51 protein-coding genes, 2 tRNA genes and 1 other RNA gene (1 of these 54 running past the window's edge) are annotated in these 57671 nt (G+C 61.8%); 28 read left to right on the forward strand and 26 right to left on the reverse strand.

Going from position 1 to position 57671, the window contains the following annotated elements; genetic code table 11:
* Nucleotides 1–87: 87 nt before the first annotated feature.
* The 12 genes from AC54T3_RS09630 to AC54T3_RS09685 all read right to left on the reverse strand — a co-directional run bounded on the left by AC54T3_RS09630 (nt 88) and on the right by AC54T3_RS09685 (nt 13010).
* Entirely contained in the window at nt 88–303 is a 216-nt protein-coding gene (locus AC54T3_RS09630; RefSeq protein ID WP_496624276.1) for a hypothetical protein, read from the reverse strand.
* Entirely contained in the window at nt 287–778 is a 492-nt protein-coding gene (locus tag AC54T3_RS09635) for a PIN domain-containing protein (protein WP_496624278.1), read from the reverse strand. The genes AC54T3_RS09630 and AC54T3_RS09635 overlap by 17 nt, the downstream gene beginning before the upstream one ends.
* A gap of 15 nt (nt 779–793) precedes the next feature.
* A complete protein-coding gene (locus AC54T3_RS09640) occupies nt 794–1198 on the reverse strand; it encodes a hypothetical protein (protein ID WP_496624279.1) in 405 nt (134 codons plus the stop codon).
* A 593-nt stretch (nt 1199–1791) separates the two neighbouring features.
* Entirely contained in the window at nt 1792–4101 is a 2310-nt protein-coding gene (locus AC54T3_RS09645; RefSeq protein ID WP_496624281.1) for an SIR2 family protein, read from the reverse strand.
* A gap of 257 nt (nt 4102–4358) precedes the next feature.
* Nucleotides 4359–5624, reverse strand: coding sequence for a DUF4062 domain-containing protein (locus tag AC54T3_RS09650; protein WP_496624283.1), 1266 nt, complete (start codon nt 5622–5624; stop codon nt 4359–4361).
* A gap of 124 nt (nt 5625–5748) precedes the next feature.
* A complete protein-coding gene (locus tag AC54T3_RS09655; RefSeq protein ID WP_496624284.1) occupies nt 5749–6660 on the reverse strand; it encodes a restriction endonuclease in 912 nt (303 codons plus the stop codon).
* A 610-nt stretch (nt 6661–7270) separates the two neighbouring features.
* Complete coding sequence (locus AC54T3_RS09660) at nt 7271–7444, reverse strand: hypothetical protein (protein WP_496624285.1); 174 nt, start codon at nt 7442–7444, stop codon at nt 7271–7273.
* Between the two features lie 116 nt (nt 7445–7560).
* Complete coding sequence (locus AC54T3_RS09665; RefSeq protein WP_496624286.1) at nt 7561–8130, reverse strand: Uma2 family endonuclease; 570 nt, start codon at nt 8128–8130, stop codon at nt 7561–7563.
* A gap of 80 nt (nt 8131–8210) precedes the next feature.
* Entirely contained in the window at nt 8211–9527 is a 1317-nt protein-coding gene (locus AC54T3_RS09670) for a UbiH/UbiF/VisC/COQ6 family ubiquinone biosynthesis hydroxylase (RefSeq protein WP_496624288.1), read from the reverse strand.
* Nucleotides 9528–9575: 48 nt separating this feature from the next.
* On the reverse strand, nt 9576–10850 hold the full coding sequence (gene ubiH, locus AC54T3_RS09675) for a 2-octaprenyl-6-methoxyphenyl hydroxylase (protein WP_496624290.1): 1275 nt from the start codon (nt 10848–10850) through the stop codon (nt 9576–9578).
* A 29-nt stretch (nt 10851–10879) separates the two neighbouring features.
* Nucleotides 10880–12295 carry an aminopeptidase P N-terminal domain-containing protein gene (locus tag AC54T3_RS09680; RefSeq protein WP_496624291.1) on the reverse strand — a complete coding sequence of 472 codons (1416 nt, stop codon included), beginning with the start codon at nt 12293–12295 and terminating at the stop codon, nt 10880–10882.
* A gap of 4 nt (nt 12296–12299) precedes the next feature.
* A complete protein-coding gene (locus AC54T3_RS09685; protein ID WP_496624293.1) occupies nt 12300–13010 on the reverse strand; it encodes a UPF0149 family protein in 711 nt (236 codons plus the stop codon).
* Between the two features lie 192 nt (nt 13011–13202).
* Between AC54T3_RS09685 and AC54T3_RS09690 the strand changes: the two genes are divergently transcribed.
* The 4 genes from AC54T3_RS09690 (at nt 13203) to AC54T3_RS09705 (ending at nt 14570) form a co-directional block, all read left to right on the forward strand.
* Complete coding sequence (locus tag AC54T3_RS09690; protein ID WP_496624294.1) at nt 13203–13412, forward strand: TIGR02449 family protein; 210 nt, start codon at nt 13203–13205, stop codon at nt 13410–13412.
* On the forward strand, nt 13409–13771 hold the full coding sequence (locus AC54T3_RS09695; RefSeq protein ID WP_496624296.1) for a cell division protein ZapA: 363 nt from the start codon (nt 13409–13411) through the stop codon (nt 13769–13771). Before AC54T3_RS09690 ends, AC54T3_RS09695 begins: the two co-directional genes overlap by 4 nt.
* A 13-nt stretch (nt 13772–13784) precedes the next feature.
* Nucleotides 13785–13971, forward strand: a non-coding RNA gene (ssrS, locus tag AC54T3_RS09700) — 6S RNA.
* 8 nt (nt 13972–13979) lie between these two features.
* Complete coding sequence (locus AC54T3_RS09705) at nt 13980–14570, forward strand: 5-formyltetrahydrofolate cyclo-ligase (RefSeq protein WP_496624297.1); 591 nt, start codon at nt 13980–13982, stop codon at nt 14568–14570.
* Nucleotides 14571–14575: 5 nt separating this feature from the next.
* Here the strand turns inward: AC54T3_RS09705 and ilvA are convergent, their stop codons facing one another.
* Nucleotides 14576–16105: a threonine ammonia-lyase, biosynthetic gene (gene ilvA, locus AC54T3_RS09710; protein ID WP_496624298.1), complete on the reverse strand. Its 1530-nt coding sequence runs from the start codon at nt 16103–16105 to the stop codon at nt 14576–14578.
* Between the two features lie 125 nt (nt 16106–16230).
* Here ilvA and rpiA point away from each other — a divergent pair, with 125 nt between their 5' ends.
* Nucleotides 16231–16899, forward strand: coding sequence for a ribose-5-phosphate isomerase RpiA (gene rpiA / locus AC54T3_RS09715; protein ID WP_496624300.1), 669 nt, complete (start codon nt 16231–16233; stop codon nt 16897–16899).
* Nucleotides 16900–16953: 54 nt separating this feature from the next.
* On the forward strand, nt 16954–17949 hold the full coding sequence (locus AC54T3_RS09720; protein ID WP_496624302.1) for a lysophospholipid acyltransferase family protein: 996 nt from the start codon (nt 16954–16956) through the stop codon (nt 17947–17949).
* Between the two features lie 39 nt (nt 17950–17988).
* Here AC54T3_RS09720 and soxZ read toward each other — a convergent pair whose 3' ends face one another.
* The 5 genes from soxZ to AC54T3_RS09745 form a co-directional block, all read right to left on the reverse strand.
* Nucleotides 17989–18303, reverse strand: a complete 315-nt coding sequence (gene soxZ, locus AC54T3_RS09725) for a thiosulfate oxidation carrier complex protein SoxZ (protein ID WP_496624303.1) — start codon at nt 18301–18303, stop codon at nt 17989–17991.
* Nucleotides 18304–18352: 49 nt separating this feature from the next.
* A complete protein-coding gene (gene soxY, locus AC54T3_RS09730; protein ID WP_496624305.1) occupies nt 18353–18826 on the reverse strand; it encodes a thiosulfate oxidation carrier protein SoxY in 474 nt (157 codons plus the stop codon).
* Between the two features lie 239 nt (nt 18827–19065).
* The gene (locus AC54T3_RS09735; RefSeq protein WP_496624307.1) at nt 19066–20592 is read right to left on the reverse strand and encodes a M48 family metalloprotease; all 1527 of its coding nucleotides are present in this window, start codon (nt 20590–20592) and stop codon (nt 19066–19068) included.
* A gap of 3 nt (nt 20593–20595) precedes the next feature.
* Entirely contained in the window at nt 20596–21972 is a 1377-nt protein-coding gene (locus tag AC54T3_RS09740; protein WP_496624309.1) for a vWA domain-containing protein, read from the reverse strand.
* A gap of 22 nt (nt 21973–21994) precedes the next feature.
* A complete protein-coding gene (locus tag AC54T3_RS09745; RefSeq protein ID WP_496624310.1) occupies nt 21995–23038 on the reverse strand; it encodes an AAA family ATPase in 1044 nt (347 codons plus the stop codon).
* 406 nt (nt 23039–23444) lie between these two features.
* On the opposite strand from AC54T3_RS09745, the gene AC54T3_RS09750 reads away from it, so the two are divergent.
* The 9 genes from AC54T3_RS09750 to AC54T3_RS09790 all read left to right on the forward strand — a co-directional run bounded on the left by AC54T3_RS09750 (nt 23445) and on the right by AC54T3_RS09790 (nt 32738).
* Complete coding sequence (locus AC54T3_RS09750) at nt 23445–23642, forward strand: Alvin_2107 family globule sulfur oxidation protein (RefSeq protein WP_496624311.1); 198 nt, start codon at nt 23445–23447, stop codon at nt 23640–23642.
* A 220-nt stretch (nt 23643–23862) separates the two neighbouring features.
* Nucleotides 23863–25155, forward strand: coding sequence for a trigger factor (gene tig / locus AC54T3_RS09755; protein ID WP_496624313.1), 1293 nt, complete (start codon nt 23863–23865; stop codon nt 25153–25155).
* Nucleotides 25156–25207: 52 nt separating this feature from the next.
* Nucleotides 25208–25846: an ATP-dependent Clp endopeptidase proteolytic subunit ClpP gene (gene clpP, locus AC54T3_RS09760; protein ID WP_496624378.1), complete on the forward strand. Its 639-nt coding sequence runs from the start codon at nt 25208–25210 to the stop codon at nt 25844–25846.
* Nucleotides 25847–26067: 221 nt separating this feature from the next.
* Nucleotides 26068–27345, forward strand: coding sequence for an ATP-dependent Clp protease ATP-binding subunit ClpX (gene clpX, locus AC54T3_RS09765; RefSeq protein WP_496624315.1), 1278 nt, complete (start codon nt 26068–26070; stop codon nt 27343–27345).
* 183 nt (nt 27346–27528) lie between these two features.
* Entirely contained in the window at nt 27529–29982 is a 2454-nt protein-coding gene (gene lon / locus AC54T3_RS09770; protein WP_496624317.1) for an endopeptidase La, read from the forward strand.
* 255 nt (nt 29983–30237) lie between these two features.
* The gene (locus AC54T3_RS09775; RefSeq protein ID WP_201245879.1) at nt 30238–30510 is read left to right on the forward strand and encodes an HU family DNA-binding protein; all 273 of its coding nucleotides are present in this window, start codon (nt 30238–30240) and stop codon (nt 30508–30510) included.
* Nucleotides 30511–30541: 31 nt separating this feature from the next.
* Nucleotides 30542–30617: transfer RNA gene (locus AC54T3_RS09780), tRNA-Val, on the forward strand.
* Between the two features lie 27 nt (nt 30618–30644).
* A tRNA-Asp gene (locus tag AC54T3_RS09785) sits at nt 30645–30721 on the forward strand.
* An 82-nt stretch (nt 30722–30803) separates the two neighbouring features.
* Nucleotides 30804–32738, forward strand: coding sequence for a SurA N-terminal domain-containing protein (locus tag AC54T3_RS09790; RefSeq protein ID WP_496624319.1), 1935 nt, complete (start codon nt 30804–30806; stop codon nt 32736–32738).
* A gap of 16 nt (nt 32739–32754) precedes the next feature.
* Here AC54T3_RS09790 and AC54T3_RS09795 read toward each other — a convergent pair whose 3' ends face one another.
* Nucleotides 32755–33531: an enoyl-ACP reductase FabI gene (locus AC54T3_RS09795; protein ID WP_496624320.1), complete on the reverse strand. Its 777-nt coding sequence runs from the start codon at nt 33529–33531 to the stop codon at nt 32755–32757.
* Nucleotides 33532–33635: 104 nt separating this feature from the next.
* On the opposite strand from AC54T3_RS09795, the gene AC54T3_RS09800 reads away from it, so the two are divergent.
* The 7 genes from AC54T3_RS09800 (at nt 33636) to AC54T3_RS09830 (ending at nt 43730) form a co-directional block, all read left to right on the forward strand.
* Nucleotides 33636–35801 (forward strand): ABC transporter substrate-binding protein, encoded by a 2166-nt coding sequence (locus AC54T3_RS09800; RefSeq protein ID WP_496624321.1) that lies wholly within the window; start codon nt 33636–33638, stop codon nt 35799–35801.
* Entirely contained in the window at nt 35798–36775 is a 978-nt protein-coding gene (locus AC54T3_RS09805; protein ID WP_496624322.1) for an ABC transporter permease, read from the forward strand. The genes AC54T3_RS09800 and AC54T3_RS09805 overlap by 4 nt, the downstream gene beginning before the upstream one ends.
* 10 nt (nt 36776–36785) lie before the next feature.
* Entirely contained in the window at nt 36786–38402 is a 1617-nt protein-coding gene (locus AC54T3_RS09810) for an ABC transporter permease (protein ID WP_496624323.1), read from the forward strand.
* Nucleotides 38399–40468: an ABC transporter ATP-binding protein gene (locus AC54T3_RS09815; protein ID WP_496624325.1), complete on the forward strand. Its 2070-nt coding sequence runs from the start codon at nt 38399–38401 to the stop codon at nt 40466–40468. The genes AC54T3_RS09810 and AC54T3_RS09815 overlap by 4 nt, the downstream gene beginning before the upstream one ends.
* 120 nt (nt 40469–40588) lie before the next feature.
* The gene (locus AC54T3_RS09820) at nt 40589–41800 is read left to right on the forward strand and encodes an EAL and HDOD domain-containing protein (protein ID WP_496624327.1); all 1212 of its coding nucleotides are present in this window, start codon (nt 40589–40591) and stop codon (nt 41798–41800) included.
* Between the two features lie 127 nt (nt 41801–41927).
* Nucleotides 41928–42203, forward strand: a complete 276-nt coding sequence (locus AC54T3_RS09825; protein ID WP_496624329.1) for a hypothetical protein — start codon at nt 41928–41930, stop codon at nt 42201–42203.
* A gap of 99 nt (nt 42204–42302) precedes the next feature.
* On the forward strand, nt 42303–43730 hold the full coding sequence (locus tag AC54T3_RS09830) for a hypothetical protein (protein WP_496624331.1): 1428 nt from the start codon (nt 42303–42305) through the stop codon (nt 43728–43730).
* A gap of 158 nt (nt 43731–43888) precedes the next feature.
* On the opposite strand, the gene AC54T3_RS09835 is transcribed toward AC54T3_RS09830, so the two are convergent.
* The 7 genes from AC54T3_RS09835 to ftsY all read right to left on the reverse strand — a co-directional run bounded on the left by AC54T3_RS09835 (nt 43889) and on the right by ftsY (nt 52567).
* Nucleotides 43889–45910 (reverse strand): sodium-translocating pyrophosphatase, encoded by a 2022-nt coding sequence (locus AC54T3_RS09835; RefSeq protein WP_496624333.1) that lies wholly within the window; start codon nt 45908–45910, stop codon nt 43889–43891.
* A 115-nt stretch (nt 45911–46025) separates the two neighbouring features.
* Nucleotides 46026–46811, reverse strand: coding sequence for a hypothetical protein (locus AC54T3_RS09840; RefSeq protein WP_496624335.1), 786 nt, complete (start codon nt 46809–46811; stop codon nt 46026–46028).
* Between the two features lie 98 nt (nt 46812–46909).
* Nucleotides 46910–48343 carry a hypothetical protein gene (locus AC54T3_RS09845; protein ID WP_496624336.1) on the reverse strand — a complete coding sequence of 478 codons (1434 nt, stop codon included), beginning with the start codon at nt 48341–48343 and terminating at the stop codon, nt 46910–46912.
* 315 nt (nt 48344–48658) lie between these two features.
* Nucleotides 48659–49507: an RNA polymerase sigma factor RpoH gene (gene rpoH, locus AC54T3_RS09850; protein ID WP_496624338.1), complete on the reverse strand. Its 849-nt coding sequence runs from the start codon at nt 49505–49507 to the stop codon at nt 48659–48661.
* A gap of 208 nt (nt 49508–49715) precedes the next feature.
* Entirely contained in the window at nt 49716–50699 is a 984-nt protein-coding gene (gene ftsX, locus AC54T3_RS09855; protein ID WP_496624340.1) for a permease-like cell division protein FtsX, read from the reverse strand.
* The gene (ftsE, locus tag AC54T3_RS09860) at nt 50700–51368 is read right to left on the reverse strand and encodes a cell division ATP-binding protein FtsE (RefSeq protein ID WP_496624342.1); all 669 of its coding nucleotides are present in this window, start codon (nt 51366–51368) and stop codon (nt 50700–50702) included.
* Nucleotides 51365–52567 (reverse strand): signal recognition particle-docking protein FtsY, encoded by a 1203-nt coding sequence (gene ftsY, locus AC54T3_RS09865; protein ID WP_496624344.1) that lies wholly within the window; start codon nt 52565–52567, stop codon nt 51365–51367. The genes ftsE and ftsY overlap by 4 nt, the downstream gene beginning before the upstream one ends.
* Nucleotides 52568–52698: 131 nt before the next feature.
* Between ftsY and AC54T3_RS09870 the strand changes: the two genes are divergently transcribed.
* From AC54T3_RS09870 to ggt, 6 genes are all read left to right on the forward strand, one after another.
* Complete coding sequence (locus tag AC54T3_RS09870) at nt 52699–54111, forward strand: M16 family metallopeptidase (RefSeq protein WP_496624345.1); 1413 nt, start codon at nt 52699–52701, stop codon at nt 54109–54111.
* Nucleotides 54101–55546, forward strand: a complete 1446-nt coding sequence (locus tag AC54T3_RS09875) for a M16 family metallopeptidase (protein WP_496624347.1) — start codon at nt 54101–54103, stop codon at nt 55544–55546. The genes AC54T3_RS09870 and AC54T3_RS09875 overlap by 11 nt, the downstream gene beginning before the upstream one ends.
* Nucleotides 55539–56111 carry a 16S rRNA (guanine(966)-N(2))-methyltransferase RsmD gene (gene rsmD / locus AC54T3_RS09880; protein ID WP_496624349.1) on the forward strand — a complete coding sequence of 191 codons (573 nt, stop codon included), beginning with the start codon at nt 55539–55541 and terminating at the stop codon, nt 56109–56111. The genes AC54T3_RS09875 and rsmD overlap by 8 nt, the downstream gene beginning before the upstream one ends.
* 47 nt (nt 56112–56158) lie before the next feature.
* Nucleotides 56159–56635, forward strand: a complete 477-nt coding sequence (coaD, locus tag AC54T3_RS09885) for a pantetheine-phosphate adenylyltransferase (protein WP_496624351.1) — start codon at nt 56159–56161, stop codon at nt 56633–56635.
* Nucleotides 56636–56736: 101 nt separating this feature from the next.
* Nucleotides 56737–56991: a YfhL family 4Fe-4S dicluster ferredoxin gene (locus AC54T3_RS09890; protein ID WP_201245860.1), complete on the forward strand. Its 255-nt coding sequence runs from the start codon at nt 56737–56739 to the stop codon at nt 56989–56991.
* Between the two features lie 112 nt (nt 56992–57103).
* Nucleotides 57104–57671, forward strand: partial view of a gamma-glutamyltransferase gene (ggt, locus tag AC54T3_RS09895; RefSeq protein WP_496624379.1) — the beginning only. 1115 nt of this gene lie beyond the right edge of the window; the window shows 568 of its 1683 coding nt (coding positions 1–568); its start codon is at nt 57104–57106; its stop codon lies beyond the right edge, outside the window.

Genomic DNA, 57671 nt, shown 5'->3' on the forward strand with positions numbered 1-57671 from the left:
AAGTCCTCGTGTGCTCCCTTCTTGTGAACCGCCTAGTGCGGACCCGCATGCTAGGCGGTGTGAGGAGGGCGGGTTAGACACCCGCCCTTACCCGATTAGCCGTTTTTTTCGCCGCCGCTCCATCGCCATCCTGCTGATCTCTTCAACAGTCTTGTCGTTCCATAGAGTTTTTTGCCATTCAGTATAATCAAATGGTTCGCGCATCATGAGCGTAATGAATCTCTCGGCGTGCACTTCTCCCAGTGCAGTGATGAGCGCCTCCATGCCCTTTATACGGACTTCAGTATCAGTTATGGTTATCATCAATATCTCCTACGATATCTATTGGATTCGCGGCTTGGATCTTTGCGATTTCGGCCATCTTCTTTAGTAGTCTGTCATCAGTCGTGATAAAGAAGTCTGCATTTCCTTCGATTGCCGCTGCCACATGGAGAGCATCCTTGGCCTTGATACCATACGCTACAAATGAGTTTGCCCTTTCCTTCAGTGTCTCGGCTTCCTCAATGTCAACGACTGCGAGCTTTTTCCATTTTTCTATCGCGCTTCTCTTATCTTCAAATGGATTTTGGTCATTCTCGATATCTAGGATATAAGACCACACGAGATCCACTTTCCGTTCTTTAATTCGCTCCTGGATATAGAGTTTCGCTTCGGTTTCCAAGCGAATGCGAATGTAACTTTGGTCGTCGAAGGGTCGATTAAATGCGCAGTTGTCAAGATAAAGTCGCATTATCGTTTCACGCTTTAGTGCATTGTCTGCCCGTTGTTCGGCCTTCACCGGCTAACGCAAAGCTCAGCCGACGCGAGCCTGCGCGGCGGGTGAGCGGTCGGCTGGAGCGCCTTGTTGGGCGCGGGTTAGTTCCCAATGGTGGATTTGCCCTTCCCAGTTTTCTTGTACGGAACTTACGATTGCTCTATGAAACTCTTGGTGCTCGGGCTGCAACGCCATGAGAAAAACGACGTGGGGTGTGGAAAATGCCTCAACAAAGGAGCCAGGTGTCGCGTTCCTCAAAGTCTCTAGCATGCGCTGAATAAAATTGAGTCGTTTTTCGCGAATGAAGTGCTGGTATATCAATAGTGACTTCCCGGATGCCCAGAGCGCTTCCACTTCGCGCCAATATAAAAACTTCGATGAGTCCTTTCCACCGTAAACCTTTGATTTCACCTCCAGCCCTTTTAAGGTGCATAAAAACAACATTTAAGATCAGCCGGTTACGATATCAGAGTGGATCTTACAGCCATCGAATCCAGCGATCTCCTACAAGCACTTCGAAGAAAAATCAGGGGCTTGCAGCTGGACACATTTCGCCACCTTAAAAGGGCTGATTTCACCTCCAACCCATTGTCGGGGTCGAGGAAAACGCAATCGCTACCTTGCGCCGGTTGGGTAAGCGAATTGAACCACGAACTTCGGCCTGAAGCTGTATCGGGCACAAGGGAGGAGAAGTATTCTGCTTTCGGGATAAGGCCACTGCCTTCGATTAAGCTTACTCGGCGCTTCCGGCCCGACGCCAAAAGCTCTTTGATTTTTTGGAACAGAACAGGGTCGTGACGTGACCACTTACCTGGATGCTCCAAATACGAAATGAACTTCCCATCTGTACTCCCATCGTCAGGCGTCAGCATCCAGGCGACCAAAATACGGAGCCCACTGGCACGAATGATAGCGCGCAACAGTCCGTACTTCCGATAGTCGTTGATGTCCCCGAAATATTGGTCCTTCATGGTGCTCTCTTCTTTTACGCCCAACGCCGCAATCACGCGCTTGTCGCGTGCATTGCTTTGTTAGCACTATATAGATGATCTTAGGGCATTATTAACTTGTCCCAATAATCGAGAAACGTTTTTTATTCGATTATCTTTATCCGCCTCTTCAGCTAACCATGCCCTAGACTTTTCAAGATATCCTCTTGCAATTTGATCTCTATATTTTTTCCAGTACCTTAATGAGTGGTCAGCGTATGACATAGCATGAAAAGCTTTTCTCATATCAGCAGTATGGCATTGCTCTAAAGATTCCATGCTTTCACCCAAGGCTTTTCTGACATAAGTGGAATCAGGTAAAGATATGTTGGCTTTAAATTTAATTATTGCGCATGAATTCTTTACAGACCAATTCCTACTGCCACTCTTAGCAATTGCCTCATCTATTACCTCAAATGCTCGTTGATGATTCCCCCTTCTACTAAGATACAAAGCTTTTTGCTGAAGGTTAAACGGCGAGCTATGCTTTCTATAAATCACGTCATATAGTTTCTCACCATCGTCTGTATTAGGGAACGCACGCTCAAATAAACGAGCATCATAAGCTCGTCTCTTAAATGAATCATAATTTGGTATGCAATAGCGTGAGACATTGTTATGGAAATTCTCCAGCATATGAGCTAAATCGGTTGCTGGCGCAATTGTAGAAATGTGGTCGGCGAGTAGGTTGGATCTTATCGAAAAATAATCTTGTTCGCTATCAGAATAGTCGCCAGCGTATTCTGACAAGCTACTACTCAATATATCAATTAAAGAATATATTTTTTGGTAGCTTCCAAACCCTTCTTGAAAATAGCTGTATAACACATCCATAGACGTGACACTTCGGCTACTATGAAGGTAACAAGCTAGTAGAAACAGCTGCACAAGCCTGTCGTCTTTTCTTTTAAGGTCTTCTAAGACGTTTTTAAAGCGCTCTTTGATGCTAGGGGTTTGGCAGTTATGCTCAACTAGTTCGAATAGCGAGTCCCCTTCCCTAATGGAGTAATTTTTTCGTGATTTCAAATCAGCAGGAATGCTATCTATAACTTTCTGCGCATCAACATCATTTAGATGTGTGATGTCAATAATTTCGATATTTTTCCTTAGAAAATTAGCTCTCGATGCTGACAGGTATGCATAATCTCGTTCAGCAATTACCATTTTAATATTGGCACACTTAGAGAGTGTGTTTAACGCCTCTATCGAGGTTTGCATGTTATCCACAAATAATAGAGTTGGAGTTTCCGCCATTCTCGATGAGATAATATCAGCCTTTGATGGTGAAATATCGGACATAAATAGCTTTACTCCGATAAAATCATAAAAGGCGGCCACCTGCATGAGTAGAGTAGACTTTCCAGTCGCTGGCCCACCAGTGATCAGAACATTCTTTCCGCTATTCAAATTTTCTTCTATATCATCATAATGATGCAGCCTGCTAACCCGGGACGAATATATATCACTCCAAGAGGGGTTGGCCCCTTGGTAAAAATCACTTATTGATCTACGTTCTATATCAGAGTGACTGGGTACCGAATTTTCTGGAAATGGATTTTCATGCTGCGACGCACCATATAAATTAGGTTCGGAATCAGAAAAGGAGGACAAATAATCTAAGAATGACTCAGTATCAGAGCTAATAATCTTGAAATCCAGAGATCGATAGTATTCTATCTCTCCCTCATCCACATACTCTGGATGGACGATAATCCAAGCGTTTTTCCTGTTGTTATCATTAAGTGACTCGGCAAATACCTGCAATGTTCCTGCATCTTTAAGGGCGTATCCCCAAAAAAGAGTTGGGAACTTGTTCATTATGGATTTTAAATAGTTCCACCTGTTTGGGTCATTTGAAAATGCGCTAGAAATATCCAAATCGCCAAAAATCAAAGGTGATTCGGGATCGGAAATAGTTCCGTGCAGTGGGAAATAATCGATAGCAGATTTCTCGTGAAAACTAACCCCGTTTAAATTTGCATTATTTATATACTTATTGCTACTTCCTCTGAATATACACTCTATTAAGTTGTCTATATTTGTAGTGAATATATTTTTTAAGTTAACGAAAGGAAGGTTTTTATATTTTTCGCTAAATTCACCGATTTCAAATCGCGCTTTATTATAACGGTCCAACTCATCTCTTTTGGTTCTGGATATTAGCGTGCAAAGTTGCGGTAACTGTAGAGTTTTTGGTGCTCCTGGAAACTCTTTCAGTATCTCTTTCTTAAGATCGTCACCTACAGGAAGAGATCTACCTTGTAGATCGGCTGAAAGCACAGAGAATCCTGCTCCAGTGAACAAATTTATTCCTTCGACCAAGCTTCTTTCGAATGTACTTTTGCTTTCTATATCCATGCAGCCCTTTTAAGGTGGCGAAATGTGTCCAGCTGCAAGCCCCTGATTTTTCTTCGAAGTGCTTGTAGGAGATCGCTGGATTCGATGGCTGTAAGATCCACTCTGATATCGTAACCGGCTGATCTTAAATGTTGTTTTTATGCACCTTAAAAGGGCTGCTATATCCATGCCATCCTCTTTTCTATGTTTGTGCTAACGCTTTGCTCAGCGGCGCGCGCCTTTGGCGCGTCCGCTGGAGCTACTTGTTGGGTGGGAATTTACTGCTCATTCAAAAAGTTTGAAACATCTAGATCAGTAACTCGTTCTTTTTCTATCTCTTTATCCATGCCTTCAATAGGGCTGCCAGAAAATACGAAAGGCATTTTAAATTCCGCTCCTTGCAAGTGTTTAAGTATAGCTGAGGAAAGCTGAATAACATTTACCCACCGCTCTAACAAATGGAGTAGCTGAAGGAGTTTCATTGTATCCATATTAAACTTTTCAACATTGCGCCCTATGTTCTTTGGGGAATATTCGAAAACAACCTCTAGTACTTCATTGGTATTTGCTCTAGACAATAGCCTGATTTCATTCCGAAGTTGATAAATTGCCTTAAATGCAGGTTCTTCTACAAACTGGTCCTGTTTCGCGTCGAATCTTAGAAAAAATGGTGATTCAATTGCTCTATCTAACACCTGTGCATGAATCTTCACCCCTAACAAGGAAATGGCGAATGTCGATATAGTGCCCCATCGCTTCCCAATCACCTCTGTCACGCTATGATTTCTTGAGCTCATATTCATGCTGTGTTCTTGCCTAAATGCGCATACAGAGTTTATTGGTGAATAAATCTTTCCCTCGTCGATTTTTACCAGGCTCGATTTTAGTATTTCCGTTAGTTCGCGACTTAACAAACGCTTAAAGGCTAGTTTTTCTAGAGGTTCTCCTGAAAATGTTTCCGTTCGAATAACATCTGAAATATCACGAAATGTTTCGAATGTGTGCACCCAATTAGCCGTGGGAAGTGGCCCTTTCCCCTTGACGGCTTTTGATGTCTCTATATTACGGCTAACCTTATCTATAAAATCGCAAATTGCTTCTGCATCTGTTGCGAATTTACTATCAGCATTGACTATTTCAGTAATTTCCTTTTCCTCGGCGGAAGATTTTCTAAGAAATCTTGATAACTCTTTCCTTTGCTCACGATATTGCCAAACATCACGTCGTACAAAGGTGATTATTTTCAGCTTTCCTTGTTGATGTAGCTTGTATGCATCACGGTACTCTTGCCGCGTTATGCTGATCTTGTTCTCTTGGTCGTACCACCCACCAACACGATTTCCTATTAACAAGATGAAGTAATCAGCTTTCTGGAGGGTTTCCAAGCAGGCACTATAACTATGCTTATTTAGCGGCTTTGGAAAATCATTGAATTCTGAGGCAAGAACTAGATAGCCCAACTCTTCAAGAAAATACTTAATAGACGATCTTAGATCACGGAAGTCATAAATTGTCGATGATAGAAAAAAGGACGGTCGGTTCATATTTATCTCAAATCCATCTCATCAGCCAATTGTATGCTGCACCCAACGTCAACCACAGCCCGCGCCAAACTGCGGCCTGAGCGAGAGCGAAGGCCGCAGTTTGGCGTCGGAGCTGGTGGAGTTGTTAGTTGTGTTTTTCATTAAGTGTGATGGCATTTACGTAGATTTGACCCTTGTTCTGAGCAGCCGCAATCTTCTTGTCGAGCATCTCGGAGAACGTTTGCATGCCTTCTAAGACCATCGTCAAATCCTCTCCATCGACGAAAATGGTTTTGATTGCTTTCCCTGCTACGATAGACGTTACGACATTGCTGCTAAACCCATTGACCGAAACGAAGATCCCTCGCCCGTAGAGCTTCCCTTCGACTTTTCCAACGAACTGATAGACCGCCTCGTTGGCCGCTAACTGTTCTTGCCATTTAGCTTCGACCAAATAGTTCTCGCCCTCAAACTTAACGGCTCCATCTATTTGTTCCCCGTTCACTCGAAAGGCCGTTGTTACAGTCAGAGAAGATATTTTGGCAAGCTCTTGGAGTATTGCTTCAAGTTCATAGCCTCTACTCTGAGGGCTGACTGCACCTTGTAGCAGTTGAATAAAGCGAGTCTTGAGTTCCGCCAACGTTCTCTTCGGGTTCTGCGCCTCCGCTTCCTTTGCCTCTCTCGCCTTCCGTTCGCTTTTCAACCTTTGATCGCGAAGCTCTTGAAGCTGCTTTAGATGATCTATGGAGCGCTGCGCATCAGCGCGATTCAGTTTCTGAAGTGTTTCAAAGTAGTAGGGATCAAAATGACTCCATGCTACGAGAGCCTGGAGCATCGCGCGAAAAGGACCTAGTCCGCCATCAGTCTTTGACGACAAATGAGCAAACATGGAGTCAACTAAGCTGTTTCTGGTTTGAGCCTGGGTATCCCCGAGTACGGCTATGTCAGCCTTTGTGCAGCCATTGTTGGCAAAGAAAGCGACGATGTCTTTCTTGGGCCAAAGAAGCTTGAGGATGCAATCACGCATTGCTCCTTTGATGTCAGACGGAAAGCTCATCCTGTGTGTTCTTCTTTTAGCTAACAGTGTATTCATTTGCGTGCAAATTGAACCATCGAGTTGCATGCACCGCGAAAACGAAAGCTTGCACGCAAACCAAACCATTCAGTATGCAAGCAACGCCATGATTCAACTTGCATAGCTGCCGTTTGTCTAGTGACTGATCAATCCTCTTGGTAAGCATTACCAACTAGCGTTTAGCCTCCCAAGTCAGCGGCTGATTGTCTGCAATCCAGGCTCTCTCATGATCGCCACCACTGGAGTCTAGCGCACGTCACGCCTTCGAGCAGCTTCCTTGCCACTCTGGTCTGACGGCGGTGCGCAGCACGGCCGCTCTTCTCGGCGCCTCGTTCTCGCTCTTCGCTTCGATCAGCCACAGGGCGCGTTGCGACAACGCCCGCTGTGGCGTCTGCCCGAGTGCTGATGGCTTGCACCTTGTTCGCCGCGACGAGCCCGCCCAGAGGCTTTGCGCCGGAGGCCGGGCGCGCGGACGCGGAGCGGAGCACGACCGGGCGGAGGTGTGAAGGCCGGCGGCTTTTCTGGCAGGGAGCCGCGAGGCAGGAGCCGAGCTTGCAGAGCGCTGGCGAGCGTCAGCGAAGCCAGGGCGGAGCTACCAGGGATGGACGCTGCCCCGGTCTAATGCGCGCCGGGAGCGCGCCGATTGCCAGGACGGCACAGCGGTTAAGGGAGGCAAGGCGCTGGGGTCGCCCTGCAGGTAGCCGGCATGGTTGACCAGGACGATCAGGGACTCAAGGCCGCGTTCGGTGGTGTCGGTTGGCGGCATCGCTCATCCTCCGGCAGGGGGTGCGGCCTAGGCCGCTTCGCGGATTTGGATGTCGCACAGCAATCCTGCCGTGGCCGCCATGCTGACCAGTGCATTGAGGTCGAATAGTTTCAGTCCTAGGCAAAGATCGCGCCAAGATCGATCTCGCCGGCGTTAAAGGGCGGAATGCGCGCCCGTTCCGGGGTGTCGCCCTCGGGATACTCGGCCGAGAAAATGACCTTGTAGCGGCCATCCTCTAGCGCATAGGCGATCAGCGAACGGTCCTCGGGCGAGATGACCCAGTAGTACGGCACACCGGCGCGTTGCAGCAGCAAGAGGTGATGGACCAGATCTTTGCGCTCATGGCCAGGCGAGAGGATCTCGCAGACCCAGTCTGGAACCACAGCCACGACACCAGTTGGTGGCGTCGGTAGGCGCTCCCGGCGCCAGCCCGCAAGATCATGGCTAGGGCATTGATGCTCGTTGTAGTGCACGCTGACTTCGGTCAGGATCCACCAACCGCTCCGGCTGCCACCAGCGGCCTGTTGCGCCTGAACCTGGAAATTCAGCCCCGACTGCGCAAGTCCATGGTGGAAACGCGCCATCGGGCGCTGAACGATCTCGCCATCGATTAGCTCAAGGCGCTCATCCTGCGTCCAGGCCTGCAGCAGATCCTCAATGGTTTGTCGGCGGATTGCTTCCATCATGGGTTCCTATTAGCCTGCTTAGAAAGGATCCATCAGCGACTTCGCCGTTTCCGTCTCCAGTTTTAGCGCGCCACTGTCACTCAACCAACACGCGCAAGACGCGGCAAATCCTGCCCAAGCCCGAGCGCCTGACGGATGAACAGCGGCTTGATGCCAGGCAGGTGCTCGGCCGCCGCCAGGCCGAGGGTGCGCGCGCCGACCAGGGCCGGGTTGCGGTTGCCGAAGGCGCGCTTGAACAGATCCATCGCGGTGACCATCGCGGCATTGTCGCCACGCCGCGCGCGCTCGTAGCGGCGCAGGATGTGCAGGCTGCCGAGCGCGCGGCCCTTGGCGCGGGCATGATCGATGGCGTCGATGAGCGCGGCGACATCGAGGAAACCGAGATTCACGCCCTGTCCGGCCAGCGGATGGATGCCATGCGCGGCATCGCCGACCAAGGCCACGCGCGGGCGCACATACGCGCGCGCATGCTGGCGGCTGAGCGGGAAGGCGGCGCGCGGGCCGGCGCTCAGGATGGGGCCGAGACGCTTGTCGAAGGCGACCTCGAGTTCGGCGATGAAGCCGGCATCGTCGAGCGCGAGCAACTGCTCGGCACGTGCCTCGTCGGCCGACCAGACGATCGAGCAGCGGCCATCGGCGAGCGGCAGGAAGGCCAGCGGCCCGCTCGGCAGGAAGCGCTGCCAGGCGGTCTCGCGATGCCAGTGCGCGACCTCGACGTTGGCGACGATGGCGCGCTGGGCGTAATCGGCGGCGTCCAAGCCGATGCCCAGGGTCTCGCGCACGAAGGAGGCGCGGCCATCGGCGCCGACGACCAGATCGGCCGAGAGTTGGCGCTGATCGGCGAGCCGCAGTCGCGCCTGCTGGTCATCGATCTCGAGCGCGCTCAACGCGGCCGGCGAGAGCCGTTCGATCCGCGCCGTGTGGCCCGATGCCGACTGGTCCGGCACCGACTGCTCCGATGCCGAGCGGCCCGAGCCCGACTGGCGCGGCGCCGAGTCGCTCAATGCCTCCAGCCGCTCCCAGAGCGCCAGCCGGGTGACGCGATTCTCGACGATATGACCAAGATCCGGCTCGCCGAGATCGGCCGAATCGAAATGGATTTCGGCACCGCCGACCGCGTCCCAGACCTGCATCTCGCGGTAGGGGCTGACACCCAACTCGACCATGCGCGGCCAGGCACCGATGCGCGCGAGGATGCGCTGGCTGGCGCGGCTCAATGCCGAGACACGCAGATCGACCTGTCCCGCCGGCCAGGTGCGCTGGGGCGGTTGGCCGTCGATCAACGCCAGCGACAAACCGCGCTCGGCGCAGGCACAGGCGAGGGCGGCACCGACCATGCCGCCGCCGACGATGGCGATGTCGAAGTGCCCAAGGCTGTGGCGGTCTGTTTCTGACATCGATGAGGTCCTCAGTGCAGGCGGTGTGGCCAGCGGTTGAAGCGGCGGTTAAGCCAGCGGTTTGACCGGCGACGTTGGCGGCGGCAGCGCGCTCTCGGCCGGCAGCCCCCGGGCGAGTCGAGGCTGGCGCCCGCTTAGCCCCATGAAACGGCGCGCGAGGTGATGCCGCGCCATCGGGATCAAGTCTAGCCCGAGTAACCCCAGGTTACGCCCGGCGCGCACTGGCTCCCAAGGGTTGACGAACAGCCGCGCCAAGCCATCGGTGAGCCCGGCGATCAGTGCGTGGTCGGGCGCGCGCCGGCGCCGGTAGGGACCGAGCACCGCAGGCCCGCCGAGATCCTTCGCCGTGCGCCGCGCATCGACCAGCAGATCGGCCAGTTCGGCGACATCGCGCAGGCCCAGATTGAAGCCCTGCCCCGCCACCGGGTGTAGTGTGTGCGCGGCGTTGCCGATCAGCAGCAGCCGCTCGCGCGTGAGCTGGTTGGCGAGCATCAGCCGCAGCGGATAGGCGATACGCCGACTCGGCCGCGTCAGTTCGCCGAGCCGGCTGCCGAAACGCTGCTGTAAGGTCGCGATGAAGGCGTCGTCCGACAGCCCGAGGAGGCCAGCGGTCTCGGCCCGGGGCGCGGTCCAGACCACGCCATAGCGGCCCTCGGTCATCGGCAGCAAGGCCAGCGGACCGCTGTCGGTGAAGCGCTCGAAGGCGGTGCCGGGGCGGGTCGTAGCCGGGATGCGCTCCGGGGTGATGGTGGCGATGATCGCGTCATAGCCATAGTCACGCTCACGCACCCCGAGCCCGAGGCGCTTGCGTACCGAGGATTCACCGCCATCGGCGGCCACCAGCAGCGCGGCGCGGAGCAGACGCGACTCGCCGGCCACCGCCACCTCCAAGTTGACCCGCTCCTTGGTGATCTGTAGCCCCTGCAGACGCCCCGGACGCAGCACGCTGATACGCGGCGAGGCCGCCATGCGGGCGCTGAGCGCGGCGCCCATCACGCGCGCCGGAGCGACGTAACCGAGCGCAGGTACGCCTTCGTCCTTGGCATCGAGATGGGCGAAGCCGAAGTGACCGCGATCGGAGACATGCACATGCTGGATCGGCGCCGCGTCGGGCGCGATCTCGGACCAAAGGCCCATGCCTTGGAAGATGCGCGCGCTGCCGAGCGAGAGCGCGATGACACGCTCGTCATAGCTCGGGTGCGCCGGTGTATCGGCGGCCGTTGCCTCGACTACCGTGATGCGCAGCCCGGTCTCGGCGAGCGCGACGGCGAGGCTGGCGCCGACCAGGCCGCCGCCGATGATGACCAGATCAGTGTCGTGCATGGGAACGTCTCGGACCTCGGTGTTAGGTGTCAGTTGTCAGGCGCGCTCGCCGCCATCAGCGCCTCGATCGCATCCGGATCCTTGGGCACGCCGGCCGAGAGCACCTCGGGCTCGCCCTCGGTGACCAGCACGTCGTCCTCGATGCGGATGCCGATGCCGCGATACTCGGCTGGCGCCTCAGCGTCCGGGGCGATATAGAGCCCCGGTTCGACGGTGAGCACCATGCCGGGCTCGAAGCGGCGCCATTGGCCGTCCTGCTTGTATTGGCCGACATCGTGCACATCCATGCCCAGCCAATGGCCGGTCTTGTGCATGAAGAACGGCTTGTAGCGCTCGTCCTTGATGAGCTGTTTCAGGTCGGCGGCGACCCCATCAGTGACGCCTTCACCCGCGATCAGCCCAAGCTCGACCAATCCCTGAGTCAGCACTTTGAGCGCCGCCTTGTGCGGCTGGTTCCAGCGGTTGCCGGGGCGCACCTTGGCGATCGCCGCCAGCTGCGCCGCCAGCACCAGCTCATAGAGCCGACGCTGGGGCGCGCTGAAGCGACCGTTGGCCGGGAAGGTGCGGGTGATGTCGGACGCATAGCCGTGCAGCTCGCAGCCGGCATCGACCAGCACCAGATCGCCCTCGCGCAGCACATCGGCGTTCTCGACATAGTGCAGCACGCAGGCATTGGCGCCGCTACCGACGATCGGCGGATAGGCCTGGAAGCGGGCGCCCCGCTCGGCACAGGCGGCGAGGAAGGTTGCTTCCAGACGCTGCTCCGAGCAGCCCGGCGCGGCGGTCCGCATCAGGCGCTGGTGCGCCGCCGCCGAGATGGCTGCGGTGCGGCGCATGAGCTTGAGTTCAGCCTTGGATTTAATCAGCCGGCGCTCGTGCAGATAGGGGTCGGAGCTGACCAGCTCGCTGGGCGCACCGATGCCCTTGCGCGCCAGCGCCCGCACCGCACGCAGCCAGCCCATCACGCGCCGATCGAAGCCGTCGTCGAGCCCGAGCGGATAGACGACCTGGCGCCGGTCGCCGAGGATCTCGGGCAGGCGCTCATCGAGTTCGGTGATCGGGAAGGCCTGATCGGCTCCGAAGTGCTCGAGCGCGCCCTCGACCCCATGGCGGAAGCCATCCCAGACCTCGCGCTCGGGATCACGCGCGCGGCAGAACAGCACGAAGGCGCCGTCCTTGCGCTTCGGCGCCAGAACCGCGACGGCCTCGGGCTCGGGGAAGCCGGTCAGCCAGGTCAGGTCGCTCGACTGGCGATAGGGATGATGGACATCCCGATTGCGGATCACCTCCGGCGCCGCCGGCACCAGCAGCACGGACTCGTCGCCGAGCGCCTTGAGCAGCGCTCGCCGCCGGCGTCGCAGCTCGGCGCTGCTGTAGGGATGGGGAGCCCTGGCGGTGGTCGCGCGTGCGGCGCTGCCAGCCGCCACCTTGGTCGCTTCTGTCATCGGTTTAATGCAATCCTCTCTCGTGCGCCTGCTGGGCTTGCGCGTTGGGCAAGGTCTTGGCCGTTTCCTCCCGAATCAGCATCGCGGCGATGCGCAAGAATTCAACGATCTCGGTGAGCGCCTGTTCATCGGCATCGTCTTCCGCGACCGATTCCAGATCCAGGCGCGTAAGTTCGACCAGATCATCAAAGGCCTCGCGGGCCTGCCCCTGCAGGCGCTCACGCTCCAGACCACCGAGCGCCAACCCGAACAGCAGGCCGCGCACCCAATCGAGCACGCCATTGGCGCGCTCGTGCAGCGGCCGCTCCTCGCCTGGCAGCAGCAGCTCGAAGCTCACCGAAGGTGGGGCGATCGCGGACTGGGTCCAAGTCGCGAGTTGGTCCAGGATCGCACGGCGTGCCTCGGCGTCGCCATCGGCCTCCTTGGTGGGCGCGAGTGCGCGCCTGTGGCCGGTCAGATCCAGCGGCGCCGATGCACCATCGGCGCCGTTCGCATGGATTGGTGCTTCACGCGCGTCCATGGCCGGCGCGTCCACCGGCGGTGCCAGCAGCTGCGCGTGCCAGCGCTCGAGCGCATCCGGCAGATGCAGCGCGAGCAGACCGCAGAGCATGCCCTGAGCCTCGGCGGGCGTGGGCGCCAGCTCGGCACCGACCAAGAGCTGAGTCAGGCGTTCGTAATCAGGGGCGTCGTCGGAGAAGGGGGCATCGGAGACCATGTACAGATCCTAATCATCGGTGGGGGCACTGAGCGAGCGCTGAACGAGCATTGGGCGAGCCCTGATCGAGTCCCGCTCGGGCCCGGATGACGCCGAGCCCGGCGCTGGCGGACAGTCAGATCAAGTCACTTGGTTTGACCCAACCTTGACCGCCTTCTATAGTCGCGACAAGCTTTCCCGCTGGGGCTCGGCATGGCCGACTTCGATATCGATCTCTTAGAGCAACACGTGGACGCGTTGATCCGCAAGTGTCAGCGGCTAAAAGAGGAAAATGCCTCATTGCGTGCAAGCCAAGAGCACCTGGTTGCGGAGCGTGCCGAGCTGATTGAGAAAACCGAACTCGCACGCAGCCGGCTCGAAGCCATGGTCGCACGCCTCAGGGTGATGGAGGAGCAATTATGAACGCATCCGATGACGGCAGGTCGATGCCTGTCACCATCCGTATCCTCGACAAAGAGTACCGGATCGCCTGCGCGCCCGATGAGCAATATGGGTTGATGGATTCCGCGCAGCTGCTCGATCGGCGGATGCGCGAGGTGCGTCAGAACGGCCGTATCATCGGTGCCGACCGGATCGCCGTGATCGCGGCGCTGAATCTGCTCTACGAGCTGATGCGCGAGCGCGACTCGGTCAGCCAGCAGCTCAAGCGCCTCCAGGCGATCCAAGAACGCTTGTCCGATGCCATTGACCCAGAGGTTCCTCGCGACCCAGCCCAGCGTCCGCAGCCAAGCGGGGTGGACGCTGCCGAGGATAAGGTATAGTCTCGCGCTCAGACATCTCCTGCAGTGTACGGCAGCGGCCTGGGTATTTTCTTGAGCCTAATTCGTACCCCGGGGACGCTAAACATCGAGCCGTTGTGCATGTCCGCCATAGAGCGGAAAGCCTGAAGCACGATGCAGCGTCCCCACTTGAACCCTCAGGTTCAAGAACGAAGGACTGCACCGGCACAGGTGGGAGGTGTCGCTCCCCATGACCGATCCCTCGCTCCGTCGCCGCCTGCGGCGCGCCCGTCGTCAACTCAGCCAGCTCGAACAGCGCGATCACGCCGAGGCTGTGTGTCAACGCTTGCTCGGCAGCGGCCTGATCCGCGCGGCGCGCCGCATCGCGTACTATCTGCCGGTGGCGGGCGAACTCGATCCGACCCCGATTCGCGCACGGCTCCCAGGCCAACGCCGCTGGTACCTGCCGGTGCTGCGAGTGCATGCGCCGGGCCGGCTGTGGTTCGTGCGCAACGCACCCGAGACGCGTTGGCGACGCAATCGCTTCGGCATCCTGGAGCCGCGCGCGCATCATCGCCAGATCGTCCCACCGCAGGGCCTGCATCTGATCCTGGTGCCGCTGGTCGGATTCGACGCGCACTGTCATCGCATCGGCATGGGCGCAGGCTTCTATGATCGTAGCCTGGCCTTCCTGCGTGATCGCCAGTATTGGCAACGCCCGCGTCTGATCGGCCTGGCGCATGAATGCCAGCGCCTAGACGCCATCGAGCCCGAGCCCTGGGATGTCCCCCTGGATGCCGTGGTGACCGAGCGCGCACTCTACCAGCGTCGGCCCGCTTGACGTCATCAGGCCCCGCGCTCAATCCCGGCGAACAGCCGATAGGCCGGGTTCTCGCTCTCGTCCCAGAACGGATACCCCAGCCCGGTCAGCAGTTCAGTGAACGCCGACTCCTCGGCGGCGGGCACCTGAATCCCCATCAGCACCCGGCCATAGGCGGCGCCATGGTTGCGGTAATGGAACAGGCTGATATTCCAGCGCCGACCCAGGCCAGAGAGAAACCTCAGCAAGGCCCCGGGACGTTCCGGGAACTCAAAGCGGATCAGGCGCTCGTCGGTGACACCGGGGGCATGGCCACCGACCATGAAGCGGATATGCAGCTTCGCGGTCTCGTTGTCGCTCATATCGGTGACCTCGAAGCCCTTCTTCTCGATGCGCTCGATCATCTCGTGGCGTTCGGCGAGGCCGCCGCCAAGCTCGACCCCGACGAAGACCACGGCTTGGTGCCGATCGGCATAGCGGTAGTTGAATTCGGTGATCTGGCGCTTGCCGAGCGCCTTGCAGAAGGCGAGAAAACTCCCCGGACGTTCCGGAATCGCGACCGCGAACAGGGCCTCGCGGCGCTCGCCGAGTTCGGCGCGCTCGGCGACATGGCGCAGGCGATCGAAGTTGATGTTGGCGCCGCTCTCGATCGCGATCAGCGCCGCGTCGCGCATCCCCGTGCGCTCGACGTACTGTTTGAGCCCGGCCACGGCCAGCGCCCCCGCAGGCTCGGCAATCCCCCGGGTGTCGTCGTAGATGTCCTTGATCGCGGCGCAGATCGCGTCGGTACTGACCAGCACCACCTCGTCGACCGTCTCGCGCGCGATGCGGAAGGTCTCCTCGCCGATGCGCCGCACCGCGACGCCATCGGCGAACAGCCCGACCTCGGGCAGCAGCACCGGCGCATCGGCCGCCAGCGCGGCGTGCAGGGTCGGCGCCTCCTCGGGCTCGACGCCGATGATCTTGACCTCGGGATGGATCGACTTCACATAGGCCGCGATCCCAGCGATCAGCCCACCGCCGCCAACCGGCACGAAGATGGCATGCGGTGGGTCCGGATGCTGGCGCAGGATCTCCATGCCGATGGTGCCCTGGCCGGCGATGACATCCGGATCATCGAACGGATGCAGGAACGTCAACCCACGCTCCTCGACCAGGGTCATGGCGTGGCGATAGGCCTCGTCGAACGAATCTCCATGCAGGATCGCCTTGGCGCCCCAGTGGCGCACCGCGTCGACCTTGATGCCCGGCGTGGTCCTGGGCATCACGATCACCGCTTGCACCCCAAGCTGCGCGGCCCCCATCGAGACGCCTTGGGCATGGTTGCCGGCCGAGGCCGCGATCACGCCTTGCTCGAGCGCAGCGGCGGGCAGGTGGCGCAGCTTGTTGTAGGCACCACGGAGCTTGAACGAGAACACCGGCTGCAGGTCTTCGCGCTTGAGCAACACGCGGTTACCGAGGCGCCGCGAGAGTCCCTTGGCGAGGGTCAGCGGTGATTCGATCGCGATCTCGTAGACGCGGGCCTTGAGGATTCGCTCGATGTAGGAGTGCAGCATGGGGAGTCGCGCCGAGCTAGGGAAAAAACGGGGCAAAACGTCTCAGGATACGACAGATCAGCTCGAAAGGCCTTTGCTATACTTCGCCTCCTTTCCATCACCCGAACAGCATTCGAGGAGCGGCCATGGACCCTGCACAGGATCAGGACCAGTTGAAGAAGCAGGCGGCGGAGGCCGCGCTGAGCCAGGTCGAGGGCGGCATCATCGGCGTCGGCACCGGCTCGACGGTGAATCACTTCATCGACTATTTGGCGACCATCAAGGGGCGCATTGATGGTGCCGTCTCCAGCTCCGAGGCCTCGAGCGCGCGTCTTGTCGAGCACGGCATCCCGGTGCTCGACCTCAACGCCACCGGCGGTCTGTCGCTCTATGTCGACGGCGCGGACGAGTCGAACAAGGCGCTGCAGCTGATCAAGGGCGGCGGCGGCGCGCTGACGCGCGAGAAGATCATCGCCGCAGCCAGCGAGCGTTTCGTCTGTATCGCCGATGAGAGCAAACTGGTCTCGGTGCTCGGCGACTTCCCGCTGCCGGTCGAGGTCATCCCGATGGCACGCAGCTATGTCGCGCGCGAACTCGCCAAACTCGGCGGTAACCCGGTCTGGCGCGAGGGTTTCACCACCGACAATGGCAACCTGATCCTCGACGTCCATGGGCTGCAAATCATGGAGCCAATGGCGCTAGAGCAGCAGATCAACAACATCGCGGGCGTGGTCACGGTGGGCATCTTCGCGCTGCGTCCGGCCGACATGCTGATCCTGGGCTCGGCCAGCGGTCCGCGCACGGTCACGCTCTAGCGCGCGCTGATGCCAGGACGGTGACCGAGGCCGTATTGAACCACTGTGAAACCGATGCAGCGAGCGAGCCACTCGGGCGCGGGTACAGCCTCCTCCTCAACAGCGGTCCGCCTGGACTGGCGCGAGCGCGCGGCGCGCGTTCTGGTCAGGCTGTTGGCCAAGGTGCCGATGCCGATCCTGCATCAAGCCGGTGCTGTCGTCGGTGGGTTGATCGCGTTGATCCCGAATCGACAGCGCCGCAATGCGTTGATCAATCTCACCCTGTATGCGCCCGATCTGCCCGCCTCGGCGTTAGTGCGGATGCGCGATCGCAGCCTGCGGGAACTCGGCAAGACCCTGTTCGAGACGGCGCCGCTGTGGCTGCGGCCGCCGGCCGAGGCGTTGTCGCTGATTCGCGAGGTGCGCGGCAGCGAGCTGCTCGAGCGCGCGCCTGGCCAAGGCTTGATCGTCCTCTCGCCACATATCGGCGCCTGGGAGCTGGCCGGGCTCTATCTCTCGACACGCGGCCCGACGGCGATCTTCTATAAGCCCCAGCGCGTGCTCGATGAGCTGATCGTCGATGCCCGCAAACGCGCGGGCGCGCGATTGGCACCGATTACCGCGCGGGGCATTCGCGTCTTGCTCAGTGCGCTCGAGCGTGGTGAGTACGCCGGTATCCTGCCGGATCAAGAGCCGCGCGAGGACAAGGGCGCGGTGTTTGCGCCGCTGTTCGGGGTGCCTGCCTATACGATGCTGCTGGTCAATCGTTTGGCGCGGCGCAGTGGCGCACCGGTGATCTTCATGTTCGCCGAGCGCTTACCGCGCGCGGGTGGTTATCGCATCCATTGCCTGAAGGCGCCGGAGGGGATCGAGAGTGAGGATGATGTCACCGCCGCTAGCGCGCTGAACCGGGGCATCGAGCAGTGTATCGCCGTCTGCCCGGATCAGTATCTGTGGAGCTATCGGCGCTTTCGTCGGCGCCCGATGGCTGGCCGCAAGATCTATACCGGCTCCTTGCGTGATACATCGGCGATCGAGATTGCGCATCGCATAAAAAAGCCCCGCCCATAAGAGGGCGGGGCTGTCAGCCACGGGGAGATCAGTGCGTGATCAGCTGATTTCAGCGGTTCCGGTTTCGCTCTCGCCCTGGTTGTCGACCCAGGTGATCTCGACTGTATCGCCCTTTTCGCCGCCGTTGAACTTGAACGACAGATAGGGGTTCTTGGAGACGCCGCCGCTCCAGAGGCTGGTCATCACGACCTGATCCTTCCACTTGGCGGTGACTTCTTGGATGAAGTGCGCGGGGATCGGCTCGCCGGTTTTCTTATCCTTGCGCAGTCCGGTCTCCATCTCATGGCTCATCAGCGATTTGACGGTGGTGACGCCGTCGCTGCTCTTGGCGCGGATCTTGATGTTGCCTGCCATTGTCTTACCTCAGTTCGTTATTCGGTGGTTGAAGCCAGGAGCGTTGGCGTCAGCCGCCGCAGCCGCCGATGGTGACCTTGACGGACTTGGTATTGCTGAGCAGGCCGCTGTCGGTCTTGACAACGGCGATGACATCGGCAGTCTTGGCCATCTTGATGCGAGTGGAGACGAAGGGAACGGCATCGGCGCCGAGATCGAACGAGGCGATCAGCGGGGAGCTGTTGCCGGCAGCGATGATCGAGATCGACTGGGCGCCTTCGATATCGCTCTCGACCGTCACCGGAACCACAGCGCCGTTCTCGGCGATATCAGGGGCCTTGATCTTGACCTGATCGCTGTTCTCGGTGGCGTCGCTGCCCAGCAAACTGTTCAGCGCGGCATCGGTCTCGGTGGCCGCGAAGGCTTCCTTGGGCCAGTTGGCGAGGACGGTGCCGGGCGTCAGTAGGCCGGCACTCACGGCTACGCCGATTGCGCTAACACCAAGGGAGCCCTTGAGTAGGGTTCTGCGTTTTGCGTCGATCATGGACATCTCCTCTATCGAACACGGGGGGGGCTTTGGGGCCTGAAGGTCTGTTGTTGTTCTGCGTCGATGGGTTGGGTCGAGGGGTAGGCCGCCGTCATCGGGTCGTTGGCGTCCTGGCTTTGCGCTATTTCATTGACTGAGGACGCTGGCGATGGTTCCCAGTTCGACCATTACGATAGCTTAGCGCATCCGTCGGACACTGAAAACCGCCTTTGCGCCCGCTGATACAGCTGCCGGGATCAGTTGCGCGCATCGCGCGCCCGCTCGAGGGCCTTGAGTTCAGCGAGGCGAACCTGGAGTTGCGAGGCCAAATGAAAGTCGAGATCCTCAAGGCGCAGTGCCAGCTCGAGCTGGCGAATCGCCGGCTCCAGCTCATTGCTCTGGTAGAGGTGTTCAGCGCGATAGCGATAGTTCAACGCGCGCTGACCCGATTGCCCTGCCGCATCTGCCATCAGCTCGTAGATCGGGGCGATGTCGGAGCGCAGTGCCACGAAGCGCTCGAGGGCCGCGAGGGCCTGGGCGGGCTTCTCGGCGGCCATCAACGACTCGGCATAGGCCTGATTGAGTGGCCAATTGCCAGGCGCTAATCCAACCGCGCCCTTGAGGTCGCGCACCGCTTGCTGGGGGTTGCCGGCGCGGCGGTCGATCTCGGCGCGCAGCACTAGGAACTCGGTCTGGCTCGGGTGCGCCTCGAGCAGTGGGGCGAGCTGCTTGCTTGCGGCCTCGAGGCGACCGGCTCGGGTCAGGGCTAATGCGTAGCCATAGCGTTGCGCGGTCTCGTCGCGGTAGCGGCCCTGCTCGAGGGTTTTCGCAAAGTGCTCGACGGCGCGCGCCGGGTTGGATTCGCGGCGCTGGCGCAGGTTGGCGCGCGCTAGATGGAAGCGCAGGCTGTCCGGGCGCTGGCGCACGCCGTGTTGACGGGCGCGGTTCATGGCATCGGCGATGCGACTGGTGGTCACCGGATGAGTGCGCAGGAAGGCGGGCGCCGCACTGTCCGAGATCCGCGTCGTCTTCGCCAAGCGCTGGAAGAAGCCCGGCATCGCATAGGGGTCGTGACCGGCGCGCGCGAGGGTGTCGATGCCGATGCGATCGGCCTCTTCCTCGTTGGCGCGGGTGAAGTTGATCTGTTTCTGCGCGGCGGCGCCCTGCACGCCCATCAGCCCGGCGGCGCCGATGTTGGCATCGACCGTCGCCCCGAGCACGGCGGCGGCGAGCAGCAGTGCCGTGGCCGGCAGGGCCATCTGTTTCTGCGCCTCGAAGCGGCGCAGCAGATGGTCTTGGCTGACGTGCGCGAGTTCGTGCGCGATGACGCCGGCGAGTTCGCCCTCGGTTTCTGCGGCCAGGATCAAGCCGGCGAAGACGCCGATGTGGCCGTCGGGTCCGGCGAAGGCGTTGATCGTCGGCTCCTCGACCAGGAAGAAGCGATAGCGCCCAGGATTTCCGCTCGCGGCGACCAGTTGTTGGCCTAGGGTCTCAAGGTAATCGGTCAGTACCGGATCATCCGAGACCGGCAACGCCTTGCGCACCCACTTCATGAACTCTTGGCCGAGATCGCGTTCTTCGGCGCGCGACATCAGGCTGTCGGCCGAGCTGCCGAAATCCGGCAGCGCAAACGGGTCCGCTGGGCCCGTGGCCGGCAGCAAGACCAGCATGGCGGCGAGGAGCAGTGCCCCAATGCGAACTGGGATGCGGGCCGGGATACGAGCTGGAGTGCGGACCAGGATGCGAGTTGGAATGCGCCGACCGAGGAGGAGGGGATTGGTCATAGCTCAGTTCAATTGCACGCGCTGGCCCCAAGGCACGCCTGAGCGGCCCTTGACCAGCCAGATGACCGGGTAGTGTGGTTCATGGTCGGGGAAGCGGCCGTCGGCATCGGTGAAGTAGACCAGCAGGTCTGGACTCAGCCCCTGGTCTTGCACCCATTGGAACACGGGTTTGAAGCTGGTTCCGCCCCCGCCCTGGAGATCGCGTGGGCGCTCGAAGCGCTCCCAGGGCTCGAAACGAAAGGGTGCGCCCGGACAGAGGGCGCTGTCGCACGGCAGCAGGATGACCCGCGCCTGGACCTGGGCCTTGAGGGCGTCGACTTCATCGATGAAGGCCTGCATCTCCGCGTCCTTGATCGAGCCGGAGGTGTCGATCGCGACCACCAGATCGATGTGCTGACAGCGCAGGCTCGGCAGGATGTGCGCGCCCTCGCGCCGGGAGGGCCGCGACCAACTGTAGTCGTGGCGTGAGAGCGCGTTCATGTAACGGGCCAAGATCATGCGCCAGGGCAGTTGCGGCTGCAAGAGATGGTCGATCAGGCGCTTGAGTTCGCCGCTCAGCCGACCCGCCTGCATCGCCTGTTGCGCGGCACCGGCCATGCGCTGCTGCCATTGCACCTGCAGGGTCTCCTGCTCGTCGGGGGTCAGGGGCGGCGGCGCGGTGTGCGCATCGGGCGCGGCGTCCGGCGCCGGCGTGTCGGGTGCTGAAGCCGGTGGTGCAGACGCCTGTGTGTCGCGCTGTTGCGGGGTGCCCTGACCCTGTTCGCCACCCTCGGCCTGAGTCTGCTGCTGTTGCTCCTGGACGTCGCACTCATCCATGCCCGAGTGCTGACCCCGACCCTCGGCCTCCCGGTCGTAGGCATGGGTGTCGAGGGTCTCGGACTGATCATTGTCATCGATGAGCGGATAGATCTCCTCGGCGGTCATGCCCTTGTACATCGGCATCAACAGCGCGTTGGGCGGCGGTTTCAGCCCGTCCTCGACCAGCAACGGGTTGATGGCGTAATCGCAGGCCAGATCCCAGCGGTGCTTGACGCGATGTTGGCGGCGCGCGAAGTGCGAGAGGGCACAGTGCAGCGCCTCGTGGGCGAGCATGAATTGGGTCTCGTCGAGGCTCAGCGCGTCGATATAGTCGGGGTTGTAATAGAAGGCGCGCGCATCGGTGGCCGTGGTCAGGCACCAATCGCCGTTGGCCGCCTGCAGCGGCAGGCGCAACACGAGCGCCCCCAGGAAGGGCTTGTCGAGGATCAGCCGGGTCCGCGCTGCGGCGAGCTTGGTCTCGATGGCCGCGCGCGCTTCTGCGTCCAGCGTGGGGGTGCCGGCCTCACTCGGGCATTCACCCTGCGGATGCGTCTGGATGTCACCAATGAAATCAGCAGCCATGGGTCTTCGGTGGTCGCGGGGTCTATTGATAGAGCATGACATCGGCGATGGCGTTCGCCCAATCGGCGAAGGCCGGCACCTCGAACAGCGTGCCGCCGATGGCGCGGTGCAGATCGGAGACCAGCATCACGCCCATCTCGCGCTGCGGAAAGCGTCCGGCATAGACCAAGATATGGCCGATCAGGGTCTGCTGCTCGGCGCTGCCCTGGGCGCGGATGGCCTTGCCGACTAGGGCCGCCGCGACCGCGTATTGGAGATCGATCTCGCTCGGCACCGGAACCAGCTCGCCGCGACAGATGGCGTCGAGGTCCGGCATCTGGTCGATACTGGCGATGAAGGCGGCGAGTTCGATCCCGGCCGCCGGTCCCACGCAGGCCTGCAGGGTGCCCTGCAGCAGTTGCGGGTCATCCTGGAATTTTTGCAAGGCGCGATGGGCGAATTCCCAGGAGCGCGGCGATGGGAAGGCGACCGGGTTATGCGCCGGGTCGAAATCGAACAGCAGTTCGGGGCGAAAGCGCAGGAAGGCGATCACGCGCTCATCGAGACCATTGGCATAGGCCCAGGCGACCCAGTCGTCGAGGTGCGTGTCGACCTCGAAGTGCGAAAAACGGTTCGCCAAGGGCGCGGGCATGCTGTAGGTCACGCCCCGGTCGCCTTGGCGATTCCCAGCCGCGAAGATGGCCCAGTGTGCCGGTACCTGATACTCGCCGAGACGACGATCCAGGATCAGTTGATAGGCTGCGGCCGAGACCGCAGGCGGCGCCGAGGTGATCTCGTCCAGAAAAAGAATCCCCGCCTGACCATGCCGATGGGCGTCGGGCAGGAGCGCGGGGATCGCCCATTCGACGTGCTGGTCGACCCGAAACGGGATGCCGCGCAGGTCGCTGGGCTCCATCTGCGAGAGCCGGATATCGATCACCGGCACCTGCTGTCGCTGCGCGACCAGTGCGATCATCTGGGACTTTCCAACCCCGGGCGGCCCCCAGAGCATGACGGGCGTGTGATGCCCCTCGGCGGCACTGGAGAGTTCGCGCTCGAGGACGGATAACAGCAGGGCGGGACGCATAATCGGACGATCTCCTTTATCGATCAGACTCGGAGCCGAAGCGAGGCTCGGCTACCAGGCGGATCGACTAAGCTTGGGTGGTGTCGCGGCCAATCGCAAGCCAGGCCTGTCCGCATCTGGATGGCGGGCGGCTCGCTCAGACTGATCGAGCCGGGGGCAGCCTGATGGACAGCTTGGGGGAGCCAACCTCTGGCGCTGGTGCGCATTAGAAAGAAGCGGTATTCTTATTCGTTAAGCCAGATTCGGGCGAGTGCGCGCTGTGGAGACCCCCTGCGCGCGAGGCGCTTCGGCAACCGGTCCGATGCGCTCCCGTCAAGGGCTTGGATCAGGCGGCTGTCGCCCTCGCGACGGCGGCCGCAACCAAAGGTTTGCAACCGAATCTTAATCGCTGACCGGAGAGTGGACGATGAACCAGTTCTATTACGACGCTGTCACCAAGATGGAGCAGCTCGGCGTCGACGACGAGTATATCCAAGGCTGGCAATGTGGGTTCTTGCAGAACCCGAAGCGTGAGGAGCAGCGCTTGACCGAAGCCTATGAGGCCGGTTATGCCGATGGCGAGGAGAAGAGTTCCGACAACTTCTCGAAGTGGGCTAAAGGCTGAGCGAGCCGTGGCGTGCGGGTCGGCCGCTGTCGCCGCACGGCGATGCCGACCGGCTGGCTCGGCGCCAAGCGTGATCAAGGCGGGCATTCCCCGCCTTTTTTCATGTCCCACTGTTGCCTCGATGACAGCATCCACTCGACAGGACTTGGTCTAGCGCCGCTTTTAGTGGTAATTTTGATCGTTTTCCCGGTGCCGCCGGCACCATGGCCGGAGGTCAACAATGCAAGTATCGGTCGAGACTGGGGACGGTCTCACGCGACGATTGAAGGTCGAGCTGCCTGCCGAGGAGATCGAGCAGGAGATCGAAAAGCGTCTGCAAAACTATGCCCGCTCCGCGCGCTTGCCAGGCTTCAGGCCCGGCAAGGTGCCGATGCGCATGCTACGCCAGCGTTATGGTGATTCGGTGCGCATGGAAGTCTTCAGCGAGCGCGTCGAGGCAACCTTCCCGCAAGCCATCGCCGAGGCCGAGCTGCGCCCGGCCGGTCGCCCCGAGATCGAGCCCGATCTGGATCAGGCCGCTGGGCGTTACGCCTATGTCGCTGAGTTCGAGGTCATGCCGGAGCTGACCCTGACCTCGCTCGATGGGCGCTCGGTGAACCGGCCGCAGGTCGAGGTCACCGAGGCTGATATCGAGGACACCCTCGAGCACATGCGCCAGCAGCGCAAGCGCTGGGAGTCGGTCGAGCGGGTGGCGGCGAGCGGTGATCGTCTCACCCTCGACTTCGAGGGGCAGATCGAGGGCGAGCCCTTCGAGGGCGGACGTGGCGAGGATGTCCAGCTCGAGATTGGTGCCGGGCGCTTCATCCCCGGCTTCGAGGAGCAGCTGATTGGGGCAAGTGTGGGTGACGAGCCCGTGCTCGAGGTGACCTTCCCCGACGACTACCAGCAAGCAGCGCTAGCAGGCAAGCCCGCGCAATTCAAAGTGGTGGTGAAGCGGGTCGAGGAGCCGATCCTGCCCGCGCTCGATGCTGAACTCATCGCCGAGTTCGGCATCGAGGATGGCGATCTCGAGCGTTTTCGAGCCGATGTGCGCGCGAACCTGGAGCGCGAGCTGGCGCAGCGTGTCAAGGCCAAGGTCAAGCATCAGGTCATGGACGCGCTGCTCGAGGCCAATCCGCTGACTGTCCCGGCGGCGTTGCTCGCCGAGGAGATCGAGTCGCTGCGTCAGCAGATGATGCAAAATCTGGGCGGTGCCGGGTCTGGGATTCAACTGCCGGACGAGTTGTTTGCCGATAATGCTCGACGCCGCGTCGCGCTTGGGCTGATTATCGGCGAGGTGATCAAGCAGCAGGAGCTGTCGCCGGATGCGGAGCGCGTGCGCGCGACGATCGAGGAGATGGCCGCAAGCTATGAGGATCCGCAGGCGGTGATCGACTACTACTACGCTGACCGGCAACGGTTGGCCGCGATCGAATCCGTCGTGCTCGAAGACGCGGTCGTTGAGCATCTGCTCGAGCAACTCCAGGTCACCGACGAGCCAACCAGTTTCAGCGAGCTGACGGCGCCGCAGTGACGCCTCTTCCGCTGACTGATCTTTTTTTAATCAAGTCGAGCCCCAGATGACGATGAACACCGAAAACGCCCATCAGCGCACCGATCCGCATGCGCTGGGCCTGGTTCCCGTGGTGGTGGAGCAGACCGCCCGGGGCGAGCGCTCGTTCGATATCTTTTCGCGCCTGCTCAAGGAGCGCGTGGTCTTTCTCGTCGGCCCGGTCGACGATCACGTGGCCAACCTGGTGGTGGCGCAGCTGCTGTTCCTAGAGTCGGAGAATCCCGACAAGGACGTCCATTTCTACATCAACTCACCCGGTGGCTCGGTGACGGCGGGCTTGGCGATCTATGACACCATGCAGTTTATCCGGCCCGAGGTCAGCACCATGTGCGTGGGTCAGGCTGCGAGCATGGGGGCGCTGCTGCTCGCCGGTGGCGCCGCCGGCAAGCGCTCTTGTCTGCCGCATTCGCGTCTTATGATCCATCAGCCGCTCGGCGGCTTCCAGGGGCAAGCCAGCGATATCGATATCCATGCGCGCGAGATCCTGCACGCGCGCGAGCAGCTCAACCAGATCCTTTCGCATCATACCGGGCAGCCGATCGAGCGCATCGCCGACGATACCGAGCGCGATCGCTTCATGGGCGGCGAGGATGCGGTGGCCTACGGTCTGATCGACAAGGTCTTGGACACGCGCGCCAAGCCTGCCGACTGAGGCGTCGATCTGCCTGAAACACAGCGTCGAGCCAACAAAGGCTCGGCGTGGAGTTGGTAAGACGCTTGCAATGACCTATATCCTGATGCAGGTCTAGATGTGCGTGTTGCCTCTGGACATGTCGGGTTATGATCGAGAGACGCTTGGCGGCCGATCGTTCCGTCCCAATCCTTCCCCATTCCCGTCCGGCCCCCGCAGCGCCTATCCTGGAGAGATGATCTATGAGCGGAAACACCCATGGAAAGAGCGATGAAGGCAAGCTCCTCTATTGCTCGTTCTGCGGTAAGAGCCAGCATGAGGTTCGCAAGCTGATCGCGGGTCCCTCGGTCTTCATCTGTGATGAGTGCGTCGAACTCTGCAACGACATCATCCGCGAGGAGATGCAAGAGGGGCTCGGCGAGGCCACCAGTCGGTTGCCGAAGCCGCGCGAGATCAACGACTCGCTCGATCAGTACGTGATCGGCCAGGAGAAGGCGAAGAAGGTGCTCTCGGTCGCGGTCTATAATCATTACAAGCGACTTGAGGTCGCCGACGCCAAGGAAGACATCGAGATCTCCAAGAGCAATATCCTGCTGATCGGGCCGACCGGCTCGGGCAAGACGCTGCTCGCCGAAACCCTGGCGCGGTTGCTCAATGTGCCCTTTACCATCGCCGACGCGACCACCCTGACCGAGGCGGGCTATGTCGGCGAGGATGTCGAGAACATCATCCAGAAGCTGTTGCAGAAGTGTGATTACGATGTCGAGAAGGCGCAGAGCGGCATCGTCTACATCGACGAGATCGACAAGATCTCGCGCAAATCCGACAACCCATCGATCACCCGCGATGTCTCCGGCGAGGGTGTGCAGCAGGCGCTGCTGAAGCTGATCGAGGGCACGGTCGCCTCGGTGCCGCCCCAGGGTGGCCGCAAGCACCCGCAGCAGGAGTTTCTGCAGGTTGATACCAGCAATATCCTGTTCATCGTCGGTGGCGCCTTCGCTGGCCTCGACAAGGTGATCCGCGATCGCTCGAAGAAGACCGGCATCGGGTTTTCGGCTGAGGTCCATAGTAAGAACGACGATCGGGCGATCGGTGAGCTGCTCAGTCATGTCGAGCCCGAGGATCTGATCCGCTATGGGCTGATCCCCGAGTTCGTCGGCCGTCTGCCAGTGATGGCGACGCTCGAGGAACTCGACCAAGAGGCCCTGATCCGGATCCTGACCGAGCCCAAGCACGCGCTCACCAAGCAGTACGCGCGTCTGTTCGAGATGGAAGGGTGCGAGCTTGAGCTGCGCGAGGATGCGCTGCGCGCCATTGCGACCAAGGCGATGGAGCGCAAGACCGGGGCGCGCGGGTTGCGCACCATCATGGAGCAGGTGCTGCTCGATACCATGTACGACCTGCCGTCGATCGACGACGTCAGCAAGGTCGTGGTCGATGCCTCCGTGGTCAACGGCGAGAGCCTGCCGTTCGTGATCTACGATGGCGGCGAGCAACAACGCGTTGCCTCTTCCGAGTGATCCCTCGGCCCCTCTCTTGCAGGTGAGCCCACGGCGCTGATTGAAGCGCTCGGGCGCTGCCCTAACCTCCTTCCCTATCGGGCATTCCCAATCGGGCATTCACGCAAAATCCGCCGCGTCGGCCCATGATCCCCCGGGGGTCAGCCCTTCGGGCCGGCGGGCGTCAGCATATGGGCACAGTCTATGGGCAAGAGTGATTTGGACTCTCAGGTCGTTGATGTACTCACATCCGGCCAGGCCATTCCGGTACTGCCGCTACGCGACGTTGTCGTGTATCCACACATGGTGATCCCGCTCTTCGTCGGGCGCGACAAGTCGATCAAGGCGCTGGATGCGGCCATGACCAGCGACAAGCAGATCCTGCTGGTCGCGCAGAAGAACGCCGATGTCGATGATCCCTCGGTCAAGGATCTGCACGACATCGGTACCCTTGCCAACGTCTTGCAGCTGCTGAAACTCCCGGATGGCACGGTGAAGGTGCTGGTCGAGGGACATCAGCGCGCCAAGGCGAGCCGCTATGTATCCACCGACGACGCCTTTACTGCCACCGTCTCCCCGCTCGCCGAAACGCTCGAGGCCGACGAACGCGAACAAGAGGTGCTGATGCGCTCGGCGGTGGCCTTGTTCGATCAGTATGTCAAGCTCAACAAGAAGGTGCCGCCGGAGGTCCTGACCTCGCTGGCTAGCATCGACGAGGCGAGTCGGCTTGCCGACACCATGGCCGCGCACATGTCGCTTAAGCTCGACGAGAAGCAGCGTGTGCTCGAGATGATCGACGTGCAACAGCGCCTCGAGCATCTGATGGGGCTGATGGAGTCGGAGAATGACATCCTGCAGATGGAGAAGCGCATCCGTGGCCGCGTCAAGCGGCAGATGGAGAAGAACCAGCGCGAGTACTATCTGAACGAGCAGATGAAGGCGATCCAGAAGGAGTTGGGCGAACTCGAGGATGCGCCGAACGAACTCGAGGACCTCGGCAAGCGCATCGAAGCGGCCGGGATGCCCAAGGACGTGAAGGAGAAGGCGACCGGCGAGCTGAACAAGCTCAAGCTGATGTCGCCGATGTCGGCCGAGGCGACCGTGGTGCGCAACTACATCGACACCCTGGTCTCGGTGCCCTGGAAGAAGCGCACCCGCATCCGCAACGATGTCGGCGTGGCCGAGAAGGTGCTCGATACCGATCACTACGGCCTCGAAAAGGTCAAGGAACGCATCACCGAGTACCTGGCCGTGCAGCAGCGCGTGCGCAAGCTCAAGGGCCCGATCCTCTGTCTGGTCGGTCCGCCCGGTGTTGGCAAGACCTCGCTTGGTCAGTCCATCGCGCGTGCGACCAACCGCAAGTTCGTGCGCATGTCGCTCGGCGGCGTGCGCGACGAGGCCGAGATCCGCGGGCATCGACGCACCTATATCGGCGCGCTGCCGGGCAAGATTATCCAGAATCTGTCCAAGGCCGGCTCGCGGAACTCCTTCTTCTTGCTCGACGAGATCGACAAGATGGCGATGGACTTCCGCGGCGACCCGGCCTCGGCGCTGCTCGAGGTGCTCGACCCGGAGCAGAACAACACCTTCAACGATCATTATCTCGAGGTCGATTTCGATCTCTCCGAGGTGATGTTCGTCGCCACCGCCAACACGCTGAACATCCCGCCGGCGCTGCTCGACCGCATGGAGGTGATCCGCCTCTCGGGTTATACCGAGGACGAGAAGATCAATATCGCCGAGCGTTACTTGATCCCGAAGCAGATGAAGAACAACGGGCTCAAGCGCGGTGAGCTGTCGATTCGCGAGGCCGCCTTGCGCGATCTGGTGCGCTACTACACCCGCGAGGCCGGCGTACGCAATCTCGAGCGCGAGATCTCGAAGATCTGTCGCAAGGTGGTGAAGGAAATCCTGCTGAAGAAGCCCGAGAAGAGCATCACGGTCACGCCCAAATCGCTGGATAAGTATCTCGGCGTGCGTCGCTTCCGCTTCGGCCTGGCCGACGAGCATGATCAGGTCGGGCAGGTCACCGGCCTGGCCTGGACCGAGGTCGGCGGTGAGCTGCTGCGCATTGAGGCGGCGTTGGTGCCGGGCAAGGGTAAGTTTATCTTTACCGGCCAGCTCGGCGACGTGATGCAGGAGTCGATCCAGGCGGCGATGACGGTGGTGCGCTCGCGCGCCGACTCACTTGGGATCGAGACTGATTTCCATCAGAAGTACGACATGCACATCCATGTGCCCGAGGGCGCGACGCCGAAGGATGGGCCAAGCGCGGGCGTGGCCATGTGCACGGCCTTGGTCTCGGCGCTGACCCAGATGCCGGTGCGCTCGAGTGTCGCGATGACCGGGGAGATCACGCTGCGCGGCGAGGTGCTGCCGATCGGCGGCCTCAAGGAGAAGCTGCTTGCGGCGCATCGCGGCGGTATCGAGCAGGTGCTGATCCCGCACGAGAACGAGCGCGATCTGGTCGAGATCCCAAAGAACATCAAGCAAAGCCTGGACATCAGGCCGGTACGCTGGATCGACGAGGTCTTGGAGCTGGCGCTGGCCGGTCGTCCAGCGCCGCGCCCAGACGAGGAGGATGTGGTGCAGGAGGTGGTGGCACCTCCGGTCGAGGAGAGCAAGAAGCCCGACACCGGTGTGCGCACGCACCACTGAGTTCACCCGCCGCCCATTAGGCCCGACCTCGACCTCGTGGTCGGGTCTTGCTAGTGTTCCCGCTCATCCTTGCCCAGTACGCGTCGTTGCTGGTTTTTGGGTTGACACCTCTGGGGCCCTCCTTAACAATCCCGGGTTGATCGGAGCGACGCAGTTGTTCTATCCATGTCGCGATGCGGGCCAGTGCTGGCTCGACTCGCGCGCTTACGCACACGGCAAACGGCCCCAGGGTATGGGGTCAATCAAGGGGGATTAATGAATAAATCAGAACTCGTGGACGCGATGGCCGATGCGGCCGATATCTCTAAGTCTGCGGCAGCCCGCGCACTCGACGCGCTGACCGACTCCGTGGCGGCGACCCTGAAGAACGGCGAGACCGTCTCGATCATCGGCTTTGGCACCTTTTCCGTGAAGGAGCGTGCCGCGCGCACCGGGCGCAACCCGCAGACCGGTGAGGCCATCCAGATCTCGGCCTCGAAAAACCCGTCATTCAAGGCTGGTAAAGCGCTCAAAGACGCGATACAATGATTGCTTCATTCGGGCGGGTGCCCAGAAGATAGGGTGCTTAGCTCAGCTGGGAGAGCATCGCCCTTACAAGGCGAGGGTCGCAGGTTCGATCCCTGCAGCACCCACCACCCAGGGTTGCGGCGCCACAGTTTCGTGGAGTGGTAGTTCAGTTGGTTAGAATACCGGCCTGTCACGCCGGGGGTCGCGGGTTCGAGTCCCGTCCACTCCGCCATTACTTTGAAACGGGGTATCCTCTTGGGGTACCCCGTTTTCATTTGTCCTGTCATTTCTTTGCACGCTGAGTCCGAGACGCTATGTTGCAGGAAATCCGAGAACGCGCACAGGGGTGGGTCGCCTGGGCCATCATCATTCTGATCAGCATCCCCTTCGCTTTCTGGGGGATCGATTCCTACTTCGGTGGTGGGGCGGAGGCGGTGGTTGCCAGCGTCAACGGCACTGAGATCACCGAACAGGCCTTCAACCAGAACGTCAATCGCACCCGGATTCAGCTCAGGGATCGGTTAGGCGATGCCTATGATCCGGCGTTGTTCGACGACGCTCGCATCCGCGCGGAAGTCCTCGAGCGCATGATCCGCGAGACCCTGCTGTTGGAGGACTCCGACGCCATGGGGCTGCGGACCTCGGATCAAGCCGTGCGCGCGGCCATTCTTGGCGAGCCCGCCTTTCAGCGCGATGGCGCCTTTTCCAAGTCCCAGTACGAACAGGTGCTGCGACTGCAGGGGTTGACCCCGGCCGCTTACGAGGAGTCGCTGCGACGCCAGTTGCTGATCACTCAGCTACCGCGCGCGATTCGTCAGACGGCCTTCGTGACCGACGCCTTGGCTGAACGCAGCCTGAGTCTGGTGCGCCAGCAGCGGGTGCTGGCCTATGTGCCGGTGCCGAGCGCCGCCTTCGAGGAGCGCGTTCAGGCGCCGAGCGACGAGGCCGTCGCGGCCTACTACGACGAGCATCCAGAGCAGTTCGCCACCCCGGAGCAGGTTCGGGTCGCCTATCTGCTGCTCGATGCGGCAACGCTCTCGGCGCCGGATCAGACCATCGACGAGGCCACCTTGCGTGAGCAGTATGAGTTGCGCCTCGATGAATTCACGGCTCCGCAGGAGCGGCGGGTCCGTCACATCCTACTGACGGTTCCAGCCGATGCCGATCAGGCCACGCGCGCGGCCACGCGCGAGCGTCTGCAAGCCATTCAGGAACGTCTTCGCGATGGCGAAGCCTTTGCCGAGGTCGCGGCCGAGGTCTCCGAGGATCCCGGCAGTACCGACAGCGGCGGGGCGCTTGGCTGGATCAGCCGTGGCTCGCTCGATCCCGCCTTTGAGCAGGCCGTCTTCGCGCTCGAGCCCGAAACCCTGAGCGACCCCGTGCGCAGCCGCTTTGGCTACCATCTGGTCGAGGTCTTGGAGGTGCGTGGTGGTGAGCCGCAGCCGTTCGAGTCGGTCAAAGAGGAACTGCACGCCGATCTCCGTAGCGGCGGTAGCGAGGGCATCTTCTTCGAACAGGCCGAGCAGCTTGCGACCCTCACCTATGAATCGCCCGACAGCCTGATCCCGGCGGCCGAGACCCTTGAGCTTGAGATTCAAGAGAGCGACTGGCTTGACCGCAGCGGCGGCGAGGGCATCTTTGCCCATCCGAAGGTCATGGGCGCCGCCTTCAGCGAGGAGGTGTTGGCGCGCGGCAATAACAGCGAGCTGCTAGAGCCCGATCCCGATGGGCTGCAGGCCCTGGTGCTCCGGGTCGCCGAGCATCGCGAGCCCTCGGTGCGTCCGTTGGCGGAGGTGCGAGACGAGATCGTCGCGCGGCTCGAGGCACAACAGGCCGCCGAGGCCGCGCAGGCCGAGGCCGAGGCGATCGTCTCGCGGGTTCGGGCCGGGCAGGACCTCGCCGAGGCGGCCGAGGGCTTTGAGCCGATCGAGGCTGGCCAGGTCAGTCGGAGCACGCGTGAGCTTCCGCCCGAGGTCATTCGGCTCGCGTTCTCGCTGCCGCAGCCGGACGCCGATACCGGGCCCCGCGTTGGCAGCACCCGTGCCGAGGATGAGGGTGACGCCTTCGTGGTCGTCGTCTCCGATGTCATCGACGGCGATCCGGCCCAGCTCGAAGCGGCTGAACGCGAGGCTGAGGTCAGCGTTCTCGAACGGGCGCTGGCCTCCGCCGACGTCGATGCGGTACTGGCCGAGATGCAAGCGCGGGCCAAGATCGAGCGCAAGCCGATCGTGGCCGACGAGCCCTTCTAGATCAGCTTAACAGGGCTTAGCCCAGCCCAAGGATGTGGTAGCCGGTATCGACGTAAAGCACATCACCGGTGATGCCCGAGGCCAGGTCGGAGCAGAGAAAGGCGCCAGCGTTGCCCACCTCGTCGATCGTCACATTGCGCCGCAGCGGCGTGCGCTCCTCGACCTGTTTCAGCATCGAGCGAAAATCGGCGATGCCGGCCGCAGCTAGGGTGCGGATCGGACCCGCCGAGACGGCATTGACCCGCGTGCCCCCGGGGCCGAGCGAGGCGGCCAGATAGCGCACGTTCGCCTCCAGGCTCGCCTTGGCAATCCCCATCACGTTGTAATTCGGCACCGCGCGCACCGCGCCCAGGTAGCTCATGGTCAGGATGGCGCCATTGCGCCCCTGCATCAGCGGCCGCCCAGCCTTGGCGAGCGCCGCCAAACTGTACGAGCTGATATCGTGCGCGGCGGCGAACCCCTCGCGTGTGACACTGTCGACGTAATCGCCCTCGAGCTGATCCTTGGGCGCGAAGGCGATCGAGTGCACGATGCCATCTAGACCATCCCAATGCTCACCGAGCGTGGCAAAACAGCGTTGAATCTCCTCGTCACTGGAGACATCGAGCGGCAGCACGAACTCGGCATCACACTGCGAGGCCAGGTCTTCGACCCGACTCTTGAGCTTTTCGCCTTGGTAGGTGAAGGCCAGGGCGGCGCCCTCGCGATGCATGGCTTGGGCAACGCCCCAAGCGATCGAGCGATTACTGGCAACCCCGGTGACCAGGATACGTTTCTCGGACAAAAAGCCCATAGCGTCTCTCCAAGCTGAAAATGTGTAGGATGGCGATGCGTGAATGTGCCATGTTTGAAGCGGCCCCTAACGTTACAGAAACTCAGCCTGCGCGGAAAGCATCTATGTCGCGAGCCTGCCGCTCCCTGCCTCTGCTGATGGTTGTCGTGCTCCTGCTCGGCGGGTGCGGGCAGCCGCCCTGGAACAACCCTTATCCAGCGTCGCAGTCGGGCAAGAATATCCTCTACGGCGCTTTTACCGAGCGGCCCAAACATCTGGATCCGGTGCGCTCGTACAGCGCGAATGAATACGCCTTCATCGCGCAGATCTACGAGCCGCCGCTGCAATATCATTTTCTGAAGCGTCCGTATGAGCTGGTTCCGCTGACCGCCCAGGCCCTGCCCGAGGTGCGTTATCTGGACGCGAACGGCGAGGCACTGGCAGCCGGCGCCGCTCCAGACCAGATCGCGATCAGTGAATATCTGATCGCGATCGCGCCCGGCATCCAGTACCAGCCGCATCCAGCCTTCGCCAAGGATGAGAAGGGCGACTACCGCTATCATAATCTCGATGCGCAGGCGATTGATCGGATCAACACAGTCAGCGACTTGCCCGAGACCGGCTCCCGCGAGTTGATCGCCGAAGACTATGTCTATCAGATTAAGCGTCTGGCCACACCTTGGCTGCATTCGCCGATCGCGGGCCTGATGGGTGAGCACATCCTCGGCTTTCAAGCGCTCGGCGAGCGCATCGAGGCGGCGGCTCCAGATCTAGTGGACGGCGAGCGGCTGTTCTTCGATCTGCGCCAGGTGGACTTCGAGGGCGCCGAGGTGGTTGACCGCTATCGCTATCGGATTCGGCTCGAGGGGCGGTATCCGCAGTTCGTCTACTGGCTGGCGATGCCGTTCTTCGCGCCGATGCCCTGGGAGGCCGAGGCTCTCTATGGCCAGCTCGGCATGCAGCAGAGCAACCTGACCTTGGATTGGTATCCGGTTGGCACCGGTCCCTTCATGCTCAGCGAGAACAATCCGAACCTGCGCATGGTGCTGGCGCGAAATCCGAATTTCCATGGCGAGCGCTATCCGAGCACTGGCATGCCCGAGGATCAGGTCGCGGGGTTGCTCGAGGATGCCGGCAAGCCGCTACCCTTCGTCGATCTGGCGATCTACAGTCTGGAGCAGGAGAGCATCCCGTACTGGAACAAGTTCCTGCAGGGTTTCTACGACAGCTCGGGCGTTAGCTCCGACGCCTTCGACCAGGCCATCCAATTCGATGCCGCAGGTGAGGCGGGTCTTACCGATGACATGCGCGAGCAGGGCATCGCGCTGGTCACTGCGGTGCAGACCTCGATCTGGTACATGGGATTCAATATGCTTGACCCGCTGCTCGGCGGCGATTCGGAGCGCGCGCGACTGTTACGGCAGGCGATCAGCATCGCGGTCGATTTCGATGAGTACATCTCGATTTTCGCCAATGGTCGCGGCGTCGAGGGGCAGGGGCCGATCCCGCCCGGCATCTTCGGTCACCGCGAGGGCGAGGCCGGGATCAACGCCCAAGTGTTCGATTGGCGTGATGGGCGCGCGGTGCGCAAGCCGTTAGACGACGCCAAGGCGCTGCTCGCCGAGGCCGGCTATGCGAATGGTCGTGACCCAGAGACCGGCCGGCCCCTGACCATCTACTATGAGGCCATGGATGCTGGCCCCGACGGCAAAGCGCGCCTGAACTGGATGCGCAAGCAGTTCGCCAAGCTCGGCATTGAACTGGTCGTGCGCGCCACCGATTACAATCGCTTCCAAGAGAAGATGCGCAAGGGTACCGGCCAGGTCTTCATGTGGGGTTGGAATGCCGACTATCCGGACCCGGAGAATTTCTTCTTCCTACTCTATGGTCCGAACCGCAAGGTCGAGGGCGGTGAGAACGCAGCCAACTATCAGAACCCGGAGTTCGATCAGCTGTTTGAGCGCATGAAGAACATGGAGGATGGTCCCGAGCGCCAGGCGGTGATCGACCGCATGACCGCGATCCTGCGGCACGACGCGCCCTGGTCGTTCGGCTTTTATCCCCAGGCCTTCAGCCTGCATCATCAGTGGTTGCAGAATGTGAAGCCGAACCTGATGGCCAATAACACCCTCAAGTACCGTCGACTCGAGCCCGAGATCCGCGAGCAGTTGCGCGAGCGCTGGAATCCGCCGGTGCTCTGGCCGATCGGGGCGCTGGTCGTGATCTTGATCCTCGGCGCCATCCCGGCGCTGATGGTCGCGCGCCGGCGCGAGCGGAGCCGCGCCCGATGAGCGCCTATATCCTCCGTCGCCTGCTCTACGCGATCCCGATCCTGGTTGGCGTCAACCTGATCACCTTTCTGCTGTTCTTCGTCGTCAACTCGCCCGATGACATGGCGCGGATGCAGCTCGGCGACAAGCGGGTGACCCAGGAAGCGATCGACACCTGGAAGGCTGAGCATGGCTACGACAAGCCGCTGCTCTTCAACGCCGAGGCCGGGGAGCTTGGTGCTGTCACCGACACCATCTTCTTCGACAAATCGCTGAAGCTGTTCGCCTTCGACTTCGGGCAGTCCGACAGCGGCCGCGACATCGGCTTCGACATCCGCCAGCGCATGTGGCCGAGTCTGGCAATCGCGATCCCGACCCTGCTGGTGGGGCTGGCGATCGCCATCAGCTATGCCTTGATGATCGTGTTCTTCCGCGCCACCTATATCGATTTTGGCAGCGTGGTCCTGCTGGTGGCGATGATGTCGATCTCCGGGCTGTTCTACATCATCGGTGGGCAGTTCCTGATCGGTAAGCTGTTCCATCTGGTGCCGATCTCCGGCTACGATACCGGGCTCGAGGCGCTGAAGTTCCTGATCCTGCCGGTGGCGGTCGGCGTCGTCGCCGGCATCGGCAGCAGCACCCGGCTCTATCGCACCTTCTTCCTCGAGGAGATCAATCGCGATTATGTGCGCACCGCCCGAGCCAAGGGGCTGCGCGAGCGCACGGTGCTGTTCCGCCATGTGCTGCGCAATGCGCTGATCCCGATCCTGACCGGTGTGGTGGCGGTGTTGCCGCTGCTATTCATGGGCGCGTTGATTATCGAATCCTTCTTTGGCGTGCCCGGGCTCGGCAGCTACACCATCGATGCAATCAATCGCCAGGACTTCTCGATCGTGCGCGCGATGGTCTTCCTCGGCTCGGTGCTCTACATCATCGGGCTGATCATGACCGATCTCTCCTATACCCTGGTCGACCCCAGAGTCAGGCTGTCTTGAGGACTGTGCCGTGCCGGTCATCCTGATCACTGACGCCCTTATCTTCTTGCTGATCGCGGTTGGCATCGGCTTTGGCGTCTATGCCGCGCGGCATGAGCATCTGCGCGGTCCATGGCTCCAAGTCGGGCGCTCGCCGGTCGGCGTCGCCGCACTGGTGGTGATCCTGTTCTACGTTGGCATCGGGCTGCTCGATTCGCTGCATTTTCATCCGCGCATTGAGCCGGTCGCTACGCTAGCGAACACCTCGGCGCAGGCTGACACGAGGGATGATTCAGCTGCTAACGCCAACGCCACCGACAACGCTAACCCGACCGCGACCGCGCGCGACGGAGAGGCCGAGGCAGAGGCGGAGGGATATGCTGCCGCCGCCGAGCAAGCGGCAACCGCCAGTGCTCAGCAGGCCAGCGGCCGTGATGAAGACGCACCGATTGTTGCGTCGTCGTCCGCATCAGAGCCGGCCTATTCGACGCAGATCATCTCGGTGCTCGACCTCTGGCTTAGCGGGCTGCGCGAGCGTCAAGAGAAGACCTTCTCGGCCCCCTTCGCCAGCCAACTCTTCGTCAAGGAGCCGATCGAGCAGCCCGATGGCAGTGTGATGCGTGGCTATCCGCGCCTTGAGCATGGAGGCGCGCATCTGGCCGATCCGTTGCGGCGCGGTGTCGATATCGCCCTGCGCGGGCTGTTCGGCATGGTGAAGGGGCTGATCGTCTGGACCGCGTTAATGGCGGTGCTGATCGCGACGCTCGGCTTGCGCTGGCGGCAGCCTTTCAATGACAGCGCGCGGGCGATTTGGCGCGACAAGCGCGCGCTTCCCTGGCGCGTGGGGCTGATCACACTGGCGTTGATGCTGGTGCTGAGCTTCGTCGCTGCCGAACTGGCGGCCAAGTACCACATCCTCGGTACCGACAAGGTCGGCGAGGATGTGTTCTATCAGAGCCTGAAGAGCATCCGCACCGGCTTGGTGATCGGCACCCTGACGACGCTGGTGATGCTACCAGCGGCGGTGATCCTGGGCATCATGGCCGGCTACTTCGGCGGCCGCACCGACGATGTGATCCAGTATCTCTACACCACGCTGAACTCGATCCCTGGCGTGCTGCTGATCGCGGCCGCGATCCTGATGCTGCAGGTCTATATGACCAACAACGCGGATCAATTCCAGAGCCTGGTCGAGCGCGCCGATCTGCGCCTGCTCTTCCTCTGTATCATCCTCGGCGTCACCAGTTGGACTGGTCTGTGTCGACTGCTGCGCGGCGAGTCGCTAAAGCTGCGCGAGGCCGATTATGTGCAGGCGGCACGCTCGCTCGGGGTAAGGCATTCAACCGTGATCAGCCGCCACATCCTGCCGAATGTGCTGCATATCGTGATGATCACCCTGGTGCTGGATTTCAGCGGTCTGGTGCTGGCCGAGGCGGTGCTCTCCTATGTCAACATCGGTGTCGATCCCACCATGAATAGTTGGGGCAATATGATCAACAGCGCGCGGCTGGAGTTGGCACGCGACCCGGTGGTTTGGTGGTCGCTGGCGGCGGCCTTCGTCTTCATGTTCACCCTGGTGCTGGCCGCGAATCTGCTGGCCGATGTGGTCCGGGATGCCTTCGATCCACGGCTGGGGCTGTCTCGATGAGCGACCTCTTGCTGCATGTCTCGAATCTGTCGGCGCAGCTCGGCACCGGTGAGCGGCCGGTGCGGGTCTGCGATGGCGTCGGTTTCGAGATCCGCCGGGGCGAGACCCTCGCGCTGCTGGGCGAATCGGGCTGCGGCAAGTCGATGACGGCGCTGTCGCTGATGCGCCTGCTGCCGCTGACGGGGCGCATCACCGATGGCTCGGTGCAGCTCGATGGCAGCGAGCTGTTGGCGCTGACCGAGCGCGAGATGCGCGGCGTGCGCGGCGGGCGCATGGCGATGATCTTTCAAGAGCCGCAGACCTCACTGAACCCAGTGCTCAAGATCGGCGAGCAGATCGCCGAGGCGGTGCGGCTGCACAAGCATCTGCCGAAGGCGACAGTCGCCGAACGCGTGGTCGAGTTATTACGAGCGGTCGGTATCCCGGACCCCGCGCAGCGGGCGGGCGAGTTCCCGCACCAGCTCTCGGGCGGCATGAAGCAGCGGGTGATGATCGCGATGGCGCTCGCCGGCGATCCGCAGTTGCTGATCGCCGATGAGCCGACCACCGCGCTGGATGTCACCATCCAGGCGCAGGTGCTGCAACTGCTCAAGGGACTGCAAGCGCAGACCGGGATGGCGGTGCTGCTGATTACTCACGATCTCGGGGTGGTCGCCGAGACCGCCGATCGGCTAGCGGTGATGTATGCCGGGCAGATCGTCGAGGAGGCGAGCGTCGATGCCTTCTTCGCCGCGCCGGCGCACCCATACAGCCGCAAGCTGATGGAAAGCGTGCCGAGCGCTCACAAGCGGCGCGCTGAGCTGGCGGTGATTCCGGGCCGGGTGCCGGCGCTCGATCAGCCCTTCATCGGCTGTCGCTTTGCCGAACGCTGTCGCCAGGTCATGCCGGCCTGCCGGGAAGCGCCGATCGGTTGGTTCGAGCCGAACCGCGAGCAGCAAGTGCGCTGCCTGCTCTGGGCCGAGGGTGCGGCTAGGCTAGACGCGGCAACTGCGTCCCCAGCACCATCGGCTGCGGAAGCGGAAGCACGCGATGCCACGCTAGAGGCGGCGTCGGCATCAACCAGTTCTGCTGAGCCCGATTCGCAGACATTGCTCGCCGTCGAGGGGCTGCAGGTGCATTTTCCGATCCAGCGCGGTCTGTTCCGCAGCACGGTCGGCCATGTCAAGGCCGTCGATGGGGTCGACTTGCGTCTGAAGGCTTGGCAGACCCTCGCCCTGGTCGGCGAGTCGGGCTGCGGCAAGACCACCGTCGGCAAGGCGATGCTGCGGCTCGAGCCGCCCACCGGCGGCCAGGTGCGCTACAACGGCGTCGATCTCGCGTCAATCCGCGCCGGGCAGATGCGCCGTTATCGCAAGGATCTGCAGATCATCTTCCAAGATCCCTTCGCTTCAATGAACCCACGCATGCTGGTCGGCGATATCGTCGGCGAGGGGCTGCAATCGCTCGGCATCGAGAAGAACCGAGCGGCGCGGCGGCGTCGGGTAGCGGCGCTGTTAGAGCAGGTTGGTATCGGCGAGCAGGCGATGGATCGCTATCCGCATGAGTTTTCCGGTGGCCAGCGTCAGCGCATCTGTATCGCCCGGGCACTGGCGGTCGATCCCAAGCTGATCGTCTGTGACGAGCCGACCAGTGCGCTTGATGTCTCGGTGCAGGCGCAGATCCTGAACCTGCTCAAGCGGCTGCAAGATGAACTCGGACTTAGCTACCTATTCATCACCCACGATCTCTCGGTGGTCGCCTACCTGGCGCATGAGGTCGCGGTGATGTATCTGGGCCGCATCGTCGAGCAGGGCACAGCGGCCGAGGTGCTCGATGAGCCGCGCCATCCCTATACGCAGGCGCTCCTCTCGGCAGTGCCGATGATGGACAAGACCGAGCGCCGCCAGATCATCCGGCTCGAGGGCGATATGCCATCACCCGCCACGCCCCCGGCCGGTTGTCACTTTCATCCGCGCTGTCCTCGGGCCATCGCCGAGTGCGCGCGGGCCTATCCGGAGGCCCAGCGGCTGCCAGGGGGTGGCATGGTGCGCTGTTCGCGACTCGATCTCTCGGCCGAGAGCGCCTAGCGGACAATTGACCTCCTGGTCCCGCTGCTGCTTCCGCTCGGTGGCGGACCCTGGCGGATGGGGCGGCTGCGCAGGGATGAAAGACGCGTCTCGAGAGACAGCAAACCGAGGAGATAGACAATGGACGAGATTTTCGTCGGACGTCAACCGATCTTCGATCGGAACTCGAAGCTGTACGGCTATGAACTCTTGTTCCGCGATGGTTCCGGGAACTATGCGGGCGAGATGGATGGCGACCAGGCGACGTCGCAGGTGATCGTGAATGTGTTTCTGGAGTTCGGCCTCGATCGCATCGTGGGCCCTCATCGCGCCTTCATCAATCTCACCCGTCGCTTCCTCGTTGATCGTGAATCACTGCCATTGCCCCCGACACGCGTGGTGCTGGAGGTGTTGGAGGATGTGCGGCCCGATGCCGATGTGATCGCCGGGTTGCAAGCCTATGTTCGGGATGGCTTCACGGTGGCGCTGGATGATTTTGTCTTCCAGGACTCGGTGCGACCCTTCATGGAACTCGCGCACATCGTCAAGCTCGATCTCATGGCATTGTCGCGGCAGGAACTCGTTGAGCATGTGCGATTGCTGCGGGCGTATGATGTCAAGTTGCTGGCGGAAAAGGTCGAAAACGAGGAGGCCTTCGAGTACTGCAAACAGCTTGGTTTCGATTACTTTCAGGGCTACTTTCTGTCCCGGCCCAATATCGTGCAGGGGACGCAGATCCCGCTCAATCGGCTTAAGCTGCTGGAGTTGACAGCCAAGCTGCAGAATCCGGACGTCGATGTCTCGGAACTCGAGGAGATCATCAGCCAGGATGTCACGCTCAGCTACAAACTGCTACGCCACCTCAATTCCGCCTTCTTCGCGCTGCCCAGAGTGGTCGAGTCGCTGCGCGCGGCGGTGGTCTACCTCGGCACCCAAAGGATCCAGCGCTGGGCCTCGTTGTTGCTGCTCGCCAAGCTCGATAACCAGTCCAGTGAGCTGATGGCTCAGGGAATCCATCGTGCCAAGATGTGCGAGCTGCTAGCCATGTTTGCCGGTCGTGCGCATGCCGACATCTACTTCACCGTGGGGCTGTTCTCGCTGCTCGATGCGATGATGAGGGTGCCCTTGGCGGAGGTGCTGGATGCGCTGCCGCTGACCAGCGAGGTGCGTGATGCGCTGTTATATCAACAGGGGCCTTATGGTGAGGTGCTAGCTAGCGTGATTGCTTACGAGCAGAGCCATTTTCAACAAGCCCAGTTCGCGCCTCTCACCCCTTCACAGATGACCGACGCCTATCTCAAGGCCGTCTGTTGGGCGGACCAGTCCGCCGATGTGCTGACATCGCCGCAATGAGGCCCGCGTCGGGCGGTTCGGTGCGCGATCCACAAGACAGCGCCCCGCCACTATGGCAGGATAGCACCTAGACCTTCGGGGTAGGGTCCTCCCTCAAGCGTAGGGCCCCTAACTGTTGTATGGCATCATGGAACATCTACAAAACTGGCTGCTTGGGTTAGCGACATTTTTGGCGCTCGTCCTCTTTTTATACTCCGTCTTCGATGTGGCGCGTCGCCTCTTGGCGCGGCTCGCGCTGCGTCTGTGTCAGATGCGTGAGACCCCCGAGGGAGGGTTCATCTGCGAGTTGAAACGCAAGCTGCACGATCATGCGGATAAATCCCTGCTGCCTCGTTTATTGATGATGGGCGTCTCGTTCGCCGTGCTCGCCTTCATCATCATTGAGCATTCGCCGAAGCTTTGATTCGATCCTAGCCAAGCCTCCGCAGAGCCCCTAGAGGCTCTGGAATCGGCATGTTCGTGCTGACATTACTGCTAGACGTCAAAAAAGGTATTTTCTTCAATGTCCATTGCCATGGCACAGTTCCTCAAATCCCATGGCCTTGTGCGTAACCCCTTCATCGAGGAAGAGGCGCAGAACGACAAGGTCTTCGAGGATCTGGTGAATGAGGCGGACTACACCTTCAATCATCAGGCTTGGGATAAATTCTTTGGTGATCCGCCAGGACGCGGTACCTCGATGATCTTTGGCGTCAAAGGCAGCGGCAAGTCAGCGTTGCGCTTGGCACTGGAAAAGAACATCGAGCACTTCAACAGTCAGCACGAGAGTCGCATCCTGCTGCTGCACTACGATGACTTCAACGGCTTCCTGGAGGCGTTCAAGCGCAAGAGCGATCAGGATCGGCGCCGTGAGATTGCGGTCACGCTCAAGGATTTCGGCTTGGCGCAGCATCTCGATGCGATCCTGGTTGCGGGGATGGAAGCGCTGCTGACCGAGATCAAGACCGCAGATCTGCCCTTGGAACGCTTGGAGCGCTACCAGCGCCACGATCTGATGATGCTGATGGCCTTCTATGTCAGTGGGCCGCCGGATCGCTACAACCGCATCATATCCTCGCTGTCCCGGCGGCTCATGCCGCGAGGCGTGATCGGCGGCTTCATGCGCAGCATCAAGGGTATGATCGTCGGGCTGCTGAGCCTTGGGATCGTGCCGCTTGCGCGCAGCGCCTTTTATCGCGGCGTCGCGCGCTCGGTGGAGCGCGAGATCCTGGTGCGCGATCGTAACGCGCGCGATGTCGAGCGCGCATTGCGCTCGATTCCGCAGAGCTATCTCAAGGATCAGGATGTGAAGCGCAAAGGCTGGCGCGATGATGACGATGTGCGCCGGTTGTTCGCGACCAAGTTCATCGATATCGCGCTCAATCTCGGCTATCAGCAGATCGTGGTGGTGATGGATAAGGTCGACGAGCCGTCGTTGATCAGTGGCGACCGCGAGCGCATGGAGTCCTTCGTCTGGCCGCTTTGGAACAATCGCATCCTGCAGTTGCACCCGCATCTGAGCTTTAAGATGCTCCTGCCACGCCAGCTTTACGAGTCCGTGCGCAAGGCTACATCGCAGAAGGCCAACGAGGCGCGCTTCGACAAACAGAAGATCATCTATCCGTTTCGCTGGGGCGATAAGCAGCTGTACGACATGATGTCGGGCCGCTTGCGTATCTGCCGCGCTGATCCGAATCATCCCTATCCGCTCGATAACCTCTTTGTTTCGGCGGTCCCACAGCGTGAGATCCTGGGTGCCTTGGACAAGCTGCGCCAGCCACGCTTCGTCCTCAATTATCTCTACCGCCTCATTGCCGAGACCTGTGCCCAAGCTGATCAAATTGGCGACCAACCGGTGCTGATCTCACACGAGGTCTTCTATCAGATCACCGCCACCATCGGCGAAGATATCAAACAGTACTATCAGACGCTCGGCGAGAGTCCGGAGTAGGCCAGCGTCGAACGAGCGCCGGCCGGCGCGCGGGAAGCAAGCCTAGATACAAGAACCCCAGCGTCGGTTGCCCGGCGCTGGGGTGTGCGTGCATCGCGGGTTCGGCCTGCCCGGGCCCAGGGTATAGGGCCTGGAGCAAGGTCTGAAGTAGTAGGGGATTAGCCCAGCAGGCTGTTGCCGAGCAGCGGCGCGATCACCAGGCTAACGATGGCCATCACATTGATGAGGATGTTCATCGAGGGGCCAGAGGTGTCCTTGAAGGGATCGCCGACGGTATCGCCCACCACGGTCGCCTTGTGGGTGTCCGAGCCCTTGCCGCCGTGATTGCCCTTCTCGACAAACTTCTTGGCGTTATCCCAAGCGCCGCCGGCATTGGCCATGGTCAACGCCAGCAGCACGCAGCCGAGCAGGGCGCCGCCGAGCATGCCGCCGAGCGCCGCCGGACCGAGGACGAAACCGACCACCCAGGGCGCGGCGATGGCGATGACGCCGGGCAACACCATCTTCTTCAGCGCCGCCGTGGTGGCGATATCCACGCAGCGGGCAGTGTCCGGCTCGGCGGTGCCCTCCAGCAGTCCGGCGATCTCGCGGAACTGGCGACGGATCTCGTTGATCATCGCGAATGCCGCCTCGCCGACTGCGGTCATGGTGATGGCAGCGATGGCGAACGGCAGGATGCCGCCGATGAACAGCCCGATGATCACCATCGGATCGCTCAGCAGCAACTCGAAGTCCGGCACATGCAGCGAGACGCTCTCGATGTAAGCGGTGATGATGGCCAGGGCCGCCAGTGCCGCCGCGCCGATCGCGAAGCCCTTGCCGATGGCGGCGGTGGTGTTGCCGAGTTCGTCGAGCGAGTCGGTGATGTGCCGCGTCTCGGCGCCCAAGCCCGCCATCTCGGCGATACCGCCAGCATTGTCGGCGACCGGACCATAGGCATCGATGGCCATGGTAATGCCAACGGTCGCCAGCATACCGACGGCCGCGATACCGACGCCATAGAGGCCGACCAAGGCGTTGGAGACGAAGATGATGACGCAGATGGTGAGCAGCGGCACGATCACCGAGCGCATGCCGACCGCGAAACCGGTGATGATGACCGTGGCCGCGCCGGTCTCGCCGGCCAGCGCGATGCTGGCGACCGGCTTGGACGAGGTGTAGTACTCGGTGACCAGGCCGATGACGATGCCACCGAGGGCGCCGACCAGGACCGCGCCCCAGACGGCCGCGCTGACACCGGTGCCGACGATCACGAAGTAGGCGGCGACGATGAACAGGATGCTGGCGCCGATGGTGCCGATGCGTAGCGCCCGCTCCGGGGTCTGGCTGGAGAAGAGCCGCACCAGGACGATGCCGACGATCGAGCAAAGCAGGCCCGCTGAAGACAGGGCCAGCGGCAAGAACATGAGCGCCTGGCGCTCGCCGAGCGGATCCATGATATCCACCGCCAGGGTCGAGGCGATGGCAATGGTGGCGATCATGGCGCCGCAGTAGGACTCGAAGATATCCGAGCCCATGCCGGCGACGTCACCGACGTTGTCGCCGACGTTATCGGCGATGACGCCAGGGTTGCGCGGATCATCCTCGGGGATGCCGGCCTCGATCTTGCCGACCAGGTCGGCGCCGACATCGGCGCTCTTGGTAAAGATGCCGCCGCCGACGCGCGAGAACAGCGCCACGCTCGAGGCGCCCATGCCGAAGCCGTGGATAGTGTGCGCCGTCTCCGGGTCGCCGCCGAACAGCAGGTACAGGGTACCCAGGCCGAGCAGCCCCAGCGAGGCCACAGCCAATCCCATGATCGAGCCGCCGAAGAAGGCCACTGTCAGCGCCTCGGCCGGCCCTTTGGTATGGGCAGCCACGGTGGTGCGGACATTGGCCTGGGTGGCGGTGCTCATGCCGATAAAGCCGGCGAGCGCCGAGGTGAAGGCGCCCACGACGAAGGCGAGCGCCGTCTTCCAGCCCAGGAAGATGAATAGGACCACCACGAGCACGGCGGCGAACAGGCCGAGCACCGTGTATTCCCGGCGCATGAAGACCATGGCACCGAGATGGATGGCGTCGCCGATGGCGGCGACCTTCGACTCGCCCTTCGGATAGGCCTTGACGATGCGAAAGATCAGATAGGCCGCCAACAGGCCGAAGATACCTAAGAGGATGGGGATGAGAGCATTCAGGCTCATGGTATTAAGATGACTCTCCTTCTCGCTCGAATCGTTGTCGTTGTCATGTTCAGTGGGTCAAGCCGCTGCGGCTGCCGAGAGCAGCCTGCGTCCACGTATATCGAGGGCAATACCGTCACATGGCGCGCCAGAAGCGGTAATTGTTTGCCTCGATCTCATCCGGCGACGGCATCGGGAAGAAACGGGTCGCCTCTTGCGAGGCGAACATGAAGCCGTGGCGAATGGTCTTGTAGGGAATGGTGTCGAAGGCGCTGTCGAGGCGCAGCCCCTTGGTCAGCTTGCTCGACTCGGCGCGCAGTTCCATGATGGCGGCGCGTAGATTCGAGGGATGCAAGCCGGGAATCGGCGGATGCATGGTCGGGCGCTCCTCGAACTCCTCGAGGAAGTGCTCGATATCGAGATCGACCTGCGTGTAGAACTGCTTCGGCGCGCCCTTGGGGAAGTCCGGATCGGTGATGTACTTGCCGAAGGCGGGGAAATCGAGCCGCGACATCACCAGCATGCGCAGCGGCGCGATATCGGCATAGATGCGCAGGAAGCCGGCCTCGTGGGTCTTTTCATAAGGCGCCGGATCGAGCCTGAGGGTATAGCCTTCCGGCGTGCTGAGAAACAGGCGCTGGATGGCCTCGAGGTCGATGTGTTCGAGCACCCGGTAGGTGGAGATGAACTTGGTCGCCTTCGGCCGACCGTCCGGGTGCGGCTGCAAGGCCGCAAGCGCGTCGTCGATCTTGAAATAGGGGTGGCGGTAATCGAGATCGATCTCCGCAAACACCACCTTGCCGGCGTAATAGCGCACGGAGCCGGCGGTGTAATGCTTGGCGAAGGCTTCCGGATCGAGTTGTGACGCGACCAGCGCCGGATTCGGGGCCAAGATCTGGTAAAGGTGGCTGTCGTATGGCATACGCGACTCCCCTTGGTTGCCCGCCTGCCCTGTGCCAAAGGCAGGTCGGTTCGGGAAAGCGCTGGATTATGCCGGTTTTCCCGTCCTGGGGACAGCCCTTAACGCACCCGCGCGACCGGCATCATGTCGACATCGCAGGCGCCGCCGACGGTGACCTGTTGCTCGCGGCCCCGGTCGGCGCATGAGGCGCCGCGATCGTTGATGCGGCAGTTGATCGCCAGCGGCTTGCCAGCACTAAGCCAGCTCGGCGTACGCCGGTAGCGGCCGATGTTGGAAAAGCGGCAGCCACTGGAGACGCCATAAGGCGTACAGCCGCTACCGCCGCCCAAGCTCACCTTACGCGCGTCGACGATGAAGCCGGGGAAATTGTCCTCGATGCGCACGGCATCGATTAGGCCTTCCTGATCGAAGCGGAATTCCTGGAAGCGATAGCCGTTCCCAGCCCGCTCGCCGACCTTGATCCGCGTGTTCGCGAGCAGGACGTGATCGGCGCCCTGCTTGGCGACAGCGCCGGACATGAACTCGATCCGATCATGTTGCGGAAAGCATTTTCCCATCGCCGGGGGATGGTAGTAATGGCGCAGCTCGGTCAGCTCCCCGAGAGGAGTGCCCGGAAAGACCCTCGCAAGCGCTGGCGTACCGCCGTAGAGGATGGTCTCGGCGTCGCCGACGCTCTGCGCGTACATAGGCTGCACGCGGTCGTAATGATCGCGCTTGGCGAGATCGGTGCGCAGGTAACAGGAGGTGAGCCCGGAGATCTGGGTCAAATAGGCGTCCCAGATGTTGTATTGCGAGACATCGGAGGCGATGCCTTGGAAATCGCCCGGAAACCGACAGCCTTGGTGCGTCAGACATTGGCCGACCCCGCGGTTGCGGATTGAGAGTACCACCACATTGCGCTCACAGGCGCCGTAGGCGGAGCAGCCACGGTCGAGATGTCCCTCATAGAGAGCCGTGCGCATGCTGTAATCGAGATGTTTCGCGCGCGCAAGCGTGGTCGCGTCCCAGCGGCCATCGTGCTTGCTCATGAAACGGTCCCAGGCCAACGCGAGTCGGGTCCTGCGCCCAAGTAAGGAGGCGTCGACCGAGGCGCATTCGGGGGAGTTATGGAAGACGCGCACGATCTGATCCAACCGGCTTTGCCCCTGGCGTTCGGCGGCTGCCGGATCACCCTGGCCGGGCGGATCGAAGAAGGGCGGCTTCTTCAGCACATAGAGGTCACGCACATTGAGCACGTGACGCACACTGCTGTCGCAATGGTGATTCTCGACCTGTAGTGATTCGCGCTCGGAGAAGACCCGCTTGAATCTTGCCGTGGCGGTCTCGCCTTTATCCTTGGCGGGATTCACGACGACCTCGAAACCGACGTATGGCGTGCCCTTGGCATCGGTGAGCGCGCGTCCGTTGCGAACGACCAGGCAGGGGATGACCGAGGTGCCCTGTGGGAGACGGCCGGCAGGTCTCCCTGGGCCGTTGGGGCCGATCTCGTAGTACGGGATCTCAAGCGGTCCGTTGAACTTGTAGAGAGTCATGAGCGGGGTTGCCGGGACGGCCGCATGAGCCAACAGTGGCGTGATGAGGGCTGTGGCAGTGAGGAGACCGGCGACGCTGATTCGAACCTGGGGTCGTGCGAAGGCAGTGATCATCGAGGTTATCGGTTGACTGGTTGGCGCTCGTGATGGATGTCGCGACGGAGCCATCGATCCGGATGGTGCCCGAATGGGGCGTGGATTCGCGCGGGTCTCCCCGGTTGCTGGACGCTCGGCGCGCGAGATGACTCGGCTTGCTTGTTTCCTTGCTCGCCGATTTTCTCGCACGCCGATTCGCCAGCCTAAACGTTGGGGTTGTTAGAACTCGAGCTGAACGCGCAGCTTGTTCATCGCATTCTTTTCGATCTGGCGGATGCGCTCGGCCGAGACATTGAACTGCTGGGCCAGTTCGTGCAGCGTCTGTTTGCGCTCGTTCAGCCAACGCTCGCGCAGGATCGTCTTACTGCGCTCATCGAGCTGCTCGAGGGCCGCGAACAGGCGCTCGCGCTGCCAGCCATCGTTGTCCTCGCGCTCGAGCGCTGCGGCGGGCTCCATGCGGATATCTGGCAGATAGGTCGAGGGCGCGGACGGTGATTCGTCATCATCATCGTCGTGCCCGTCGAACGACATGTCGTGGCTCGAGAGCCGCGATTCCATCTCGAGGACGGTCTCGGGCTTGACGCCGAGATCAGCGGCGACGCTGTCGACCTCGGCCTTGGTGAACCAGCCCAGGCGTTTTTTCGAGCTGCGCAGGTTGAAGAACAGCTTACGCTGCGCCTTGGTGGTGGCGACCTTCACGATGCGCCAATTACGCAGGATGTACTCGTGGATCTCGGCGCGAATCCAGTGCACGGCAAACGAGACCAGCCGCACGCCGACGTCGGGCTCGAAGCGTCGCACGGCCTTCATCAGGCCGACGGTGCCCTCTTGAATCAGATCTGGCAGGGGCAGTCCGTAACCGAGATACCCACGCGCGATGCGGATGACGAAGCGAAGGTGTGACAGCACAAGTCGCCGCGCTGCCATCATGTCACCGTTGTCACGTAGCCTGACGGCGAGGGAGCGCTCTTCCTCGGCGGTCAGGACTGGAATCTGGTAGGCGCTCGAGATGTAAGCATCAATGGTCCCGGTCGATAACGTTCCAATGGCCGCAATGTCATTGCTCATGATGGAATACCCTAGTGTTTTGCTCGGGAATAATGTTAGCAGCGTTTGCGATGTTTGACAATAGTCGCGACAGGGTTTTCGAGCAGGGTTTGAACGGAAAGTTCCTATGGCAAAGGTTAGACAGGCCCGACGATACCCCTGTTGATCGAGCGGTATCCGGTCTCAGCCTCTGATGCCAGCGTGGCCGATAAGTTCGCGCGCCTAATTCTTAAAGATCCTCGCTGAGATCAAGATGGCGGCCGACGGCGATCCAACTACCGATGATACCGAGCAGGGCGCTGCCGGCAAGGAGTGCCGCGACATCGTCGAGGCCGAGCCCCTGGAGCGCGAACGATCGATGGTAGAGATCAGCCAGTGAGGCGGCTTGGTCGGCGAGCAGCCAGACCACCAGGGTGACCAATAGCCAGGCCAGGATGCCGCCGAGGAGGCCATACCAGGCGCCGCCATAGAGGAAGCGACGGCGGGCGAAACCGTTCGTTGCGCCCACCAGGCTCATAATGTGAATTTCGTCGCGGCGGTTCTCGATCTCGAGCCGGATGGTGTTGCCGATGACCAGCAACACGCCAAGCCCAAGCAATAGCGCGAGCAGGGCGACCCCCGCGCGTAGCAGGCCCAGGATGGCCTGAAAGCGTTGCGCCCATTGCGCATCCTCGCGCAGGAACGCGACCTCGGGCATGGCCTCGATGGTCGCGAGCAACGGTGTCAAGCGAGTCGGTTTTAGGGCTGAGGGGTGAAGTTGTAGCTCGAGCACCACCGGCAGGGGGTTCTCATTGAGCTGATCCAGGGCGCCGCCGAGGCCGCTATAGGCGCGAAACTCGGCCAGTCCGTCGGCGCGGCTGATCAGTGCGACGGCCGCCACCTCCAGGCGTTGTTCGATGCGCTCGCGCAGCCGCGCACCTTCGGTCTCGTCGAGATCTTGCTCGAGGAACACCGAGACTGCGGCGCTGCGTTGCCAGTCGCCGCCGAGCGTTTTGAGGTTATCGAGCACCACCACCAGCGCGGTCGGTAAGGCCAAGGCAATCGCGACCGCAGCGACGGTCATCAGCGTTGACAAGGGCTGTCGCAGCATCCGCCGCAGGCTCTCGAGCGCGATCTCTTGATGTTGCTCGAGCCAGGCCGAGAGACGCCGGCGGCTCAGGCCAGGGCTGCGCGGGTGGCGGCGATTCGCGGGGTGAAAGCGGCGCCTTCGCATCTACCAGTTCCCCGAGTCGGCGACCAGTCGACCTTGATGCAGCCGCAGGATGCGGTGCGCCATGCGGCTGACTCGCTCTTGATCATGGGTGGCGATAAGCAAGGTCACGCCGACTTCGTGGAAACGCTCGAACAGGGCGTAGATCTCGCTCGACAGGTCGGGGTCGAGATTGCCGGTCGGCTCATCGGCGAGGATGATCGGTGGCCGCGCGACCACGGCGCGGGCGATGCCAACGCGCTGCTGCTCGCCGCCGGACAGGGCGATGGGCTGCGCGCGCTCCAGGGCGAGCAGGCCGACTTGATCGAGCGCGGCGCGAACGCGCCGACCGACCTCGCGCTTGGGCATGCCGGCCACCACCAGGGGCAGGGCGACATTCTCGTAGACCGTGCGATCGTTCAGCAGCCGGTGATCCTGGAAGATCATGCCAATGCCGCGACGATGGTAGGGGATGCGCCGACGGGGTAGGTCGCCGAGCGAGCGGCCATCGACGAGGATGCGGCCGCGAGTTGGGCGCTCGATCAGACCGATCAGTTTCAGCAGGGTGCTCTTGCCGGCGCCCGAGTGGCCGGTCAAGAAGGCCATCTCGCCGGCGGCGAGTTCCACGCTCAGGTCCTTGAGCGCCTCGCCTCGTTCCGGATAGCGCTTGTTGACGTGCTCGAAGCGGATCACGGACTCAGCAGCGCATTCAAGAAGGTCTCGGCCTCGAACGGGCGCAGGTCCTCGACCTGCTCACCGACGCCGATGAAGCGAAACGGCACCTGCAGTCGATCGGCGATCGCGAAGATGATGCCGCCCTTGGCGGTGCCGTCCAGCTTGGTCAGGGTGATGCCGGTGAGCGGGAGGGTCTCGTTGAACTGTAGGGCCTGCTGCAAGGCGTTTTGCCCGGCGGTGGCGTCGACCACCAGCATCACCTCGTGCGGGGCGTCCGGATCAATCTTTTTGAGCACCCGGGCGATCTTGCGCAATTCCTCCATGAGGTTCGATTTGGTGTGCAGGCGCCCAGCGGTATCGGCAATCAGCACATCGACCCCGCGCGACGTTGCCGCCTGGAGCGCGTCGAAGATCACCGAGGCCGGATCGGCGCCGGTATGCTGTGCAATCACCGGCACCTGGTTACGCTCGCCCCAGCTCTGAAGCTGCTCGACCGCAGCGGCGCGGAAGGTATCACCAGCCGCAAGCATGACGCTGGTGCCTTCATCCTTGAGCTGACGGGCGAGCTTACCGATGGTGGTGGTCTTGCCGGCGCCATTGACGCCCACCATCAGGATGACTTGCGGCCGCCCCCGAGTGGGCTGCTTCACCGGCGCTTGGCTGGTGACCAGGATACTGGCTAGCTCACGGCGCAATGCGGCGAGAAAGGCGTCGGGTTCCAGTGCCTCGCGCCGCTTCACGCGATAGGCTAGGTCATCGATGATGCGGCGCGTGGCCGGCACACCGACATCGGCGGCCAACAAGAGCATCTCAAGCTCTTCGAGCAGGTCTTCGTCGATCTCGGTGCGGCCGGAGACGAGGTCGCCAATGTCGGCATTCAAGACCGCTCGGGTGCGCGCGAGTCCGGACTTGAGTCCAGCGAAGAGGCGACGCTGTTGCGTGGCGTCTTCCTCGCGTTTGACCGTGGCGCGGGCGATCGCCTCGCCGAGGCGTCCTTGACCGGGCGCCGCATCGGAGGGCATGTCCGTGCGCGCATGTTCCGATGAGGGCTGCTGATCGCCCTTGAGAGCGGCGCTGGGTGATTGTGCTGGTGTTGCCGGCGTTGGCATTCCCTGCGTGGCGCTTGAGGCTGGGCTCGATTGCAGATCGGCGCCCGCGTCCTTGGGCGCGTCCTTGGCTTCGGTCTGGCGCTGTTTCTTTTTTCCAAATCCGAACATGGGCTGTGTCTGAGTACTCGGTCGATGATGGGGCGCGGCCAGCGCTGCGGAGCATGAGGCCGATGCATTGTAACAATGCGCCGTTGTCGCCACTTACCGGCCAAGTTTAGTTGATGCGATGGACAATCCCGATGATGAGACAGTATGTCCTCATGGTACTGGCGACGATGCTCGTTGTGCCCCCGTTGCTGGCCGCCCGGGCCGATGATGAAACCTCGCTCGCGCGCCCCGAGGTGCATGAGCGGCTATTGGACAATGGACTCAAGATTCTCGTGAAGCGCGATGATCGCGCGCCGATCGTCACCTCTCAGGTTTGGTACAAGGTCGGCTCCAGTTACGAGCATGGGGGTGTGACCGGCGTCTCGCATGTCCTTGAGCATATGATGTTCAAGGGCACGGAACGGCTCGCTCCCGGGGAATTTTCGCGCATCATCGCCGAAAATGGCGGCGACGAGAACGCCTTCACTGGCCGGGACTATACCGCCTATTTCCAGACCCTGGCCGCAGATCGCCTCGAGATCGCCCTCGAACTCGAGGCGGATCGGATGCGCAACCTGGCCTTGCCCGCCGAGGAGTTCGCCAAGGAGATCGAGGTGGTGAAGGAGGAGCGCCGCCTGCGCACCGATGATGATCCAGAGGCGCTGACCTTCGAGCAGTTCAACGCCACTGCCTATGCGGCTTCCCCCTATCGTCTCCCGATCATCGGCTGGCAGAGTGATCTCGAGGTCATGAACGTCGAGACCCTGCGCGATTGGTATCGAATGTGGTATGCGCCGAACAATGCAACCTTGGTCGTCGTTGGCGCCGTGGAGCCGGAGGAGGTCTTTGCGCTGGCCGCCAAGCATTTCGGCGCGCTCGAGCCGGGGCCTGCGCTCGCGCCGCGCCCGCGCGAGGAGCCTGTGCAACTCGGCGAGAAGCGACTCGTGGTCGCGGCGCCGGCGAATGAGCCTTATCTCTTGATGGGCTGGAAGACGCCGACGCTGCGCACCGCCGAGGAGGATTGGGAGCCCTATGCGTTGGAGATGCTGGCCTCGGTGCTGGATGCCGGCTCGAGTTCGCGTTTCAGCCGCGAGCTGATCCGGGGCGATCGCATCGCCGCCTCGGTGGGCGCTGGCTACAATGCCTTCACCCGCCTCCCGGGCATGTTGCTGATCGACGCCACCCCGGCCACGGGCACCTCGATCGCGACCCTGGAGCAGGCGATCCTGGCCCAGCTCGAGCGCCTGCGGGCCGAGCCGGTGAGCGAGCAGGAGCTGGCGCGTATCCGCAGCCAGTTGATCGCCGATAAGGTCTACGAGCGTGACAGCGTGTTCTATCAGGCCCTGTTGCTCGGCCAGTTCGAGACCGTCGGGCTCGGCTGGGAACTTGTTGATCAGCTCGTCGAGCGACTGTCTGCGGTGACGCCTGCGCAGATCCGGCGGGTGGCGCAACGCTATCTGACCACCGAGAATCGCACCGTCGCCCGTCTCGATCCGCAACCCTTGGAAGGCGAGAAGGCTGCGAACGCGACGACCATGACCGCAGGAGGCCGCCATGTTCAATAACTGTCATCGTCTCGGCGGATCACGCGCCGCGCTGAGCATGGTGCTCGTGTTCGGCATGCTGGTCATGCACAGCGCGTGGGCGGTGCCCGAGATCCAGACCTGGCGGACGCCGACGGGGGCCAAGGTGCTGTTCGTCTCGGCGCAAGAGCTACCGATGGTCGATGTGCGAGTGGTCTTCGATGCCGGAAGTGCTCGTGATGGCGAGCACCCCGGACTTGCGTCGCTGACCGCAGCGATGCTGACCGAAGGCGCTGGTGGCCTGGATGCCGATGCCATCGCCGAGCGCGTCGAGGCGGTGGGGGCCGAGCTGGGAGCGGGTGTGGACAGGGATACCAGCTTCGCGCGGCTGCGCTCGCTGACCGAGCCCGAGGCCTTGGAGACCGCTCTTGATACGCTGGTCAAGGTGCTCGCCGTGCCGAGCTTCGACGCGAGCGAGTTTGAGCGCGTCCAGCGGAATCGGTTGACAGGGCTGCGATTGGACAAGCAGGATCCAGGGAGCGTGGGACAGAAGGCCCTCTATCGGGCGATCTTCGGCGAGCATCCCTATGCCTCTGACCCGAGCGGGACCGCCGAGAGTGTGGCCGCCTTGAGCATCGATGACCTGCGCGCCTTCCACGAGCGCTATTACGGCGCGGCGAACGCCACCCTCGCTATCGTCGGCGCGCTTGATCGCGCCCAGGCCGAGGCCCTCGCCGCGCGTCTCACGGCCGCGCTTCCGGAGGCCGCGCCGCCGCCCCCCTTGCCGCCGGTGCCGGCACTCGAACAAGGGGTGACGCAGCGGATCGCGTTCCCGTCGAGCCAAACCCATCTCTACCTCGGCCAGCCCGGGATGCGCCGTGGCGATCCTGACTACTTCGCGCTCTACCTCGGCAATCATATCCTGGGGGGCAGTGGATTGGTCTCGCAGTTGATGGAAGAGGTGCGCGAGAAGCGCGGGCTGTCCTATAGCGTCTATAGCTATTTCGCGCCGCTGGCGCGGAAGGGGCCATTGGTGATGGGGCTGCAAACCCAGAACGCCCAAGCCGAGGCGGCCCAACAGGTGCTGCTGGAGACCCTGACGCGGTTCATCGAGCAGGGCCCCACCGATGAAGAGCTGGACGCGGCGATCAAGAACATCACCGGCGGTTTCCCGCTGCGCATCGCCGGCAACAGCGAGATCGTGCGTTATCTAGCGGTCATCGGGTTCTATGATCTGCCGCTCGATTATCTCGACGCCTTCCCGGAGCGCATCCGCGCCCTGAGCGCCGAGCAGATCCAGGATGCGTTCCGTCGCCGCGTTGATCCCGAGCGATTGGTGGTGGTGGCGGTCGGCGGGACGCCCGAGCAATCCAGCGCCGAGGATGACCCCGAGCCTGTTGCCGAGCCTGGCTCCAATGCTGATCCCGACGCTAACCCCAAGGCAGCGAGCCAAGCGGGCGCGGATACGGGTGGCTAGGGCTGAGCCTGGGCGTCTGCGCATCATCGGTGGGCGCTGGCGTGGTCGTCGGCTACCGGTCGCGGTGCAGCCGGGTCTGCGGCCGACCACCGATCGTATTCGTGAGACGCTCTTCAACTGGTTGGCGCCGAGCATCGAAGGCAGTCGTGTTCTCGACTGCTTCGCCGGTAGTGGTGCCTTGGGGCTGGAAGCGGCCTCGCGCGGTGCCGGGTCGGTGATGATGATCGAGCGCAACAGGGCTGTCGCGGACAGGCTGAAGGCCAACGCCGCCGAGCTTGGCGCTGATCAGGTGAACGTGCACTGCGCCGATGTGCTGGACTGGCTAGCGCGCGCGCCGCTGGCGCCGGTGGATTGCTGTTTCCTAGACCCCCCCTTTGGCGCCGGCCTGTTGGCGCCGGCGCTCGAAAGACTGCAGGCGCGCGGTTGGCTGGCGGTGGGCGCCCTGGTCTACATCGAGACCGACAAGGCGACGCCCTTGCCTGGCTTGCCGGCCCCCTGGCAGTGGCTGCGGGAGAAGCAGGCAGGGCAGGTGCGTTATGCATTGGCACGCGTCGAGCAGGCCTGACTTTGCTATGCTCGCCGCCCCGCAACCCTCAATGAAGAGCACAGCGCGTGCGTAGTGTCGTCTATCCGGGGTCCTTCGACCCCATCACCAATGGCCACAGTGATCTCATCGATCGCGCCTCTCGGCTGTTCGATCGCGTGGTCGTGGCGGTGGCACGCGACAGCGCCAAGCATCCGACCTTTACCACCGAGGAGCGGGTCGCGCTGGCCTGTACCGTCTGCGAGCGCATGGACAATGTCGAGGTAGTGCCCTTCTCGGGCTTGCTGGTCGACTTCGCGCGCGCGACGCAGGTGCATGTGATCATGCGCGGCCTGCGCGCGGTCTCAGACTTCGAATACGAGTTCCAGCTTGCCGGCATGAACCGGCGCATGGCACCAGAGATCGAAACCCTGTTTTTGACCCCGGCCGAGCAATATGCCTATATCTCCTCATCGCTGGTCAAGCAGATCGCGCGTCTGGGTGGCGACGTCTCGGGGTTCGTCGATGCGAGTGTCCATGCTGCATTGCGGCAACGGTTTGGATAAACTTTGCGCCATCCCAATGTCCCCGACGAACGGACGCTGGTAGTCTTCGCGGGCTTTGTCTGACCACCCATTCCAATATCGACACGCTTAGGAGTAGAACCATGGCGCTTATCATCACCGACGAATGCATCAACTGCGATGTCTGCGAGCCCGAGTGCCCGAATGGCGCCATCTCGCAAGGTGACGAGATCTACGTCATCGAGCCGGACCTGTGCACCGAGTGCGTTGGTCACTATGAGACCTCGCAGTGCGTCGAGGTCTGCCCGGTCGACTGCATCATCGTCGATCCGGACAATAAGGAGACCGAAGAAGAGTTGCGCGCCAAGTATGAGCGCATCACCGGTGAGTCGAGCTGACCCAAGCTCGATGATTCGGTCTCTCAAGGCTCCCTCCGGGGGCCTTTTTTTGCGGGTGGCGCGACGTCTGCGGCTGTTGCTGTTTGCCGGGCTGTTGATGCCCGTCTTGGGGATGGCCGAGGGACTCTCTGGGGAGGGTGCGTCGAGCGACACCCCGGCATTGCCAACCCGGGCATCGCCACATCCGCCGGCGATGGCCGTTGCCGCAGCGCACCCGGCAGCGACCGATGCGGGGCTGGCGATCATGGCTGCGGGCGGCAATGCGTTTGATGCAGCCGTTGCGGTCAGCGCGGTGCTCGCCGTGGTCGAGCCTTACAGCTCAGGCATCGGCGGCGGCGGCTTCTGGTTACTGCACCAGGCCGCCACGGGTCGGGACGTCATGATCGACGGGCGCGAGCGTTCGCCCTTGGCGGCTCATCGCGATCTCTATCTTGATGAGTCTGGTGAGCTGATTGCCGGGGCTTCGCTGAACGGGCCGCTGGCTGCTGGCATCCCCGGTGAGCCGGCGGCGCTGGTGCATATCGCTGAGCAGTACGGCAAGCTTCCGCTCGCCGAGAGCCTGGCGCCGGCGATCCGTCTCGCACGCGAAGGCTTTGCGGTCGATGAGAGCTATCGCCGCATGGCCTCATGGCGGCTGGATGTGCTGCGGGCCTCTCCCGCTGCGGCGGTACAGTTTCTTG

The sequence above is a fragment of the Halochromatium sp. NSM3 genome (genome assembly GCF_059621085.1).

Bases quoted from the DNA above. Each gene is read 5' to 3' on its own strand.
- ftsY (WP_496624344.1), bottom strand. From the start codon at position 52,567: ATGTTCGGATTTGGAAAAAAGAAACAGCGCCAGACCGAAGCCAAGGAC.
- AC54T3_RS09645 (WP_496624281.1), bottom strand. From the start codon at position 4,101: ATGGATATAGAAAGCAAAAGTACATTCGAAAGAAGCTTGGTCGAAGGA.
- ftsX (WP_496624340.1), bottom strand. From the start codon at position 50,699: ATGCGAAGGCGCCGCTTTCACCCCGCGAATCGCCGCCACCCGCGCAGC.
- clpX (WP_496624315.1), top strand. From the start codon at position 26,068: ATGAGCGGAAACACCCATGGAAAGAGCGATGAAGGCAAGCTCCTCTAT.
- AC54T3_RS09680 (WP_496624291.1), bottom strand. From the start codon at position 12,295: ATGACAGAAGCGACCAAGGTGGCGGCTGGCAGCGCCGCACGCGCGACC.
- AC54T3_RS09670 (WP_496624288.1), bottom strand. From the start codon at position 9,527: ATGTCAGAAACAGACCGCCACAGCCTTGGGCACTTCGACATCGCCATC.
- ubiH (WP_496624290.1), bottom strand. From the start codon at position 10,850: ATGCACGACACTGATCTGGTCATCATCGGCGGCGGCCTGGTCGGCGCC.
- AC54T3_RS09840 (WP_496624335.1), bottom strand. From the start codon at position 46,811: ATGCCATACGACAGCCACCTTTACCAGATCTTGGCCCCGAATCCGGCG.
- AC54T3_RS09665 (WP_496624286.1), bottom strand. From the start codon at position 8,130: ATGATGGAAGCAATCCGCCGACAAACCATTGAGGATCTGCTGCAGGCC.
- AC54T3_RS09720 (WP_496624302.1), top strand. From the start codon at position 16,954: ATGCAGCGAGCGAGCCACTCGGGCGCGGGTACAGCCTCCTCCTCAACA.
- AC54T3_RS09735 (WP_496624307.1), bottom strand. From the start codon at position 20,592: ATGACCAATCCCCTCCTCCTCGGTCGGCGCATTCCAACTCGCATCCTG.
- AC54T3_RS09660 (WP_496624285.1), bottom strand. From the start codon at position 7,444: ATGCCGCCAACCGACACCACCGAACGCGGCCTTGAGTCCCTGATCGTC.
- AC54T3_RS09745 (WP_496624310.1), bottom strand. From the start codon at position 23,038: ATGCGTCCCGCCCTGCTGTTATCCGTCCTCGAGCGCGAACTCTCCAGT.
- AC54T3_RS09640 (WP_496624279.1), bottom strand. From the start codon at position 1,198: ATGTTGTTTTTATGCACCTTAAAAGGGCTGGAGGTGAAATCAAAGGTT.
- soxY (WP_496624305.1), bottom strand. From the start codon at position 18,826: ATGATCGACGCAAAACGCAGAACCCTACTCAAGGGCTCCCTTGGTGTT.
- AC54T3_RS09830 (WP_496624331.1), top strand. From the start codon at position 42,303: ATGTCCATTGCCATGGCACAGTTCCTCAAATCCCATGGCCTTGTGCGT.
- lon (WP_496624317.1), top strand. From the start codon at position 27,529: ATGGGCAAGAGTGATTTGGACTCTCAGGTCGTTGATGTACTCACATCC.
- clpP (WP_496624378.1), top strand. From the start codon at position 25,208: ATGAACACCGAAAACGCCCATCAGCGCACCGATCCGCATGCGCTGGGC.
- AC54T3_RS09800 (WP_496624321.1), top strand. From the start codon at position 33,636: ATGTCGCGAGCCTGCCGCTCCCTGCCTCTGCTGATGGTTGTCGTGCTC.
- AC54T3_RS09750 (WP_496624311.1), top strand. From the start codon at position 23,445: ATGAACCAGTTCTATTACGACGCTGTCACCAAGATGGAGCAGCTCGGC.
- rpoH (WP_496624338.1), bottom strand. From the start codon at position 49,507: ATGAGCAATGACATTGCGGCCATTGGAACGTTATCGACCGGGACCATT.
- AC54T3_RS09650 (WP_496624283.1), bottom strand. From the start codon at position 5,624: ATGAACCGACCGTCCTTTTTTCTATCATCGACAATTTATGACTTCCGT.
- AC54T3_RS09790 (WP_496624319.1), top strand. From the start codon at position 30,804: ATGTTGCAGGAAATCCGAGAACGCGCACAGGGGTGGGTCGCCTGGGCC.
- AC54T3_RS09845 (WP_496624336.1), bottom strand. From the start codon at position 48,343: ATGACTCTCTACAAGTTCAACGGACCGCTTGAGATCCCGTACTACGAG.
- AC54T3_RS09685 (WP_496624293.1), bottom strand. From the start codon at position 13,010: ATGGTCTCCGATGCCCCCTTCTCCGACGACGCCCCTGATTACGAACGC.
- AC54T3_RS09775 (WP_201245879.1), top strand. From the start codon at position 30,238: ATGAATAAATCAGAACTCGTGGACGCGATGGCCGATGCGGCCGATATC.
- AC54T3_RS09795 (WP_496624320.1), bottom strand. From the start codon at position 33,531: ATGGGCTTTTTGTCCGAGAAACGTATCCTGGTCACCGGGGTTGCCAGT.
- AC54T3_RS09835 (WP_496624333.1), bottom strand. From the start codon at position 45,910: ATGAGCCTGAATGCTCTCATCCCCATCCTCTTAGGTATCTTCGGCCTG.
- AC54T3_RS09805 (WP_496624322.1), top strand. From the start codon at position 35,798: ATGAGCGCCTATATCCTCCGTCGCCTGCTCTACGCGATCCCGATCCTG.
- AC54T3_RS09825 (WP_496624329.1), top strand. From the start codon at position 41,928: ATGGAACATCTACAAAACTGGCTGCTTGGGTTAGCGACATTTTTGGCG.
- ilvA (WP_496624298.1), bottom strand. From the start codon at position 16,105: ATGCTGCACTCCTACATCGAGCGAATCCTCAAGGCCCGCGTCTACGAG.
- tig (WP_496624313.1), top strand. From the start codon at position 23,863: ATGCAAGTATCGGTCGAGACTGGGGACGGTCTCACGCGACGATTGAAG.
- AC54T3_RS09655 (WP_496624284.1), bottom strand. From the start codon at position 6,660: ATGAGCTTTCCGTCTGACATCAAAGGAGCAATGCGTGATTGCATCCTC.
- rpiA (WP_496624300.1), top strand. From the start codon at position 16,231: ATGGACCCTGCACAGGATCAGGACCAGTTGAAGAAGCAGGCGGCGGAG.
- AC54T3_RS09630 (WP_496624276.1), bottom strand. From the start codon at position 303: ATGATAACCATAACTGATACTGAAGTCCGTATAAAGGGCATGGAGGCG.
- AC54T3_RS09870 (WP_496624345.1), top strand. From the start codon at position 52,699: ATGATGAGACAGTATGTCCTCATGGTACTGGCGACGATGCTCGTTGTG.
- AC54T3_RS09820 (WP_496624327.1), top strand. From the start codon at position 40,589: ATGGACGAGATTTTCGTCGGACGTCAACCGATCTTCGATCGGAACTCG.
- AC54T3_RS09705 (WP_496624297.1), top strand. From the start codon at position 13,980: ATGACCGATCCCTCGCTCCGTCGCCGCCTGCGGCGCGCCCGTCGTCAA.
- AC54T3_RS09690 (WP_496624294.1), top strand. From the start codon at position 13,203: ATGGCCGACTTCGATATCGATCTCTTAGAGCAACACGTGGACGCGTTG.
- AC54T3_RS09815 (WP_496624325.1), top strand. From the start codon at position 38,399: ATGAGCGACCTCTTGCTGCATGTCTCGAATCTGTCGGCGCAGCTCGGC.
- AC54T3_RS09695 (WP_496624296.1), top strand. From the start codon at position 13,409: ATGAACGCATCCGATGACGGCAGGTCGATGCCTGTCACCATCCGTATC.
- soxZ (WP_496624303.1), bottom strand. From the start codon at position 18,303: ATGGCAGGCAACATCAAGATCCGCGCCAAGAGCAGCGACGGCGTCACC.
- AC54T3_RS09740 (WP_496624309.1), bottom strand. From the start codon at position 21,972: ATGGCTGCTGATTTCATTGGTGACATCCAGACGCATCCGCAGGGTGAA.
- AC54T3_RS09890 (WP_201245860.1), top strand. From the start codon at position 56,737: ATGGCGCTTATCATCACCGACGAATGCATCAACTGCGATGTCTGCGAG.
- AC54T3_RS09875 (WP_496624347.1), top strand. From the start codon at position 54,101: ATGTTCAATAACTGTCATCGTCTCGGCGGATCACGCGCCGCGCTGAGC.